Here is a 57,337-nt window from a genome sequence, read left to right as displayed (position 1 = left end):
CCGCCAGCATTGTGGCCTGCGACTCGGCGATGGAACGCTGGGCGTCCAGTCCGGCGATCCGCAGTTCCTTCTCGGCCTCCAGCCGCAGGCGGTACTCCTCGTGGGCGCGGGTGGCGTCGTCCAGCGAGGCCATGGCCGCGGCCTTCTCCGTGAGACCTTCGGCCTCCGCCTTGAGCTTCTCGCCCACCGCCGTGGCGGCCACCAGGGTCTTCTCGCGTTCGACCGCCGCTTCCGCGAGGCCCACCTTCTGGATGGCGTCGGCGTCCCGCTCGCGCACCTGCACCTGAGCCAGGCCGGCCGCGGCCGCCTCGGCCTGGACGCCCTCGGCCAGGCGGATCTTCGCCCGGGCGTCGAAGTCGGCGGCCTGCTGGCGGGCCTCCGCCAGCACCAGCTCCTCGCGGGCCCTGTGCTTGGCCGAGGCCTCGGCCGCCTCCGCGGCCTTGATGTCCTTGACCAGGCCCTCCTGCGCCTCGGCCTCGGCCTGGATCACCACCGTCTGGCGCATCCGCTCGGCCTCCTCGACGGCACGCAGGCGCTTGATGTTCTCCTCCTGCTCGGCCACGGTCGCCTCCACCGCGATCCGCTCGCGGATGATCTCGGCCATCGCGCGCTTCTCGGTCTCCACCTCCTTGTCCTTGGAGATGGTGGAGAGCTGCGTCTCGCGCTCGCGGGAGATGACCTCCAGCTGCCGGTCCTTCTCGATCCGCTCGGTCTCGATGGCGATGACCCGTTCCCGGTTCTTCTCCGCGACCGCGATCTCCCTGGCCTGGTTCTCCTGCTGGACGCCGAGCTGCTCGTCGGTGCGGATGAAGGCGGTCTGGGCCTTCAGCCGCTCCTCGGACTGCACCCGGGAGATCTCGGCCTCCTCACGGGCGCGCATGGTCTCGACCTCGCGCTTCTGCTTGATCTCCGCGTCCGCCTGCCGCCGCTCCAGCTCCAGGATCGCCTCCCGCGCGTCGACGTTCTGGCGGGTGATCTCCTTCTCCTCGTGGCGCTGGAACTCGTTCGTACGGACGTGCTCGATCGCGGTCAGCTCGGTGATCTTACGGATGCCCTGGGCGTCGAGGATGTTGGCCGGGTCGAGCTGCGCCATCGGCGTCTGCTCGAGGAAGTCGATCGCGGCGTCCTCAAGGCTGTAGCCGTTCAGGTCGGTGCCGATGACCTGGATGATCTGGTCGCGGAACTCGTCGCGCTTGGTGTAGAGGTCCACGAAGTCGAGTTGCTTGCCCACGGTCTTCAGCGCCTCGGAGAACTTGGCGCTGAACAGCACCTGCAGGGTCCCCTCGTCGCTGGCCCGTACGGTGCCGATGGCCTGGGCCACCTTCACCACGTCCTCCACGGTCTTGTTGACCCGGACGAAGAACGTGATGCGGATGTCGGCGCGGATGTTGTCCCGGCAGATCAGGCCCTCCTGGCCGGTGCGCCCGATCTCGATGGTCTTCACCGAGATGTCCATGATCTCGGCCTTGTGGAGCACGGGGAGCACCACGGCTCCGGTGAAGGTGACGTCGACCGCCTTCACCTTCGAGATGATCAGGGCCTTGCCCTGCTCGACCTTGTGGAACAAGCGGGTGATCACCACGAGCATGGTGATGACGATGATCAGGATGACGGCGAGGAGCACGCCGAAGCCGGTGGAGATGACGTCCAACTGGGATCCCTTACTTGGTCGGGGCGTCAGGGTCGAGTTCGGCGTCGTAGGGAGTGACCCAGAAGAACTCGCCGTCCGCGTCGTAGTCGAAGATCAGAGCGGTGCTGCCCGCACGCAGCACTTCTTCCGGTTTCCCGGGACCCACGCCCGGGTGGTGAGGTCGGTTCGGCGCCTGATCACGTGCGGTCAGGGGGCCGGGCCCGGTTCCGCCACGGGAGGCGGGCTCGTCGCCGAGCCCGTCCCGCAGCGCGTGGCTCGGCCACTGCATCTGCCTGACCTGTATGACGGCGGACGAGCCGTCGGACGCCCTGACCTCGGCCTGGCCGAAATCGGATCCCACCCGGCCCGTACGGATGACGCACACCCGGCCCACGAAGTCGCCGCGGGAGGGTGGCCTGTGAACGGTGAAGACGCGGCGCAGGGGCAGCACCAGCAGGCGGGTGACCAGCCAGGCGAGGGCGAGCGCCGCGATCAGCAGCGCGATCCGCATGCCGATCGAGGGGCCGTCGAGCAGGACCGTGCCGGCCAGGCTCGCGAACCACGAGAGGGCGATCAGCAGCGAGATCGTGACCGTCGCGGGCACCCCGCCCAGGCCGAGGCCCCCGAGGGGCCCCGCGTCGAGGCCCGCGTCGGTGGCGTCGTCCCCATCGAGGACGTCGAGGCCGGCCCCACCCAGCAACACGAGCGCCCAGTATCCGATGACGACGACCAGCAAGAAGCTGAACAGTACGGCGGGAAAATCCAGCGCCGTGGTGAAGAACTCCCCCATCGCCTTGCGGTGTCCCCCTAGTAACGGTTCCCCCGAACCTGTTAATGACTATATCGCCGCAAAGCCGGATTTATCGATCTTCCAGGGAAGTTGGGAGGGCTTCCAGGTATGCCCGGAAGGGGCACGTGTCCGGGGCGGCCATAATCGACGCATGGGTAACCGGGTTGTGATCATCGAGCACGAGGCCGAAGCCGGCCCCGGGTTCCTCGCCGGATGGCTGGCCGAAGCCGGGATGACCTGCGAAATCGTCCGGCCGTATCTCGGCGGACGGGTACCGGCCCTGGACGTCGCCGCGGACCGGCGGCAGGAGGGCGCCGGATTCTGGCTGGGCGGTCGCCCCGCCGACGGCCTGATCGTGCTCGGCGGCGCCGCCTCGGCATGGGACGACGAGGGATACCCGTGGCTGCCCGCCACGCGGGAGCTCATCAGGCGCTCGGTGGAGGCGTCGATGCCCACTCTCGGCATCTGCCTCGGCGCCCAGCTCATGACCCTGGCCTGCGGGGGAGAGGTCAGGCCCGGAGCGGCAGGGCTGGAGGTGGGCCTGCGGCCGGTGTCCCCGCTGCCGGACGCCGGGGACGATCCCCTCTTCTCGCGTCTCCCGCCGTCCCCGCGAGCCCTGCAGTACCACGGGGACGCCATGACGGTCCTGCCGCCCGGCGCGGTGCCGCTGGCGACGGGGGAGCCGTACCCCAACCAGGCCTACCGGCTCGGCGCCCGCGCGTGGGCCGTGCAGTTCCACCCGGAGGCGACCCCGGAGATCTTCCTCTCCTGGACCGGGCCCAACGCCGGGGAGCTGTCCGGCGCGGGGTTCGACGTGGCGGAGCTCGACGCGGAGGCGGTGGCCGCCCGCGAGGAACTGACGGAGACCTGGCGCCCCCTGGCCGAGGGGTTCGCCGCCGTCGTCGCAGGGCACCGCGAGTCCGTCGCGAGCTGACAGCCTCCTGGACCGGGCCGGCACCCCTGTCTAATCTCTGTGACCGGGCGATTACGTTGCGGAACCACTAACGACGGCATCGTGAGCGAACGGCTACTTTGGCCATGTGAACGCCGAGTCCCGTATGCAGACGACGGCCGGGCGGCTCGCCCGGCTGGGCTTCGTCGACGGAGCCCAGGCCGAGCGGCTTCTCGACGATCTCGGGCCCGAGGCCGTGGGCGATCTCGACCTGCTCGCCGCCCTGGTGAGCGCCGCCGACCCCGACCTCGCGCTCACCTCGCTCAACCGTCTCGCCGAGCGCGATCCCAGCGTCCTCGGCGCCCTCCGCGCCGACCCCGGGCTCAGATCCCGGCTGCTCGGCGTCTTCGGCCTCTCGGCCGCCCTCGGAGAGCACGTCGTACGGCACCCCGAGCACTGGAAGCTGCTCGAAGGCGAGTACGCCGTCCAGCGCATGCCCGAGAGGGACATGCGCGCCGAGCTGCTCGAAGCCGTCGGCGCCGACCCGTCCGAGGCCGAGCCCCAGGCCACACAGGCGGACACCGAAACGATGTCGGCCCTGCGCGTGGCCTACCGCGCCAGGCTGCTGCACCTGGCCGCGCGCGACGTCACCGGCGAGGTCTCCCTGTCACAGATCACCGCCGAGCTGTCCGACCTGGCCGGCGCCGCGCTGGAGGCGGGCCTCGCCATCGCCAGGGCCGACCATCCGGAGAGCTCCGACGTGCGGCTCGCGGTGATCGGCATGGGCAAGTGCGGCGCCCGCGAGCTGAACTACATCAGCGACGTGGACGTGATCTTCGTCGCGGAGCCCCGGGAGGGCGTCGACGAGACCAAGGCCCTCCAGGCCGCCACCAAGGTGGCGCAGGGCATGATGCGGGCCTGCTCGATGAGCACTCCCGAGGGGGCCCTGTGGGAGGTGGACGCGGCCCTGCGGCCCGAAGGCAAGGCCGGCCCGCTCGTGCGCACGCTCGCCAGCCACCTGACCTACTACCGCCGGTGGGCCAAGACCTGGGAGTTCCAGGCCCTGCTCAAGGCCCGGCCCATCGCCGGCGACCTGGAGCTCGGCCAGGAGTACGTCGCCGTGGTCAACGAGCTCGTCTGGCAGGCCGCCGCCCGTGACCACTTCGTGGAGGACGTCCAGGGCATGCGGCGCAAGGTCGAGGCCAACGTCCGCGCGAGCGAGGCCCACCGGCAGATCAAGCTCGGTCCCGGCGGCCTGCGCGACATCGAGTTCGCCGTCCAGCTCCTGCAACTGGTGCACGGCCGTTCCGACGGCCTGCTGCGCCGCCGGGCCACGCTGCCGGCGCTCGCCGCGCTGTCGCGAGGCGGCTACATCGGCAGGGACGACGCCAAGGCCCTCGCCGAGGCCTACACCTTCCTGCGGCAGGTCGAGCACCTGCTCCAGCTCCACCGCCTGCGCCGCACCCACGTCGTGCCGGAGAGCGCGACCGACCTGCGCCGCATCGGCCGCGGCCTCGGCATGGTCGTCGACCCGGTGGGAGAGTTCACCACCCGGTGGAAACGTCACGCCATGGAGGCGCGGCGGCTGCACGAGAAGCTGTTCTACCGGCCGCTGCTCCAGGCCGTCGCCAGGCTGCCCGGGGAGGAGGCCCGGCTGTCCACCGCCGCGGCCTCGGCCCGTCTCTCCGCGCTCGGCTACGCCGACCCCGACGGCGCCCTGCGGCACATCGCCGCGCTCACCAGCGGTGTCTCGCGACGGGCGGCCATCCAGCGCACCCTGCTGCCGGTCATGCTCGGCTGGTTCGCCGACGCGCCCGACCCCGACGCGGGCCTGCTGGGGTTCCGCCAGGTCAGCGACAAGCTCGGCACCACCCCGTGGTACCTGCGCCTGCTCCGCGACGAGACCGCCGTCGCCGAGCGCATGGCCCGGCTGCTCGGCACCAGCCGCTACGCCACCGGGCTGCTGCTGCACGCGCCGGACGCCGTGGCCATGCTCGGCTCCGACGCGGAGCTGAGGGTCCGTCCCAAGGCATCCCTCGCCACCGAGGCCGGCGCGTCGGTGCAGCGTCACTCCGCGGACGCCGAGACCGCCGTCGCCTCCGTGCGCGCTCTGCGCCGTCGCGAGCTGTTCCGCACGGCCGTGGCGGAACTGGTCGGCCGCATCGACATCGAGGAGGTCGGCCAGGCGCTCTCCGAACTCAACGACGTGACCATCCAGGCGGCCCTGGACGCGGCGATCCACAAGGTCTCCCTGGAGCGTCGCGGCGACTTCCCCACACGCTTCGCCGTCATCGCCATGGGGCGCCTCGGCGGGTACGAGTGCTCGTACGGCAGCGACGCCGACGTCATGTTCGTCCACTCGCCCCTGGAAGGCGTGGAGGAGAAGACCGCGACCGACGCGGCGCACGCCGTCGCCAACGAGCTGCGCCGCCTGCTCGCCCGCCCCGCCCCGGACCCGCCGCTGGAGATCGACCCGGATCTGCGCCCGGAGGGGCGCCAGGGTCCTCTGGTCCGCTCGCTCTCCTCGTACGCGGCGTACTACCGCCGCTGGTCGTCTCCGTGGGAGTCCCAGGCCCTGCTCCGCGCCCGCTTCTCCGCGGGGGACGCCGATCTCGGTGCCGAGTTCATGGACCTCATCGAACCGCTTCGTTACCCGCCGGACGGCATCGGCGACTCCGCGGTACGCGAGATCCGCAGGCTCAAGGCGCGCATGGAGGCCGAGCGGCTGCCCCGGGGCGCCGACCCGCGCCTGCACACCAAGCTCGGCAGGGGCGGGCTGTCGGACGTCGAGTGGCTGGCACAGCTCATCCAGCTCCGGCACGCCTACGAGGTCCCGGAGCTGCGCACCACCCGCACGCTGGACACTCTGCGCGCGGCCGTCGGGGCCGGGCTGCTGGCCTCCACCGACGAGGAGGTGCTCGCCGAGGCCTGGCGGTTCGCCAGCCAGATCCGTGACGCGATCATGCTGGTGCGCGGCCGGGCCGGTGACAGCATCCCCGTCGACGTGCGCGAGCGCATGCTCATCTCACGTGCCCTGGGCTACCCTCCCGACGGCTCGGAGGACTTCGTCGACGACTACCACAGGGCGACCCGGCGCGCCCGGGTGGTCACCGAACGCGTCTTCTACGGAGCGGAGTGACCGCCGGCGGCGCTTGACGAGGCCGGATATCCCCGAATGCTCCGCCTGGTGGAGCCGGAGCGCCGCCGGAAAACCCGGGCGTGACAACCGATCCGAGTGGATCGACGTCAGTTGATTGCGGCGACCGTCGCGGAAGGCGTGTCTACGGTCACAGGTGGTCTCCCTTGAACTCTGTATACATCGACCTGGCCATCGGCCTGGTCCTGGCGTTCCTGCTCTTCTCGATGCTGGTGAGCGGGTTGAACGAGGGACTCGTACGGCTGCTCGGCATCCGCGGCAAGTTCCTGTGGGCCTACCTGCGGGACACGCTCGACGGGCCCGACGGCAAGAAGTCCTGGATCCCGTCCACGATCGGGGAGGTCTTCGGGCGCCTGCCGTTCAGCAAGGACGCCCGGCCGGCGTTCAGCGACCTTCCCGCGCCGGTGCAGAGCACGGCCACCACCTGGTCGGAGCGCCTGTACGAACGGCTCCGCGAGATCGACCATCGCAAGGACGGCAAGACGAGCATCGCCTCGATCCCGCCCGGAAGCTTCGCGATGGCGGTGATGGAGATCGTCACCGGTGAGGGTGGCGTGCCGACCCTGCTGGCGAAGCTCAAGGAGGGCCACAGCCCTCTGTACGGGCCGCTGAACGGCGTGTGGGACACCGCCGAGGGCGACCTGGACGCGTTCCGCAAGGGTGTCGAGAAGTGGTTCGACGGCGAGATGCAGCGTCTGACCATGCTCTACCGCCGCTATGTCCGCTGGGTCATCGCCGCGCTGGGCCTGGTGCTGACACTGGTGTTCAGCATGGACTCATTGGAGTACGGCAGGGCGATCCTCACCGACAACGCCATCCGCGCCCAGGTGGCGGCCACCGCCGACGGCGGAGTGCGCTCGGTGTCGGGCCTTCGGGACAAGTGCCCTGACCACCCCAACGATCCGTATGCCTGCGTGACCGAGGTGCTGTCGGCCCCCGCCTTCGTCCAGATCGTGGGGAACGCCCCGGTGTCGGTGAAGATCCCCGACACCGGCAGCCCCAAGTGGTCCTGGAACGGCGGGGAGTGGCTCCAGCGCATGGTCACCCCGGGCCACTGGCCGGGCTTCCTGCTCACGTTCTTCGCCCTGCTGTTCGGCGCCCCCTTCTGGTGGGACATCTTCCGCCGCCTGACCGGCATCCGAGTCCGTGCCGGCGAGGCCACGAAGTGACGTCGTTGACCGCCCTAAAGGGGTCTAATTAGCTACATAACGTGACATAGCGGGAATGCCGTTATATGCCGAATCAGGTGCCAGGCTTGGCGTCCGTGCCGATCGCCTCGTGTGGAACCCCCAGGTCGGGGGGGTAGGAGAGACGTATCTCATTCCTCGGGGTTGGTTGGGGGGGCCATGGGGGGCTTGGCGACACGTGGTATCGGAGTGCTGTCACTGAGTGTGATCGCGCTCGCCGGGTGCACGCAGGGGGATACCAAGGTCGTGGCGCAGCCGGCGGCGAACAAGTCGGCGAAGCCCGCGAACGCGCAGGAGGCGCACAAGGCGGCGGTCGCCAAGGCGGCCAAGGCCAAGGCGAACGAGCTCGGGCAGATCCCGGTGCTCATGTACCACCGCATCATGCCCAAGGCGCCCGCCGGCTCAGACGACCGGACGCCGGAGCAGTTCCGCACCGAGATCGAACGGCTGGCCAAGGAGGGCTACGTCCCCATCACGGCCAGGGAGTACACCACCGGCAGGATCGGCATCCCCGCCGGGAAGCATCCGGTGGTCCTGACGTTCGACGACTCCTCGCCCTCACAGCTCACCCTGGACGGGTCGGGCAAGCCGAAGCCCGACACCGCCGTCGGCATCCTGCAGGACGTCTCCCGCAAGTATCCGGGATTCCGGCCGGTCGCCACCTTCTACGTGATCAAGGACATGTTCGGCACGTTCGGTCCTGAGGCGCAGGGGCAGGTCCTCGGGTGGCTGCGGGACAACGGCTTCGACATCGGCAACCACACGCGCGACCACCTGAACCTGCGCGGCCGGTCCAAGGAACAGGTCACCGAGCAGATCACGGCGGGCCACAAGCTGATCACTTCGTTGATCAAGGATCCGCCGGCCACGCTCGCCCTGCCGTACGGCAACCAGCCGAGCACCAAGGACTGGGCGATCAGGGGCGGAGCCGGGGACGTTCGCTACAACTACAACGGGGTCTTCCTGGCGGGGTACACCCCCGGGCCCTCGCCGTTCAGCAAGGACTTCGACCCGCTCGGCATCCCGCGCATCAGGGCCATGGACAAGGTCGGCGACTGTGCCCGCTTCTGTTCCACCGCCTGGCTCGACTGGCTGAACGCCCACCCGGAGGACCGCTACACCTCCGACGGCGACATCAAGACGGTGGCCTACCCGAAGTTCAAGGGCCCCTACGTGGCACAACACTTCCGCGCCTACACGCTGCCGTACTGAGTGACGACCGCGCGGTCAGTTCAGGTCGATCACCATGAGGACGACCAGGCCGATGAGGTGAGCCACCACGAGGAACACGATCAGGAAGACGAACACGAACTTGGCCGGCCCATGCTCGAAGTGCTGCCCCTCCTTGAGAGGAGGAAGCTTGGCGCGGCGTTCCGCGAGTCGCTCCTCGATGGGCTTGCGACCGAACATGGGGATTGCCTTCCGGTGAAAGTGGGCAGGCGCGATATCGCCCGCCGACCAAAAACCATAACGTCACAGACCCGCGGGGTATTTCTAGGGTGGGCGCCCACCGGGTGCCCCGATCAAGCGGGTGCCGGGAGGGCCTGCGCCCGTTCGTCCACGGGCGTCACCTCCTCGGCCGGTACCCCCGGTCACAACGGGCGGCGCGGCGCGAGCCGGCATCGGCCCGCGCGGCATTCTTCCAGGGTCTCCGCCGCGGCCTGCCGCGCCCGCATCAAGTCGGCGATCTTGGCGTCGAGGCGGTCCACCACCGCCTCCAGCCGCCACCGTTCGCTGTCGCAGGTGGTCCCGCCCTCATCATGCGCGGCCAGCACCGGTACCCCGGCCGAACTGCTCAACCGCCTGACCGGCAAGGGATTGACCTTCATCGGCGACCCCCTCCGCACCGAGCCCCAGACGACCACCTGACCCCGGCCCCCATGACCGTTGAGCGGCATTGGAGGTGAGGATGTGGCGACAGCGGGGTGATCACGGTGATGCCGGTTCTGCGGGGTGATCTCGGTTCCGTGTGGCCGTAACCGCTGGTCAGTTGCTCCACCAGCGGTTACGGCATGCCTCTCAGTCCAGATCGACCTGTAGTCCGCCGTGAGCGACGTCGATCTCTCCGGAGAAGATCTGCCGGGCGGCCTCCTCGATCATCTCGGGGGCCGTTCCCGGCCACAGGTGGGTGAGCAGCAGCTTTCCAACGTCGGCTTTGGCGGCGTTCTCGCCCGCCTGCCGGGCGCTCGACAGGTAACGGGCGGAGTCCTCGGGAACATGCTCGGCGTAGGTGGCCTCGGCCAGGAAGACATCGGCGTCGCGGGCCAAGGCGGTCAGGTCGGGACTCGGTCCGGTGTCTCCGGTGTAAGCCAGCACCTGGCCATCGGCGGACAGCCGCAGACCGGCATTGGGCACCCAGTGCGGCAGCAGCCAGGTATCCACCTGGAAGGGGCCGATCTCGAACCGGCCGCCGGCGGTGAACTCGTGCACCCGGTAGGCACCGCGAAGCGACCCCGGCCCGTCCAGGGCGAGGACCGCGTTGAGGGCGTCGGGCGGTGAGTACACCGGCAGCGCGGGGGCCGCGTCGCCGGCGAGTGCCCGGGCTCGCAGCAACGGATGCAGGTCGGCGCAATGATCGGGGTGACCGTGGCTGACCAGCACCGCATCGATCTCCTCTGCGGCCCTCAGTGCCAGGAGGCGAGGATGGGTGGCATATCCGGGGTCCACCAGGAGGCGAAACCCGTCCTGCTCGACCAGATAGCCACTACAGGCCTGTCCGGCTGCCGGCCATGCGCCGCAGCCGCCCAACACGGTGATCCGCATGTCGCTCACTCTACGGTCGAACTCCTCAGACCGTGATCACCAGGCGGTTCTCCAACGGATCAACTCGCACGATCTCGACGAGCCTCATGGGCAACCCGGGGGGCGCGATGGTGCGTCACTACGGCGACAGGTTCGCGACAGGAGGCGGTACGTGGCGGAACGGGCAGAATTCATGGACTTCGTGGCAACACGGTCCGATCGATTGTTACGCACCGCGTACCTGCTGACCCACGACTGGGCGGCGGCCGAGGATCTCCTGCAGGAGGCCCTGGCCAAGGTGTGGTTCGCCTGGTCGCAGGTGGACACGCCGGAGCCGTACGTCCGCAAGGTCCTGGTGACCACCTACACCTCTTGGCGGCGCCGCAGGTGGCGGTGGGAGCTGCCGACCGATGACCTGCCCGGAGAGCACGTGGCCGGCGCCGCCGGCGACCTCGGCGAGCGCGAGCTGCTCTGGCGCGCCGTGGGCAGACTCCCTGCCCGCCAGCGCGCGGTCGTGGTGCTGCGCTTCTATGAAGACCTCCCGGTCGCGGAGGTGGCCGAGCTGATGGGCTGCTCGCCGGGCACGGTCAAGAGCCAGACGGCCAAGGCGCTGGCCAAGTTGCGGGGAGATGAGTCGATCATGACGGAGGTGTCGTTGTGAGTGTCCAAGATCTGCGCGAGCTGCTGCGGGAACGCGGTGACGGTGTCCCGCCTCATAACCCGGTACGCCAAGCACAGGTGGAGGCGCGCATCCGGCGTCTCAGGCATCGAAGGACGATGGTGGCAGGAGCGACAACGCTGATGGTGGCCGCAGCGGCCTTGTCCGGCGCTCTGGCGATATCCCAGAATCAGGAGCAGAGCGCGGCGGTGCAGCCGGTGGTGACCGCCTCGGCTTCCACGGGCCTGCCTGAGCGGTTCACGGCCACGGACGGCGTGCCGTACCGGCTCTTGGGACAGACCACGCTCAAGGTGCCCCTGCACAAGAAGGGCACCTTGACGGTCCCGAGCACCGGCAAGCCCTTTGACCTGGCCGCGACCTGCACAGGCGGCAGGCACGCCATCACCCCGCAGATCCGGGTCGGTGGGCGGCCGCTGGGCGCAGGCGGACTCGGCCCCTGCGTGAAGGGCGTTCAGCTCCTCGCCCTTCCCGTGCCCAAGGGCGCCAAAGAGGTCACCGCGACCTTCGACGCCACCACGGCGCGCAGTGGGTGCGTGCGCTCCAAGCCCAGCGGCTCCTGCACCCCGGTCGCCGAGGAGGAAGGCGCCTGGACTTTCGGCATCTACGAGTGGATTCCTCCGGGCACCGCTGTCGAACCGGGGCCGGTCAAGGCGTTCCCCCATGTCAAGGGCTACCGGGCGCTGCGGACCACGACCGGCTTGTGGCCGCGAGACCCCTCCACGACCCTGCACGTACGCGGCGGCCAGACGGTCGGCGCCGACCAGCTCTGCTCCGGCGCACTGGCCGCCAGGCTGTCGTACACGCTCCTGCTGAACGGCAAGCCCACCGGTGTAGGCGGCCAGTGCGGCGTATGGGAGAAGGGGTCCTATCCGATGGCCATGTCCCTTACCGAGATCCCGCCGGGCAAGGACGCCGAACTGACCATTCGCTGGTCGATGCGAGGCCCTGACGGCAACCGTCCCGTCCGCTGGTCAGCGGGATTCTGGGAACAGATCAAGTAACGGCCACCACCGAGGCCCCCGCTCTTTCTGGTGGTGGGCATCCGCCGCTGAGTTGGCGGGTGGACCCCCTTGCCCTCCGCGGAGCGGGATCATGAGCTGGGCGGGCAGCCACGGTGGCCCCGTCAAGTGGGTGCCGGGTGGGCCTTGAAGCGATAGATCTGGCGGTGCCTGTCCTTGTGATGAGTTCCGCTCGGTGCATGGGTCGCGACCCGCCTGCGCATGTCGGATGGATCGTGACCCGTCCTCACCTGGCAGATGGAACCGCGCCGCGCTCTATGGAATGGCCTCAGGCGGGGCGGGTAGCAAACTCGGTGCCCGTCAAACGGGCACCGGGTCGGCCTTCATAGACCGAATCCACCCCATGCCCGTGATCCGCGCCAAGTGGACGGGATGATGTACACGACATATCGTGAGTTATCGAGGATCTGAACCCGACGGACATCCGTCCGCAAGGAGAATTCACATGTCCAGCACCCCCAAGAGCCCGAAGTCGCTCGTGCACGAGCTCTTCCAGGCGGTGACCAAGCTGTCCTCGGCCGTCATCGGCAAGCCCATCAACCCCGGCCCTGTCGTGGACCCCCGTCACGGCTGGAAGAACGCCACGGACCCGGGCCGCCGGCGCCGCTAGAGCGGTACCACGTCCTGCGCTTGGCATGGCAGGACAGGCCTCGCATGCGAAAGGCCGCCGGCCCCGTCCTCGCTCAGGCGGGCGGCCGGTGGCCTCACGCGCGGAACGAGCGACCATCGGAGCCTGGCAGGAGCCTGATACCTCTGGGACCCTGCTGCCTACAGCCATGCTGCGATCCGCCAGGCAGGCCGCGATTCGCTCGACACCCGGCCCGGAACCCACGACTTACGGCACTACCTCACGCGCACGACTCAATGTCTCCTGAAGATTCCCAGCATGGGACGTCGGGCGGAAGGAGAATGGAACTGAGGGTGCGCGGGCTTCGAGGTCAGGTCCTCGTCGTCTGCCGCGCTTACCGTCACCTCGGAGTTGAGCTCCGTCAGGCCGAGGCCGAGTTGGCTGTACAGCTCTAGCTGGTCGTAGTATTCACGGTGCGTGGTGATCTTGCCGCCCTCGACGTGGCAGGCGCAGGTGGCGCGGATAGTGACGTGGCAGCCCGTTGGTCCGATTTCCCGCCCATCCGGCCGAAGGAAAGGTCCGGTATGGGTGCCGGTGTACGTCCATTCCGTGACGGAGGGGTTATCGCAGTCGCCGAGCTCGAACCATGCCGTTTCGTGAAAGTCGTCGAACGCCTTGAAGAACTGCTCATAGAACCAGGCGATCTGATCATGTCCCTCTGCGACCCCTGCCGGTGTCACGTAGACGGCGTCCGGGCTGTAGCAGTCGAGCACTCTCCGCAGGTCGTGAGCGTTCACCGCGTCGGTCAGTCGGTGCTTGAGATCCCAGTAGGTCGACATGGGTTCGCCTTCGGCTATCGAACCTGACGATTACTTGATCTTACCCAGGGACGAGTCGGCTACCGGTCCCGGTGACGTCTCGCACAGACCAAAAGGCGCTAAATGGTCTCCCCGCTGACCCAAGAGACAGCGCACAATGCGAAAAGCCCGCGGCAAGGTCCAAGACCCTGCCACGGGCTTTCGATTCCACGACTTACGGCGCCCCATGGCACGCACAGCGAACACGCAGGTCACCGTACGTGCGAGCCGTCACACGTCGTAGTAGAGCTCGAACTCGTGCGGGTGTGGGCGGAGGCGGATCGGGTCGATCTCGTTTTCGCGCTTGTAGGCGATCCACGTCTCGATCAGGTCGGGGGTGAACACGCCGCCTTCGAGCAGGAACTCGTGGTCGGCCTCGAGGGCGAGAAGGACCTCCGGCAGCGACCCGGGAACCTGCGGAACCTGACCGGCCTCCTCGGGAGGAAGCTCGTACAGGTCCTTGTCGACCGGCTGGGCCGGCTCGATCTTGTTGCGGATGCCGTCGAGACCCGCCATGAGCTGTGCGGCGAACGCGAAGTACGGGTTGCAGGACGGGTCCGGCACGCGGAACTCGATGCGCTTCGCCTTGGGGTTGGACCCCGTGATCGGGATGCGGATGCAGGCGGAGCGGTTGCGCTGGGAGTAGACCAGGTTGACCGGCGCCTCGTATCCCGGCACCAGACGGTGGTAGGAGTTCACCGTCGGGTTGGTGAAGGCAAGAAGTGCGGGCGCGTGCTTGAGCAGGCCGCCGATGTAGTAGCGCGCCATGTCGGACAGACCGGCGTAGCCGACCTCGTCGTAGAAGAGCGGTTCCCCGTCCTTCCAGAGCGACTGGTGGCAGTGCATGCCGGAGCCGTTGTCCCCGAAGATCGGCTTGGGCATGAAGGTCACCGTGTGGCCGTACTCGACCGCGGTGTTCTTGATGATGTACTTGTACAGCATCAGGTTGTCGGCGGTCTTGAGCAGCGTGCCGAACTTGAAGTCGATCTCGGCCTGGCCGGCGGTGCCCACCTCGTGGTGCTGCATCTCGGTCTCGATGCCCGAGTCGATGAGACGGCGGACCATCTCCGAGCGCAGGTCGGTGAAGTGGTCCATCGGCGGAACCGGGAAGTAGCCGCCCTTGTAACGGGGCTTGTACCCGAGGTTGCCGCCTTCCTGGGCCTTGCCGGTGTTCCAGGCGCCTTCGATCGAGTCGATGTGGTAGAAGCTCTCGCTCGCGCTGCTGGCGAAGCGTACATCGTCGAAGATGTAGAACTCGGCCTCGGGGCCGAAGAACACGGTGTCCGCGATGCCGGTGCCCTTGAGGTACTCCTCAGCCTTGCGAGCGACGTTGCGCGGGTCGCGGCTGTAGGCCTCGCCGGTCAGCGGGTCGTGGACGAAGAAGTTGATGATGAGCGTCTTGTGCTGGCGGAACGGGTCGACCACGGCCGTCGACGGGTCGGGCAGCAGCAACATGTCCGATTCGTGAATGGCCTGGAACCCGCGGATCGACGAACCGTCGAACATGAGTCCGTCGGTGAAGACGCTCGCGCCGAAGTTCTCCACGGGGAAGGTGAAGTGGTGCGTCGTGCCCGGCAGGTCGGTAAACCTGACGTCGACGAACTGCACCCCTTCGTCCCTGATGAACTTCAGGACGTCGTCGGCGGAGCTGAACATCCAACCTCCCAGGGGCACGGGCTTGCAGACTCGAAGGTAGGCCTGTGCCGTTTCCACCCCATGTCTCGTTTGTTTCACGGATGTTAAGCGGAGGGGGGTGTGCCGCTGAAAGGACCACTACGGCTCGTGGTTATCTTACCTGCATGGCCAAGGAACCGAGATGGACCCAGACGTGGATCAGCGGGACCCGCGCCGCGGGTGTCGAACTGGGCTATCCGGGCGAGAGGCTGGGCCTGCCCAAGGAAGGGAGCGGGTCGGTCGCGGGGTTCGGCAGGCGCATCGGCGCCCTCACCATCGACTGGCTCATCTGCACCTGGGCGATCGGCCGGGGAATACTGGGCGCCGACCCGCGGAGCGCCGGCTGGGTCGGCCTCGCGATCTTCGCCCTGGAGTACATCCTGCTCGTGGGCACGCTGGGATCGACGTTCGGCATGAAGCTGCTGGGCATCCGGGTCGCCGCGCTCGGCGGCGGCCGTCCGGCGTTCGGCCTGGTCCTGCTGCGCACCCTGTTGCTCTGCCTGGCCGTGCCCGCCTTGATCTGGGACCGCGACCAGCGCGGCCTCCACGACCGCGCCGCCCGCACGATCGTCGTCCGCGACTAGAGGGATACACGGCCGCGCCGCGCAGTGATCGTCCACGGCCGCGCCGCGCAGTGATCGTCCACGGCCGGTAGCGCCTTCACCCACGCCGCCCACCCGATCGCCGTACTAGGTACGCGCGCCGCCGTTCACGCAGGTGAAGATCGCCGTGCCCGGAAGGTGGCGGCCGCGAAGCGGGCTCCAGCCGCCCCATGTGCGGTCGTGGCCGGAGGGCCACTCAGGCTCCGCCAGCGACGTGAGCGTCAGGCCCGACGCCACGATGAGCCCCACCCAGTCGCCGAGCGTGCGGTGGTGCTCGACGTAGGAGGGCTCGCCCTGCTCGTCCACCTCGGCGTAGGGCGCGCGGTCGAAGTACGAGCGGTCGGCGGTCAGCCCGCGCGGACCCGGATCGTCGGGGAACGCCCAGCGGATCGGATGGCTGACGGAGAAGACGAACCGTCCCCCCGGCCGCAGCACCCTGCGGATCTCCGCGAGCACGGTCTGGGCGTCCGCGACGAACGGCAGCGCCCCGTAGGCGGAACAGGCCAGGTCGAACGAGCCGTCGGCGAAGGGCACCCGCCCGGCGTCCGCCTGGACGACGGGCAGCCGCGTGCCGAGCTCGTCGTCGATGCGCCGTGAGTGCTGGAGCTGGCGGTAGGACAGATCGAACGCGGCCACGTCGGCGCCCTGCCCGGCGAGCCACCGGCCGCACTGCCCGGCCCCGCACCCGACCTCCAGCACCCGCCTGCCGCGCACGTCGCCGAGCAGGCGGGCGTCGGCCTCGTCGAGCCCTTCGGGGCACCAGATGAAGCCCGCGTCCCGCAGGAACCCGCCGTGCTCGGCCTGGTAGTCGTCGGCCGCCGAGTCCCACCACCGGCGATTGGCCCGTACGGTCGGGGCGTCGGCCACCGCACGCCGGGCGAACCCCGCGGAACCTGACATCACCGCATCTTGCCGCGGGGCATGCGCGCGCCCTTCGGCATCGGGCCCTTCGGCACGGCGATCGACTGCGGCAGGGCGCGGAGCCGGTAGTTGACCTCCGAGACCGCCTGCTTCTTGAGGTTGCGGGGAAGCTTCATCAGGTGGCGCTGGAGCTTCTTGAGGGGCACCTGGCCCTCGCCGTCGCCGCACTGGACGTCGTACACCGGGACGTCGATGGCGACCCGCTGCACGCGCTTCTTCTCGGCCACGAGCATCTTCTGCACCCGGGCGCCCGGGCCCTCGGACACAAGGACGATGCCGGGATAGCCCACGGCCCTGTGCACGACGTCCTGGTCACGGGTGGCCGCCACGACGGGGGTCACCTGCCAGTTGCCGCGCATGCTCTGCAGGATCGCCGCCGCGGCGCCGGGCTGCCCGCCGAGCATGGAGTACTGCGCGCGCTGGGCGAGCTGCCCGAAGACCACCATGCCCAGCGTCAGCGCGACCATGAACCCAAGGATGATGAGCTGCCACACCAGGCCGGTCACGAGCCCGAGGACGACGAAAACGGCCAGCGTGGCGATGGCCGTCGCGAAGACGATCGGCATCCCCTTCGGGTTGGCCTTGTTGATGATCTGCGCGATCATCCGGATCTGCTTGATGCGCCCCGGGCGCGCTGGGTCTGCGGGCTTGTTCGCCATGGTTGAAGGATACAAATGCGAGGGTGAAGAAAGGAAAACGTGACCTGAAGCCGGTCAGATCGCGACCATGATGGTGGCGGCCAGTCGCCGGTCGGCCACGCTGCGTCCGACCTCTGCGACGTACTCGCCCGGGACCGTGCGCCAGCCCGCTTCCGTCCACTCCTGGAAGGCCCGTTCGGGGATGGTCACCGTGGTGACGACCGTCGTGCCCGGCTCGGCCGGGACCACCTCGAACCCGGCCAGCCACCGCGAGGGCGCCTCCCCGTCCGGGCCGTCGTGCCCGGAGGCCGCGCGCGACAGGTAGACCTGTACGACCTCCCGGCCCGCCCGGTCGCCGGTGTTGGTCACCGCCACCGTCACCGAGGCGCCGCGGGTCTCCCTGGTGGCCGCGATGCTGTCGTAGGTCCAGGTGGTGTACCCCAGCCCGTGCCCGAACCAGAAGGCCGGGGCGCGGCCCGCGCTCTCCCACGCCCGGTAGCCGACCAGTACGCCCTCGTCGTAGCGGATCTCGCCGTCCACGGGGGTGAGGTCGAGGACCGGGACGTCCTCCATGCGCGAGGGCCAGGTGGTGGGCAGCCGCCCGCCCGGCTCGGCGTCGCCGAACAGCACGTCGGCGAGCGCGTCCCCGGCCTCCTGACCCGGAAACCAGGTGAGCAGGACGGCCGCGACCTGGTCGAGCCAGGGCATCTCCACCGGTGAGCCGGCGTTGACGACCACGATCGTGCGCGGGTTCGCGGCGGCGACGCGGGCGATCAGCTCGTCCTGCCGGCCGGGAAGGGCGAGGCTCGTGCGGTCGAACCCCTCGCTCTCCACCTCCGTGGTCGTGGCCGCGACCACCACCGCCACATCGGCCCCCGCGGCGATGCCCGCCGCCTCGGCGATGAGCGTCTCGTGGTCGGGGCAGGGGTCGGCGTGGCCGAGGGCGAAGGCGATGAAGCCCATGCCTTTCAGCGCCGAGGTCGCGTGGCGTACCGACAGTTCGACCGGCACCCCTTCGGCGAGGGCGACGACGATCCTGCGTTCGGGGGGCGACAGGAAGGCCGACGCGTGGTCGCCGTCCGGAGGGCTGATCGTCTCGTCCAGCACGGGGTGGCCGTCCACGGCCAGCGTGAACGCGCCCGCCCCCGAGATGGAGAGCTGGTGCGGACCGGAGATCTCGGGGGTGAAGGTGGTGAGCATTTCCACGGCGGCCAGGCGGGGGCCGTCGACGTCGCGGGGCAACTCGCCGATCCACCGGGCCTCGGTGGTCCGGAGCGGGTGCTCGGCCAGCGTCTCGCCGCCGGCGTCCATGAAGCGCGCCCGGCTCGGCGTGCGCAGCGGCGCCAGCCGCAGCCGCGGGTCGGTCCCGACCGCGAAGCGCACGTCGAGCCCCTCGCGGCGGCGCAGGCCGTGAAGAGGGGAGACGATCTCGTCGGGGAAGACCTGCGCGCTGCCGCCTCCCATGACCCTGGCCGCGGCCGCGGCCGATCCGATCAGCGCGACGCTGCGGACACCGCGGAACGGCAGCAGCCCGCCCTCGTTGCGGAGCAGCGTGAACGAACGCGCGGCCACTTCACGGGCCAGGGCGCGGCCGTCGATGGGGCCGGGCGGTGGCTGGGGAGGCGTGTCGCCGAGGGCGCCGACCCGCTCGGCCAGCCGGAGCACGCGGCGGACCTTGTCGTCCACGACCCGCTCGGGCACTCGCCCCTGCTGGACGGCCTCGACCAGCTTGTCGCCCCATGGGCCGTACGGGCCGGGCATGACCACGTCGAGCCCGCCCAGCGCGGCCGCGTCGGTGGAGCGCGTGGCGGTCCAGTCGGAGACGACGAACCCGTCGAACCCCCACTCGTCCTTCAGCACGCCGCCCAGCAGGTCACCGTGCTCGGTCATGGTGGTGCCGTTGGTGGCGTTGTAGGCGGCCATGACGCCCCACGCCCCGGCCTCGACCACCCGCTCGAACGGCGCCAGGTAGACCTCGCGCAGTGCCCTGTCGCCGACGACGACGTTCACGGTGAACCGCTCGGTCTCGAAGTCGTTGGCGACGAAGTGCTTGGGGGTGGTGCCGACGCCGCCCTCCTGCACCCCCTGGACGTACGCCGCGCCGATCTCGCCCGTGAGGCGGGGGTCCTCGGAGAAGCACTCGAAGTGGCGGCCGGCGAGCGGGCTGCGGTGGATGTTGATCGTCGGGGCGAGCAGTACGTGGACGCCCTTGCGCCGGGCCTCCTGGGCCAGCAGGCGCCCGGCCCGCCGGACCAGCTCGATGTCCCAGGTGGCCGCCAGCGCGGTCGGGCTCGGCAGCGCGATCGACGGGTCGGCCGGCGACCACTGCTCGCCGCGCACCCCGATCGGGCCGTCGCTCATCACCAGGCGCCGCAGGCCGATCTCGGGCAGCGCGGGCAGCGACCACATGTCGGCGCCGCTGAGCAGCCGGACCTTCGAGGGAAGGTCGAGCATGCCGATGAGTTCCTCGATGTCCACGACGCTCCTGGATAGGGGAGGGAGCGGGGCCGCCGAGGCCGGCCTCGGCGGACGCGCCAGGGCCGGCGGTGAGGCGGCGGGTCAGGTGGTCTGCCGCGCCTCGACGGCCTGCCGGTAGAGCCGGCCGGCGCGGTAGGAGGACCGGACGAGCGGGCCGGACATGACCCCGGCGAAGCCGATCTCCTCGGCCTCCTCCTGGAGCTCGAAGAACTCCTCGGGCTTGACCCAGCGGTCGACGGGGTGGTGCCGCAGCGTCGGGCGCAGGTATTGCGTGATGGTCAGCAGGTCGCACCCGGCGTCGAACAGGTCGATCATCGCCTGGCTGATCTCCTCGCGCCGCTCGCCCATGCCGAGGATGAGGTTGGACTTGGTGACCAGCCCCGCCTCGCGCCCCATGGTGATGACCTCGAGCGAGCGCTCGTAACGGAAGGCGGGGCGGATGCTCTTGAAGATGCGCGGCACGGTCTCGATGTTGTGCGCGAACACCTCGGGACGGCTGGAGAACACCTCTTCGAGCTGGTCGCGGTGGCCGTTGAAGTCGGGGACCAGCAGCTCGACGCCGCATCCGGGCACCTGCGCGTGGATCTGCCGCGCGGTCTCGGCGTACAGCCAGGCGCCGCCGTCGGGCAGGTCGTCGCGGGCGACACCGGTGACGGTGGCGTAGCGCAGGCCCATCTGGACGACGGACTCGGCGACCCGGCGTGGCTCGTCCCTGTCGTAGGCGGCGGGCTTGCCCGTGTCGATCTGGCAGAAGTCGCATCGCCGCGTGCACTGGTCGCCGCCGATGAGGAAGGTGGCCTCGCGGTCCTCCCAGCACTCGGAGATGTTGGGACAGCCGGCCTCCTGGCACACCGTGTGCAGGCCCTGGTCCTTCACGAGCGATTTGATCTCGTTGAAGTTCGGCCCGTTCTTGAGCCGGGTCTTGATCCACGGGGGCTTGCGCTCGATGGGGGTCTGGCTGTTGCGCACCTCCAGGCGGAGGAGCTTTCGGCCTTCAGGAGCAACGGTCACGCGTCAAAGCTTACGTCTCCGCGCCCGCTGACCCCGACGCAGGGATCCTCCTCGCATCGGCCGCTCAGATGCGGCCCGACAGCAGGTCCTCTTCCTGGACGTCGAGGCCTTCCACGCCGAGCGCCTCGGCCAGCCGCTTCTCGGCGAAGGGAAGGACCTCGTCGACCGTGATGCGCCGCCCGGTCTCGGCGGACAATGAGCTCACTCCCGCGTCGCGGACGCCGCAGGGGATGATGCGGTTGAACCAGCTCGGGTCGTTGGCGCAGTTGAGCGCGTAGCCGTGCATCGTCACCCCCCGGGCCACCCGGATGCCGATCGCACCCAGCTTGCGGTCGGGAAGGCCGCTCGCCGGGTCGCCCGCGACCCAGACGCCGCTGCGGCCGGCGACGCGGCCCGCCACCACGCCGAAGTCGGCGCACACGTGGATGAGCGACTCCTCCAGCAGGCGGACATAGGCGATCACGTCGAGCGTCTCTGTCAGCTTGACGATGGGATAGCCGACGAGCTGACCGGGACCGTGCCAAGTGATCTTGCCACCCCGGTCGACGTCGATGACGGGGGTGCCGTCGACGGGCCGCTCCTCGGGGCGTGTGCGCTTGCCGGCGGTGTAGACCGGGGCGTGCTCCAGCATGAGGCACGTGTCGGGGATCGCGTCGGCGACCCGGCGGGCGTGGACCTCGCGCTGAAGCTCCCACGCCTGCTCGTAGGGAACGTCGACCCCGAGCCGGACGAGCGCGAGCCTGTCAGCCCCGCTCTCCGTGGTGCTTTGGTGCTTGGCGCGCTCACTCACGGAGGTCAGCCTAACGCGAGGTCACGTGGTCAGCAGGCGAGGCTCGATCCTGAACTCCTTCACGCCCCCGTCGTCGTCCCGTTCGATCTTGTAGGCGTACCCGGCGGGGTCCACCGTGACGGCCTGGATGAACTCCTGCCCGACGTAGTGCAGGGCCACGCCCTCGTCGGCGGCGTAGCCCTCCGGAAGCTCGCCGGAGGCGATCGACTCGTGCAGCAGGGCCCGGCGCTGGGGGTCGGAGTTGTAGTGGACGCCGCAGGAGTAGGGCAGCATGCCGAGGCCCTCCGCCCATGGCCGCAAGGTCGGGCCGAACGAGTCGGTGTTGCCGCCGACGTGCCAGCACAACGCTCCGGCGCTCTGACCCGACAGCACCACACCGGCACGCCACGCCTCCTTGAACGCCTCGTCGAGCCCGTGCAGCCGCCACAGGGCCGCCAGGTTGGCCACGCTGCCACCGCTGACGTAGATGACGTCCTGCTCGAGCATCCACTCCTGCGGGTCGTCGACATTGGGCATCGGGAAGACGGTGAGGTGGGTCACCTCGACGTCCCACGTGCGGAAGGCTCCGTACATCTTCAGCAGCCAGTCGGCGTCGTCACCGGTCGCGGTGGCGAGCAGGCCGAGTTTGGGGCGATCTTGACCGGTCAGGTCGAGTGCGTAGCGGAGCAGGCCTGAGGGCTCCAGGAACCCATAACGGGGAGTGGGGCGGAAAGAACCGCCACCGATGGCGAGAATGTGGGACTGGCCGAGCCTGCTCATGATCTCTCCTGCCTCTTCTGGGGGTGAACACGGCTCGCCCCCGGGCCGCAGGGCCGAGTCGTGGCATCTCTACCATGTCACCGGAACGGCCACCTAGAGTAGGGCGGCCAGTGCCTGATCGAGGCGCGGATGCTTGAACCGGTATCCCATCTCCAGCAGGCGGCTGGGCAGCACACGCTGGCCGATGAGCACCCCCTCGTCCGCCAGGCCGCCGACCCCGGCGCGCAGGGCGAAGCCGGGCACCGCGATGGGCATGGTCGGGCGCCGCAGCGCACGGCCCAGAGCCTTGGTGAACTCCGCGTTGGTGACCGGCGTGGGAGCCGTCAGGTTCACCGGGCCCGACACATCCGGCTCGGCCAGGATGTGGGCCACCGCCCCGAGCCAGTCGGGCATGGAGATCCACGAGGTGTACTGCCTGCCGGACCCCAGGGGGGCTCCGATGCCCAGCCTGAACACCGGCAGCATCTTCCCCAGGAAACCGCCCTTGTCGGTCAGGACGTGGCCGGTGCGCATCCGCACGACGCGGACGCCGGCCGCCTCGGCGGGGGCGACCTCGGCCTCCCAGGCCCGGCACAGGTCGGCGAGCCACTGCCCGGGCTCGGCCGCGGCGCCCTGGCCGCGCGGCCGTACGGGAGGCTCGGAGGACTCGTCGACCGGATGCTCGCCGGTGTCCCCGTAGACGCCGATGGCGGACCCGGACAGCAGGACGCCTGGTTTGCGCTCCAGCCCGGCGATCGTGGTCGCCAGGATGCGGGTGCCCCGCACCCGGCTGTCGACGAGCTCCCGCCTGCGGTCGTCGGTCCAGCGCTTGTCGGCGATGCCCGCCCCGGCGAGGTGGACGACGGCCTCGGCCCCCTCCAGGACCGAGGGGTCGAGGACGCCCTCCTGTGGATCCCAGAAGGCCTCGTCCGGCTCGGCCGGAGTGCGGCGCACGAGTCTGACGACAGGACGGCCCTCGTCGCGCAGGGCGCGCACGAGGGCCGAACCGATGAGTCCGGAAGAGCCGGTGACGACGACTGCCATGTGATCACCCTACGTCGGCGACCCCTCGGCTACCCGTCAGCCCTGCCTCGCTCCCGCGGGGCAGGGCTGACGGCCGGCGGTGTCAGCCCAGGCCGAGCTGGTTCTCGAACCGGCCCTCCTCCAGGCGGCGCTTGACCGTCGTCAGGAAGCGGGCGGCGTCGGCGCCGTCGACCAGGCGGTGGTCGTAGGTCAGCGCGAGGTACACCATCGAGCGCACCGCGATGACCTCGCCGTCGGGCGTGTCGAGCACCACGGGGCGCTTGACGACCGCTCCGGTGCCGAGGATCGCGACCTGCGGCTGGTTGATGATCGGCGTGTCGAACAGCGCGCCGCGGCTACCGGTGTTGGTCAGCGTGAACGTGCCGCCGGACAGCTCGTCGGGGCTGACCTTGTTCGTGCGGGTGCGCTCGGCCAGATCGGCGATCTTGCGGGCGAGACCGGCGATGTTGAGGTCACCGGCGTCCTTGATCACCGCGGAGGCGAGGCCGCGCTCGGCGTCGACGGCGAAGGCCAGGTGCTCGTGGTCGAAGTACGTGACCTCGTTGGTCTCGCTGTTGATCACCGCGTTCAGCTTCGGGTGCTGCTTGAGCGCCTCCACCGTCGCGACCGCGAAGAACGGCATGAAGCTGAGCTTCACGCCCTCGCGGCGCTGGAAGTCGGCCTTGGCACGGTCGCGGAGCCGGGCGATCTTGGTGACGTCGACCTCGACGACCGAGGTGAGCTGCGCCGACGACTGCAGCGACTCCATCGTGCGCTTGGCGATGGTCTGCCGCATGCGCGACATCTTCTCGGTGCGGCCGCGCAGCGTGGTGTCGGCCTGGACCGGCTCGGGAGCCGGCGCGGCGGCCTGGGCGGGAGCGGCCTGAGCGGCCGGGGCGGACGGCGCCGCCTGGGACTCCGCGGCCTGGGCCTGCGCCGCCTGCTCGCGCTGGATGCGCGCGGCCTCGAGCACGTCCTGCTTGCGGATGCGCCCGCCGACGCCGGTGCCGCTCAGCGCGTCGAGGTCGACGCCGTGCTCACCCGCGAGCTTGCGGACCAGCGGCGTGACATACGGGCTGTCACCGCTGGGGGCCGCCGGCGCGATCGGCGACGGCGCCGCGGTGGCGGCCGGAGCCTGCTGCTGGGCCTGCTGCTGGGGCTGCGGGCGCGCCTGCTGCGGGGCCGGAGCGGGCGGCTGCGGGATAGAGGAGGCCGGGGCGGGAGCCTTGGCCTGCTCGGGCTCGGCCTTGGCCTGCTCGGGCTCGGGCTGCGGCTCGGGCTCAGGCTCGGGCTCGGGCTCAGGCTCGGCCTGGGCTTCGGGCTCGGCCTGCGCCGGAGCGGCGGACCCGCCCGAGGAGCCGTCCTGGTCGATGACGGCCAGTTCGGCGCCGACCTCCACCGTTTCGTCCTCGGCAACGACGATCTTGGTGAGAACGCCGGCGGACGGGGAGGGGATCTCGGTGTCGACCTTGTCGGTCGATACTTCGAGCAAAGGCTCGTCGGTCTCGACCTGGTCCCCTTCCTTCTTCAACCAGCGGGTGACGGTGCCCTCGGTCACGCTCTCGCCGAGCTGGGGCATGGTTACGGAAACCGGCATGGTGTCTTCTCTCGCGTTTCCTGTGAGGGCTTAGTTGTGTACGTGCAGGGGCTTGCCGGCCAGGGCGAGCATCGCCTCGCCGACAGCCTCGGACTGGGTCGGGTGCGCGTGGACGAGCTGGGCCACCTCGGAGGGCAGGGCCTCCCAGTTGTAGATCAGCTGACCCTCGGTGACGAGCTCTCCCATGCGCTTGCCGACCATGTGGACCCCGAGCACCGGGCCGTCCTTCGCTGCGATGATCTTGACGGCGCCCTGTGTGCCCAGGATCTGGCTCTTGGGGTTGCCGCCGAGGTCGTAGACCAGCTCGGTGATCTCGTAACCCCGCTCCTTGGCGGTGGCGGAGGTGATGCCCACCGAGGCGACCTCGGGGTCGGAGTAGGTGATGCGGGGCACCCCGGCGTAGTCGATCGGCACCGGGTTGAGGCCCGCGATGTGCTCGGCGACGAGGATGCCCTCGGCGAAGCCGGCGTGCGCCAGCTGGAGGGTCGGGATCAGGTCGCCGACCGCGTAGACACCGGGCACATTGGTCTGGCAGAACTCGTCGACGACGACGGCCCCGCGCTCGATCGCGATGCCGGCCTCCTCGAAGCCCATGCCGGAGGCGACGGCGCCGCGGCCCACGGCCACCAGGAGCAGCTCGGCGTCGAAGGTCTTGCCGCCCTCCAGCGTCACGACCACACCGGTGTCGGTGGTCTTGACGCTCTCAAAGCGGGTGCCCAGCTCGTACTTGATGCCCCGGCGGCGGAAGGCGCGCTCCAGGAGCTTGGAGCTGGACTCCTCCTCGAGCGGGAGCAGGTGGGGCAGGGCCTCGATGATCGTGACCTCGGAGCCGAACGACTTCCAGACGGACGCGAACTCGACGCCGATGACGCCGCCCCCGAGAACGATCACCGAGGCCGGGACGCGGTCGAGCTTCAGGGCGTGGTCGCTGGTGATGACCCGCTCGCCGTCGATGTCGAGACCGGGGAGCGACTTGGGCACCGATCCGGTGGCCAGCACGATGTTGTGGCCCTCGACGGCCTGGTCGCCGACGGTGACGCGGTTCGGCCCGGCCAGCCGGCCCTCACCCTCGATGATCGTGACGCCTCTGCTCTTGAGGAGGCCCTGGACGCCCTTCCAGGCGCGGGTCACGATCTTGTCCTTGAAGGCGTGGACACCGGTCATCTCGATGCCCTCGAAGCGGGCCTTGACGCCGACGCCACCGGCCTCGCGCGTCTCGTCGGCGACCTCCGCGGCGTGCAGGAGAGCCTTGGTGGGGATGCATCCCCGGTGCAGGCACGTGCCGCCGATCTTGTCCTTCTCGATCAGCGCGACGGACTTGCCTAGCTCGGCCGCCCGCAGGGCGCAGGCGTAGCCACCGCTACCGCCGCCCAGGACAACGATGTCAAAGGGGCCGCTGCCATCAGCCACTGGAAAGCTCCTTGTCGGATCGGTGGGCCCTCATGGCCGCGGCATGGCCGCTTTCACGGCGTGCCCGGCCTGCCCAACAGCATCTTTTCACTTGTCTCGCGTGTATGTGACGCGCTTGGCGGCGGGTTCGCGCCGTCGTTCGCGTCCTTGGCTCATCATGCCTCGCGGCCCGCCTGATAGCGCTCGGCCAGCGCGATCAGGGTGCGGGTGAGCATGCCGGTGCCGCCCTTGGGGGTGTACCCGTGCGGCGCCTCCTTGTTGAAGGCCGGCCCCGCGATGTCGACGTGCGCCCAGCGCACGCCCTCGGGGACGAACTCGCGCAGGAAGAGGCCGGCGGCGAGCATGCTGCCTGAGCGCTCGGGGTTGAGGTTCGCGATGTCGGCGATCGGGGAGTCGAGACCCTTGCGGAGCTCCTCGGGCAGCGGCATGCCCCAGGCGGCCTCGCCCTGTGCCACGGCCACCTCGACGACCTCGTCGCGCAGGTCGTCGTCGGAGGACATGACACCGCAGGTGCGCCACCCGAGCGCGACGATCTGCCCGCCGGTGAGGGTGGCGACGTCGACGATGAGGTCGGGGTCGTCCTCGCCCGCGCGGGCGATGCCGTCGGCGAGCACCAACCGGCCCTCGGCGTCGGTGTCGAGCACCTCCACGGTCTTGCCGGCGTAGGTGGTGAGCACGTCGGATGGGCGCTGGGCGGTGCCGCTCGGCATGTTCTCGGCCAGGCACAGGTAACCGACGGCGTTGACCCGGAGACCCAGCTTGGCGATGGCCAGCAGAGCGCCGAAGACGGCGCCGGCGCCGCCCATGTCGGACTTCATCCAGGCCATGGACGCGGACGGCTTGAGCGAAAGGCCGCCGGAGTCGAAGGTGATGCCCTTGCCGACGAACGCCAAGGTCGTGCCGGCCTCGGGGTGGGTGTAGCCGAGGCGCACGAGCCGGGGCGGGTTGACGGAGCCCTGGCCGACTCCGACGATGCCGCCGTAGCCGCCCTCCTTGAGCGCCACCTCGTCGAGGACCTCGACCGACAGGCCGGCCTTGGTGCCGTTCTCCTCGGCGATCTCCGCGAAGCGGGCGGGCGCGAGGTCGGACGGCGGGGTGTTCACCAGGTCGCGCACCAGCGCCACGGACTCGGCCAGCGTCGCGGCCCGGCTCACGGTTGCCTCGGCGCCGGACGCGCCGCTCAGCACGACGATCTCGGCCACCGGCGCCTTCACCTCGCCGACGGTGCGGTACTTGGTGAAGTCGTAGGCGCCCAGCAGGGCGCCCAGCGCCACGGCCTCGGCCTGCTCCGCCGTCGTGGCGGGCAGCGAGAGCGCGGCGCGGGCGGTGCCGGCCAGCGAGCGGGTGGCGACCCCGGCCGCGCGGCGCAGGACCTCGAGGTCGTAGGCGCCGGCCTCCTCGGGGGCGTCTCCAAGGCCCACGGCGACGACCAACGGCGCGGGTACGGCACCGAAGGTCGGGATCTTCGCGATCTCTCCTGCGTGCCCGGAGAAGCCGAGCGCGCCGAGCGTCGCGGCGAGCCCGCCGGTGAGTGCGGAGTTCACGGCCTCCGCGCCCGATGCGGGGCGAAGGCCGTCGGGCGAGGTATTGATGCCGACTACGAGGGCGTCGGTCTCCACCGATCCCGAGTCAGAGGCGTTAAGTCGCACTGTCGTCACGTAGGCCGATGCTAGCCGTGCTTGCCGCGTACGCATAAACGAGGGTTCGTCCTACGAATCCCTTACCTGGGTGAACGCCGCACGGGGGCGGGTCCGTCTTTCGGGAATGGTGTCAATGGTGCCTCGCACATCCCCTGATCTCCCGCCGGCGGTGGGACGTCACGGTGACGCGGCGCACACGAGCAGGGCGGTGGCGGCGGCGACCTCGGTCAGCGCGCCCAGCACGTCCCCGGTGATCCCGCCGAGCCGCCGCACGGCGTGCGCTCGAAGGGCCCAGGCGGCGCCGAGGCCCGCGGCGAGCGCCAGGGGATAGGTGACGGGCCCGCCCCACAGGAATCCAAGGACCAGGGCCACGACGGCGGCGGCCGCCGTGACGATGGCGGCGGTCCTCTGGTGTACGGTTCCGGCGACCATGGCGCCGAGGCCGCCCGGGCGGGCCGCGGGCACGCCCTCCACGCAGGCCCACGTCACGGCCAGCCGTCCGGTGACGCATGCCAGGACCAGGGCCGCCGGCCCCGCCTCGGCGGCCGCGGCGGCCTGCGCCAGCAACGTGAGGACGAGCGTGATCACACCGAAGGGCCCGATGTCGGAGCGCTTCATGATGTCCAGCGCCTGTTCGGCCGGCCGGCCGCTGCCGAGGCCGTCCGCCAGGTCGGCGAGTCCGTCCAGGTGCAGCCCCCGGGTCAGCACCGCCAGCGACCCGAGCCCCAGGGCCGCCGCGAGCAGGGGGGAGACCAGCAGCCCGGTGGCCGCCATGACCGCGGCCGCGGCCACGCCGAGGAGCAGGCCGACGAGCGGCGCCAGCGTCATGGCCCATCCGGCGGTCACGCGGTCGGCGCGGGGCACGCCGGCGGGCCAGATGCTCAGCGTGCCGACGGCCAGGCGCAACCCCGCGGCGACCGGCTCTTCCGGGGCGTCTGATGCGGGCATGTCACATCGTTCCTCAGGGGGTAGGGAAGGTCCGGACTCGTTCGAAAGGCCGGTGGGCGCGGGCCGCCATGAGTACGTCATACCTCCTGCGGCGGGCGTAAGGGCGTCAGACCGGCAGCGGGGCGACGCGTCCGGGGACCCTCGCGACGGGCCCGGGGGTGTCAGACCGGCAGCGGGGCGACGCGTCCGGGGACCCTCGCGACGGGCCCGGGGGGTGTCAGACCGGCAGCGGGACGACGCGTCCGGCGACGACGAGGACGGCCTCTTCGGACTCCGCGGCGAGACGCTGGTTGAGCCGGCCGAGGGCGTCGCGGAACACGCGCCCGCTCGCGGTCGCCGGCACCACGCTCAGCCCGACCTCGTCGCTGACCGCCACCACCTGGGCCCGCGTCTGCCGCCAGGCCGCGACCAAGTCGTCGCAGCGCGCCGCGACCGCGTCCAGTGCGGTGCCGAACCGGCCGGGCTTGCGTCCTCGCGGGCGGTCGTGGGCCGGATCTCCCCACGCCCCGCACCCGTCGAACACCCCCGCCAGCCACGTGCCGATGCCGTCGACGAGCAGCGGCCCGGTCTCGGACCGGAGCAGCGCCTCCAGCTCGGTGGTCTCGATGGTGGTCCAGTACGGCGGGCGCCGCCGCTGGTGGGCGCGGACCCGGGCCAGCCAGTCCGCGTCCCTCCTGCCGGTGGGGCCGGTCGCGACGTAGGTGACGTCCGGCTCGGCGATCAGCCGCATCTCCGCCTCGGTCGACTTGCCCGAGCGGGCGCCGCCGAGGACGAGGAGCCGTTTGGGAGCGAGGGCGCGCGCCGGCGCCGGCCGGCGCGTGTCGAGGATCGTGCCGTCGTCGACGGCCTGGGCTCCCCAGTACTCCAGACGCCTGTTGAGCTCCGCCTCGGAGGGGAGGCGGTGGTCGAGGTGGATCGCCACCACGTGCGTCCGCGCGGTGACCAGGCCACGACGGCGCAGGTCCCCCAGGCGCTGGGGATGGTCGAGCAGGTCGATGAGCACCAGGTCGTAGGCCTCCTCCGCCCAGCTCGGCGAGGGTGAGCCGCCCGTCTGCGCCGGTGAGACGGCGTGCAGGACCCGGCCGCGATCAGGGCCGCTGACCGCGTAGCCGTCGGGCGTGACGGTCATCCGGTATCCCTTGGGCAGCGAGGCCGGGGGCTCCAGCGGCAGCCCGGCGGGCGGCGAGAGCCGTACCACGTCGTCCAGCACCACCGAGGTGGGCAACCGGTGGCCGGGGGACAGGCGGGCGCACGAAGCGCAGCCGCACGCGGGCTCGGGCCACCCGTACGGGCCGGCCGTGCCCGAAAGAAGGACTTTCACCACGCCCTGACCGGAAGGAGGGCTTCGGCCGCCGTCGCGAGTCCGGGTCCGGCGGCGAGCGCCGGCAGACGGAACGTGGGCGGCATGAGATGGCCTCCATCCTGGGTCGGTCTCGCGGTCGGGCGGGCCGGGGTGGGTTCTCCTGGCCCGGCTGGCCTGTCCCGACGCACTCGCGGCAAGATCTGCGGCAGACTCCAGGAGATAGGGTCTGCTCAGCCTGTCGAGGGCACTGGGCAAACCCCACGAAAAGGAGCGTATGGCATGACTTGGCGCTGGCGTTATGAAAATGCTAATGGTGGTGAGGTTACGGACGGCCCGCTTCCGCGCGAGATCTTCCCAAGTCAGGCCGATGCGGAGTCATGGCTCGGAGAAAACTGGCGATCGCTGCTGAGTTCCGGGATCGAGCAGGTCGCGCTGCTGGAAGACGACAGGGTCGAGTACGCCGGGATGTCGCTACGGGGCGAGTGACTCCGGGGTCCCTGGTCTTTTCTGGTGCCCCTGTGACTGATGGTGTCAAATGACAGAAAAGGCAAGGGACCCTGGACGTCATTTCGGCCGTGCCTTTAATGGCCCAGATGATTGATTGCTAGGGCCGCGTCGCCGGGCTCTGGGTCTTGGCGGGGTCACGCTCGACGATCGTGCCCAGCACCTCGTCGATCTTGGTCATGACGCCGGCCTCGAGCTTGACGCCGGATGCCTTGACGTTGTCGCGCACCTGCTCGGGCCGGGTGGCGCCGACGATGGCCGACGAGACGTTCGGGTTCTGCAGCACCCACGCCACCGCGAGCTGGGCCATGGTCAGCCCGAGGTCGGCCGCGATGGGCTTGAGCTCCTGCACCCGCGTGAGCACGTCGTCGTCGAGCATGCGGGAGATGAAGCCCGACCCGGTGGGGTCGGTGGCCCGGGATCCGGCGGGCGGAGCCTGGCCGGGCAGGTACTTGCCGGTGAGGACGCCCTGCGCGATCGGGGACCACACGATCTGCCCGATCCCCTCCTTCTCACACAGGGGCACGACCTCGGACTCGATGACGCGCCACAACATGGAGTACTGGGGCTGGTTGGACACCAGCCGCTCCAGCCCCATCTCCCCGGCGATCTTGAGGGCGTCGGCGATCTGCGAGGCGCTCCACTCGCTGACGCCGATGTAGAGCACCTTGCCCTGGCGCACGAGGTCGTCGAAGGTCTTCAGCGTCTCTTCGAGCGGCGTCTCGTAGTCGTACCGGTGGGCCTGGTAGAGGTCGACGTAGTCGGTCTGCAGGCGGCGCAGCGAGCCGTTGATGCTCTCGGTGATGTGCTTGCGCGACAGGCCGCGGTCGTTCTCCCCGGTGCCGGTCGGCCAATAGACCTTCGTGAATATCTCCAGGGATTCGCGGCGCACCCCCTTCAGAGCGCGGCCGAGAACCTCCTCGGCTCTCGTTCCGGCGTAGACGTCGGCGGTGTCGAAGGTGGTGATCCCCTCGTCGAGCGCCGCCCGTACGCACTCCTTGGCGGCGTCCTCCTCGACCTGGGAACCATGGGTGATCCAGTTGCCGTAGCTGATCTCACTGACCTTCAGACCGCTGCGGCCAAGATGGCGAAAATGCATGCGAACGACATTAGTCGCCGCCTGTCGGTGATCTGATTCGGGATAGTCTGCCCGGCGTGCTGCGGCTGATCCGTTCGAGAGTTGTACGGCTGGCGCTCGCGGTGACCGCCGTGGGCGCGGTCATCGGGGCCGCCGTGTGGACCTGGCGGGCACTGTCGCGCCGTGGCGGCCCGCCGATCCGCGAGGGGTCGCCACCGGCGGCGGAACCGGGGCCGCCCGAGCCCGTCGCCGGCCACGCCCCGGCCGAGGCCCCCTCACCCCCGGCGGCGCCGGAGGGCGAGACCGCCGTTGGGCGAATCGGGGTGCGGACGATCCGCCGGTGGGCCTACCCGGCCGCCGGCCTGTGTGTCCTGGCGGCCGGTGGCGCGGCTCTCGGGAACGCGCTGCTCACCGGCCCGCGGAACTCATCGGCGGAGCCGGCCTCCCGGCCCTCCGTCGTGGCGGTCGTCGTCGCCCCGTCGCGTGACGCATCACGGGAGCGGGCGCCCGGCACGCGGCGGAATTCCACCTGCCGTCCCGCGCGGGGCGCCGTCGCCGCACCGGCGGAGGACCCGCGGGTGACCAAGGCGGTCGATCGCCAGTGGCGGCGGATCGAGAGATGGCTCAGGACCCACGCGCCGGTGACGTATGGCGAGCTGCGCCCTCCCGCGACGGTGCGGACGATCGCGATCGCCGAGTCCCAGATGGGGGTCCGCTTCCCCGGCAGCCTGCGCGCGTCGCTGCTCCGCCACGACGGGTCGCGTTCGGCCGGCTCGGGACTGCTGGGCCGCAGGGCTCTGAGTGTGCGCGAGATACGGGACACCTGGCGGGCGTTGTGCGCGGTGGAGGCCCCTCCCGGGTGGGTGTCCCCGGTGGCGAGGTGGAGCGGGCGCATGATCCCCTTCGCCGGCGCCTTCACCGAGGGCGCGGGAGACGAGGGCGTGGTGGCCTCCCAGCACGGGAGGATCTGGCGCTTCGGCGAGCGCGGCTTTGCGCCCGGCCCCGGCTGGACGACGTACTACGCGATGCTCAGGGCCACGGCCGGCGCGCTGGAATCAGGCCATGCGGCGGGCGGCCGGCGGCCGGAGGTGTCCGGGGGCCGGCTGCGCTGGACACCGAACTGACCGGAGCGGCTCATGCGGGCCGCGCCGGTTGTGATCACCTCTTCGGCAGGACCGGCTTGCCGCCCGGAAGCAGCGTCGGCGGGGGGAAGCGCAGGCGGCGGATCTGCATCGCCCGCATGGCGGCGTAGAAGCCGACGCCCTTGAGGCTCTCGTCGGGCAGCCGCTCGGCCACTTCCTTCTTCACGCGCTGGGCCACCCACAGGGAGCTGCCGACCACCGCGACGATCATGAGCGGCCACAGGATCGTGATCGCATAGGAATACAGCAGCATTCCGGTCTGACCGCCGAACATGGGGATCGTCCACAGGACGACCAGCAAAATCAGCGAGACGGGTAGGAAATACTGACTGATCGTGCGGCGGGAGTCGACCCACTCGCGCGCGAGCTTGCGCGCCGGGCCCCTGTCGCGTGGGGGCAGATGGCGCTCCTCGCCCCTCAGCATGCCCTCGCGGGCGCGCGCCCGCTCGGCGGCCTGGCGCTCACGGGCCTGCTTGTAGGCCTCTTTGCGGTTGGTGGGGGCGGTCACCGGCGAACGGCGGCGGCCTTGCGCCTCTCGGCGCTTGGGGGTAGGGCGGCCCTTTCCCATGCTTTTCGCCTGCGTCTGTGAAGACGAGGAGGGGGAATCATCCACGGGGGCCTCAGTACGACGTCGGAACACGACGTCAGCCTACCGGGGCGGCAACTTAATGACGCCCTCGTGCGTTATGCGTAGGGTGGACCTAGGCGACTTTGCCGCGATAATCGGGGGCTGACGATCAGTGGGCAGCCTAGGGAGTTGCGAGTGAGCGCGAAGGAGCACCGATGCCAGCGCAGCGAGCAGACGGCCGGCGAGCGTCGCAGCGAGCGGGAGCATAGGCACAGCACTACCTAAGAAGGGGACGGCCAACGCGCATGAGCGTGATGAAGAGACTTTCCTTGATCTTCAAGTCCAAGGCCAACAAGGCTTTGGACAAGATGGAAGATCCGCGCGAGACCCTCGATTATTCCTATCAGAGGCAGCTGGAGCTTCTGCAGAAGGTCCGTCGAGGCGTGGCCGATGTCGCCACCTCGCGCAAGCGGGTGGAGCTGCAGATCAACCAGATCGAGCAGCAGTCGACCCGCCTTGAGGACCAGGGCCGCAAGGCTCTCAGTGTGGGACGTGAGGACCTCGCCCGCGAGGCGCTCAGCCGGCGGTCCTCGTTGCAGAACCAGATCGCCGACCTGCGCACCCAGCACAACAACTTGCAGGGCGAGGAAGAGAAGCTCACCCTCGCCAGCCAGCGCCTGCAGGCCAAGGTCGACTCCTTCCGCCACAAGAAGGAGACCATCAAGGCCACCTACACCGCGGCCGAGGCGCAGACGCGCATCAACGAGGCCTTCTCCGGCATCTCCGAGGAGATGGGCGACGTGGGTCTGGCGATCCAGCGCGCCGAGGACAAGACCGCGCAGATGCAGGCGCGCGCGGGCGCGATCGACGAGCTGCTGGCGAGCGGTGCTCTCGACGACTACAGCGGCTCGCGTCCCGACGACATCCAGGCCGAGCTCGACCGCATGGGCGGCGGCAGCGATGTCGAGCTGGAGCTCGCCCGCATGAAGGCCGAGCTGGGCCAGGGCCCGGCGCCGCGCGACGCGATCGAGGCCGGCCAGCCGGGGCAGCAGCAGGCTCCGCAGCAGCAGCCGCAGTCGCAGCCGACGCAGCAGTACCGTCAGCCGGGGGAGGGCCTGTGATCATTCGCATCATGGGTGAGGGCCAGGTCGAGATCGCCGAGGGCGACATCGACGTGCTCAACACCCTCGACAGCGAGCTTGAGGCCGCGATCGAGACCGACGACGAGGCCCAGTTCCGCTCGAAGCTCCACGCGTTGCTCGACAAGGTGCGCCAGATCGGCAAACCCCTTCCCGACGACGCTCTGGAGCCTTCCGAGCTGATTTTGCCGCCGGCCGACGCTTCTATCGACGAAGTCAGAGGCATGCTTGGCGATTCGGGCCTTATACCAGGCTAGTTTGGGTATATGACTCAAACCCGGTACGCCCCCGACCGGGGACTTGCTGTGCGCATGGTCGTGACCATGTTCCTGCTCGGCCTGCTCTATGTCGCCTTCGTGGGCGTCCTGATCGCCATGGGCGTCCAGGCGGTCGTGGTGCTCGTGCTCGCCGGGGGCCTCCTGCTGGTGCAGTACTTCTTCTCGGACAAGATCGCGCTGTTCGCGATGCACGGTCGGGAGGTGTCCCCGCAGGAGGCACCGGAGCTGCACGGCCTGGTCGACCGGCTGAGCGCGCTCGCCGGCTCTCCGAAGCCCCGGGTGGCGATCGCCGACAGCGACGTGCCCAACGCGTTCGCCACCGGCCGCAACCAGAAGAAGTCCGTGGTCTGCGTGACCACCGGCCTGATGCGGCGGCTTGACCCCCTGGAGCTGGAAGGCGTCGTCGCCCACGAGATGTCCCACGTGGCCCACCGTGACGTCGCCGTGATGACCATCGCCTCCTTCCTCGGCATCGTCGCCGGGCTGATGACCCGCTTCGCGCTCTACTCCGGGCTCGGGCGTGACCGGGGCAACAACAACGGCCCGCCGATCGGGCTCATCATCATGCTGGTCTCGATGGTGGTCTACGCGATCAGCTTCCTGCTCACCCGGGCGCTGTCGCGCTACCGCGAGCTGTCGGCCGACCGGGCCGGCGCCCTGCTCACCCAGCGGCCCTCCGCGCTGGCGAGCGCCCTGGTCAAGGTGACCGGCGAGATGTCCCGCATCCCCACCCGCGACCTGCGCGAGGCGCAGCCGTTCAACGCGTTCTTCTTCGCCCCCGCGCTCTCCGGCGGCCGCGCCGGTGCGAGCGTCGCCACCCTGTTCGCCACCCACCCGCCGCTGGAGCGCCGGCTGGAGCAGCTCAACCTGATCGCCGCCCAGCTCGGCCGGGGAGTCTGAGCCGGTGGGCTGGCTAGACGCACTCCTTGGCCGCAGCAAGCCCGCCAGGCCGAACCTCGACGCGCTGTTCGCGCTGCCGTCGGCGGCGGTGACGCTCCAGGCGGCGACCGGAGCCACCCCGACGGGGCTCGGCTCGGTCTGCTTCCGGGCCGCCGAGGGAGGCGCCTTCGCCACGCTGCAGCAGGACATCCAGGCGCTGCTCGGCGACGCCGAGATCGAGCTGTCGCAGGATTCGTACGGGTACACGTGGCTGGTCGTCCGCAGGCCGCCCGACGACCTCAGCACCCTGGTCACCGACCTGCACGGCGTCAACTCCTCGCTGGAGGGAGCGGGCTTCGGGCCCTCCCTGCTGTGCTCACTGGTGACCTTCAAGGACCCGTCGGACCGTCCTTTGGCGATCGTCTACCTCTACAAGCAGGGCACGTTCTATCCCTTCGCCCCGGTCGCCGGGCAGCGCCGGGACAACCCGCTGGAGCTTCAGGCCCGCGGGGCCCTCACCGGCGAGCTGCGGATCGAGCCGGACCTGTCGCGCTGGTTCCCCCTGTGGGGCGCTCCGGGCCTCTGAGCCGCGAGTCACCCCGAAGGCAGTACGAAGACGATCACTCAGGACGTTCTCGCCCTTAGGCATGCGAATGGAGGGGTATACCACCCCGCAAGATCAGCCATCGCCGGGGGGAAACAGGGTGGCAGTGACCGAGCACGGCCGCGTCAGAACGACCGCAGAGGGCGAGGACGGCGGCCGGTTCCGTGCCGTGGTGCCGCGGGTGATGTCGGTGTGGATGGCGGTGGCCGCCGTGTACTCGGCGGTGATCGCCCTCGTGCCGCCCATACGGCACCTGCTGCGGCCGGTCACCGGCCTGATCGAGATGGCCGTCTTCCCGGTCGAGCCGAACCTCGGTTACGCGGTGTTCCTCGGGATCCTCGCCGGAGCCCTCGCGCGCCACAAGCGGTCGGCGTACTGGGTCCTGATGGTGATCTACGTGCTGCTCGTGCTGGGCAACCTGGCCGTCGTCCTGTCCTCATCCCTGATGCCGGACCTGGTCGAGGAGTTCGCCCTGACCCGCCAGGTGGTCGCCTCGGAGGTGAACCTGGTGGTGTCGGCCGTCGTCCTCGGCATCCTCGCGGCGGCGCACGACGAGTTCTTCGCCCCGACGCGGCGCGCGTCCTTCAGGAAGGCGCTCGTGACGCTCGGGTCGCTACTCGCCGTTTCGTTCGGGGTCGGTTACGCCCTGGTGACGGTCTTCCCCGGGACCCTGAAGGCACGGGACCACCTGCCCTGGGCTCTGGAACGAGCGCTCGGCGGTGCCGCGACCCTCGACCTCTACCGCTCCGGGCGCCCGCCCTCCTGGGTGAACTTCGTCATCGGCCTGCTCAGCGCCATCGCGGTGCTCGTCGCCTTCGCCGTGCTGTTCCGCTCCCAGCGGGCGAGGGCGGAGCTGCCCCCCGAGAGCGAGGAGCGGGTGAGGGCTCTGCTGGCGGCGTACGGCTCGCGCGACTCGCTCGGCTACTTCGCCACCCGCCGCGACCGGGCCGTGATCTTCTCCCCGAGTGGCAAGGCGGCGGTCTCGTACCGTGTGGTGGCGGGGGTGTGCCTCGCCGGGGGAGACCCGATCGGCGACGTCGAGGCGTGGGCGCCGGCCATCCGGGCGTGGATGGACGAGGCCCGCCGCTACGGCTGGGCTCCGGCGGTCATCGGCGCGAGCGAGGCGGCGGCCCACGCCTACGCGCGGGCCGGGCTGCGCGTGCTGGAACTGGGCGACGAGGCGGTGATCGAGACCGGTGCCTTCGGCCTGGAAGGCCGCGAGATGCGCGGCGTGCGGCAGGCCGTCAACCGGGTGAAGCGCGCCGGGTTCACCCTGCGGATCCGGCGTCACGCCGAGCTCTCGCCGGAGGAGATGCGCCACATCATCGAGTGCGCCACCGCCTGGCGCGGCACGGAGACCGAGCGGGGGTTCTCGATGGCCCTCGGCCGGCTCGGCGACCCGGCCGACGGCTCTTGTGTACTGGTGGAGGCCAGGGACGCCGACGGGAAACCGGCGGCCCTGCTGTCGTTGGTGCCGTGGGGCGCGGACGGCCTGTCGCTGGACCTCATGCGGCGCGACCGCGACTCCGACAACGGGTTGATGGAGTTCATGGTGGCCGGGCTGGTCGCCGAGGCGGGCGAGTTCGGGGTCAAGGAGATCTCGCTCAACTTCGCCATGTTCCGGTCGGTGTTCGAGGAGGGCGCGAGGCTGGGGGCGGGGCCGGTGCTGCGCCTGTGGCGGTGCACGCTGGTGTTCTTCTCCCGCTGGTGGCAGCTGGAGTCGCTGTACCGGGCGAACGCCAAGTACCGCCCCCGCTGGGTGCCGCGCTTCCTGGCTTTCGACGACACGCGCGACCTGCCCAAGGTAGGGCTCGCCTCGGTGATCGCCGAAGGCTTCCTCGCGGTGCCCAGCCTGTCCACCCTGCTGCGCCGGGGGGAGCACGGCGGCGTGCGCCCGCCCGTCCCCGCGCGTCCCGGACAGGATGCCTGACCCCGCCACGAGGGCGCAGGTCACGCTCCGGGTACGGCTTTCGCCCAAAGGCAAAGAGTTCCCTACAAGCACGTCACTATGGTTGAAATAAGGCCATAAATGGGGGGATGAAGGGGGAGCCATGTCGAACCCGGTGCCGTTGCGGCCGGGCGATCCGACACAGGTGGGGGACTACGAGCTCACGGCTCGGCTGGGGGAGGGCGGCCAAGGGGTCGTCTACCTGGGCCGTTCGGCGGAGGGCGTCACCGTCGCGGTGAAGGTGCTCCGCTCGGACCTCGCCCATAACGAAGAGGCGCTCGCCAGGTTCGTCAGGGAGGTCTCCACCGCCGAGCGGGTCGCGACCTTCTGCACCGCCCAGGTGATCGAGACGGGGGTCGCCGACCAGCGGCCCTTCATCGTCAGCGAGTACATCGACGGGCCCACGCTCGACGGGGTGGTCGAACGCGAGGGGCCACGCCGGGGCGCGGCGCTGCTCCGGCTGGCGATCGGCACCGTGACGGCACTGGTCGCGATCCACCAGGCCGGCATCGTCCACCGCGACTTCAAGCCCTCCAACGTGCTGCTGGGCACCGACGGGCCTCGGGTCATCGACTTCGGCATCGCCAAGGCGCTCGACAAGATCTCCACGCTGACCTCCAGGGTCGTGGGAACGCCCGCCTACCTGACCCCCGAGCAGCTCGCGGGGGAGCAGGCGGGCCCGGCCGCCGACATGTTCGCCTGGGCCGGGACCATGGTGTTCGCCGCGACCGGCGACGCGCCCTTCGGCAGCGACAGCCTCCCGGCCGTGTTCAACCGCATCATGAACCTCGAACCGGACGTCAGCTCGCTTGAGGAGCCGCTGCGGGGCGTCGTGGCGGCGTGCCTGGCCAAGGACCCCGCCGCGCGGCCCGCGGCGAGCGAGGTGCTCATGCGCCTGCTGGGGCACGGCGCCGGGGCCGCTCCCGCCGCCGTGATCACGGCCGAGGGGTCGGCCGTGGCCCAGGCGGACCGCCGCTCCGGTCCTCGCCCCGCACCGGCGCCGGCGAGCCGGCAGCACCCGGGACCGCCGCCTCCGGCGCGGCCGTCCGGCGCGATCCAGGGGCAGCCGCCGTCCCCCGTGTGGCCGTCCGGTGCCGACCAGGGGCAGCCGCCGTCCCCCGCGTGGCCGTCCGGTGCGAACCAGGGGCAGCCGCCGCCCCAGGCATGGGCGTCCCCGGGGAACCGGACGCCGCCGCCCCCGGCGTGGTCGTCCAGCGGGAACCCGCCGCCCACCGCGTGGTCGTCCGGCGGGAACCCGCCGCCTCCGGCGTGGAACCGGACGACGGGGCCGCTCGGTACCGCGGCGACCTCGCCGGACGGGTCCGGCGGACGCAGGGGACGGGCGCCGATCATCGCGGCGGCGGCCGCGGCGGTACTGCTGATCGGCGGAGGCGGGTACCTGGCCGTCCAGGCGGCGGACCGAAGCCGGGGCAACGGCACTTCGGGCGGAGTGACGGACTCGCGGACCGGAGGCACCGGCGAGCCGGTGGCCCGGGGATCCACGGCCGGAGCCACGCCGTCCGGCCCGGAGTCCCCGGGGAGGACCCCCTCCGCGGGCGTCTCGGCGCCGCCCGCGGCGACCCGGCGGCTCGACCTGCCAGGAAGCTCCATCACCATCCACGAGAACGACACCGACCCGATCAAGCTGACGTCCTACAGCCTCGACTACGGCAAGCAGGTCTACATCCGGGACAAGGAGAAGAACTCCTTCGCCCGGACGAAGAAGTACTTCGAGTACACGGTCAGCAACGACGGCAGGAGAGCCCTCGGCACCGACACCCTCTACACCGACGACAGCTACTCCACGGTCTCGCTCGTCGACCGGGCGACCGGCAGGTCGACGGTGATCAGGATGGCTCCGGCGCCCGTGTTCCCCACCTTTCCCCAATGGTCACCGGACGGCACGAAGGTGCTGGTCACCGTCAACGAGGCCGTTGGCGACACCACCAAGGGCCACGGTTACGCGGTCATCGACGTCGCGCGGCGGAAGGCCAAGGTCGTCCACGTGACCGACAAGGACGTGGGCCGCTGGAGCTACTTCTGGCGAGGCGACGGGAAAGCCGTCGGCACGTGGGCGCTCAAGGGCGGCACTCAGCGCATCAGGTTCTACGACCTGAACGGCACGGTGCTGCAGACGCTGCTCGACGTCGGCAGCCCGCTTACCGTGGAGGGCGACGACGTGTCGCCGTCCGGGACGCAGTTCATCACCGTCTGCCCGGAGTCGAGCGTCCAGATCTGCGTCTGGAGCACCGAGGGCGAGGAGAAGGCCCGCGTCTCCTTCCCGACCGACCGGCTGATCGGCTGGTACGACGATCAGCACATCGCGGGGTGGCGCAGGAAGGGCCGGGACTACGAGGCCGTGGTCGTCGACCTCCAGGGCGGCGTGACACGCCTGCTGGCGACGGCCACGGCGGGGGAGTACAAGAAACAGTACCTCCGCTACACCCGGGGGGCCTGAGATTGGTCAAGTTCCGGCCGTCCCCGGAGAGTGCTGGTCAGCGCGGGGCGTGCCCGGTGGTGGCATGTCCCCATGACCAAGATCAGTGTGGTGCTGGCGGCCACCGCCTTCGTCCTCGTGGGAGTGCCCGCGGGCCCCGCGCTCGCGGTCGCCGGCTCCTCCACGCCGGCGTCCCCTGCCGCGACGGCGACGCCCGCGCCCCCGTCGGGTACGGCCATGAGTGAGTTGGCGGAGGCCGCCGTCTCCGGGCGCGGGAGCGTGCGGGCCACCCCGGACGTGATGCATCTCAACGTGGGCGTGGAGGTGCGCAGGGAGAAGGCGGGAGAGGCGTTCGCGGCCGTGAAGGCGGCGGCGCACAAGCTGACCGAAGTGCTCTTGGCGGCCGGAGTGGCCGGGTCCGACCTGCGGACCAACGATCTGTCCCTCGGGGCGGAGTACGAGAAGTATCCGAAGGTCGTGGGGTACCGGGCGTCCCAGGGGGCCGAGGTACTGGTCCGCGACCTGTCCAAGGCCGACGCGATCGTCGACGCGGTGGCGGCGGTGGGCGAGGAGGTCCGGCTGAACGGCATATCGTTCCAGGTCTCCAAGGTGGCGGCCCTCGTGAGGGCCGCCCGCGAGGCGGCCTACAAGGACGCTCTGGCCAAGGCGCGGCAGTACGCCAAGCTGACGGGCCGCCGACTGGGCCGCATCGTCAAGCTGGAGGAGGATGGCGACTCCTCTCCCTCACGCTTCGCGGCGGCCGAGAAGACGTCCATCAACCCAGGGCAGGGATCGATCTCCGTCGCCATCCGCGCGGTGTACGAGCTGGTCTGAGGTTCCGGCCCGCTCGTAGGTCGATCTCGAGGGCAGGTGGCCGGGCCGGAGGTGTCCCGGCCCGGCCACCTCGGAAGGGCCCGGCCCGCCCTTCGGGGCGCGGCTCTTCGCCCGTGCCCCGTTACGGCAGGGCGAGCATGCGGTCGAGAGCGACCTTGGCCCAGTGCGTGGTCTGCGGGTCGACGGTGATCTGGTTGACGACGTCGCCCTCGACGAGCGACTCCAGGGCCCATACCAGGTGCGGCAGGTCGATGCGGTTCATCGTGGAGCAGTAGCAGACCGTACGGTCGAGGAAGGTCACGGTCTTGTCCGGATGCCGGGCGGCGAGCCGCTTGACCAGGTTCAGCTCGGTGCCGACGGCCCAGGAGGACCCGGCCGGGGCCTCGTCCAGCATCTTGATGATGTACTCGGTGGAGCCGACGTGGTCGGCCTTGGTGACCACCTCGTACCTGCACTCGGGGTGGACCAGCACGTTGACCCCGGGGACCCGCTCGCGGACCTCGTCGACGCACTCGGGGGTGAACCGGCCGTGCACCGAGCAGTGCCCGCGCCACAGGATCACCTTGGCGTCCCTGATCTGCTGGTCGGTGAGGCCGCCGTTCGGGCGGTGCGGGTTGTAGACCACGCAGTCGTCGAGGGAGAAGCCCATCTCCAGCACCGCCGTGTTGCGACCCAGGTGCTGGTCGGGCAGGAAGAACACCTTGCGGTCCCCGGCCCGCTTGGCGGGACCTTCCGGGGTCTGGTCGAACGCCCACGTGAGGGCGCGGCGGGCGTTGGAGGACGTGCACACCGCGCCGCCGTTGCGCCCGCAGAACGCCTTGATGTCGGCCGAGGAGTTCATGTAGGTGATCGGGACGGTGACCTCGGCGACACCGAGATCGGACAGCACCTCCCACGCCTCCTCCACCTGGTCGAAGGTCGCCATGTCGGCCATCGAGCAGCCGGCGGCGAGGTCGGGCAGCACCACGCGCTGGGCGTCGCCGGTCAGGATGTCCGCCGACTCGGCCATGAAGTGGACGCCGCAGAAGACGATGAACTCCGCTTGCGGGCGGGCCGCCGCCTCACGGGCGAGCTTGAAGGAGTCACCGGTCACGTCGGCGAACTGGATGACCTCGTCGCGCTGGTAGTGGTGCCCGAGCACGAACAGCCTCTCGCCAAGAGCGGCCTTGGCTTTCACCGCGCGGGCGACCAGATCCGGGTCGGACGCCGGGGGCAGCTCGCCGGGGCAGTCGACACCGCGCTCGCTGTGCGTGTCGACGCCCTGGCCGAGGATGAAGAGCGGGAGGCCGGTCTCGGTAGTGGTCACGGCTGAACACCTCTTAGGGGGCTTATCGTCTAGTTGACGACTAATCATCGCACACCCGCCGGGGCGACTTGCTCCGGGGGGCGAGGTGACCACACCATGGGACAGGAATGTGTAGCGCTGCCCAGCTGTTGGTAGCGTCTGAGTGAGACCTCAAACAAGGCCTCCGTCCCCAAGGGGCGTTGGGGCAGACGGGGAGTCAACAGATGACGGTTGAGAGCAGCGAGACCACGCAGCAGGGCCTGGTCCTGACCGACGCGGCCGCTTCCAAGGTCCGCAGCCTGCTGGAGCAGCAGGGCGAAGAGGGCCTTCAGCTGCGCGTCGCGGTGCAGCCCGGTGGCTGCTCGGGCCTGCGCTACCAGCTCTTCTTCGATGACCGGTCGATGGATGGGGACGTCGTCTCCGACTTCGGCGGCGTCAGCGTGGTCACCGACCGGATGAGCGCTCCGTACCTCATGGGCGCCACCGTGGACTTCGTCGACACCATCGAGAAGCAGGGCTTCACGATCGATAACCCGAACGCCACGGGCTCCTGTGCCTGCGGCGACTCGTTCAACTAGATAGCCGGTCGACACCCCGCTCGTGGAATCCTCCGCCGGGCGGGGTATCGGCCTGTCCAGCGGCAGTGCGTCCGGCCGGGCCGTGTCCAAGCTCACACCCCGATCGCCTGCCGCTTCACTTACGCGTGCGGCCAAGGGGTGTCATGGGAAAGTCCCGGGCCGGTTAGGGGGCCGGGCGCGGCCTCGCAGGTGACGAAACTCCCGCCCAGGCCGGCGGGGCGTCGCGGTGATCGTACGGAGATCGACCCAGCCCGCGTAAGCGATCGAGGCCTTTTTCCGTGGCGTATTCTTGGCGAGCTGATCGAGGCTGACAACGAGGAGATCGACCCCGTGCGCATCGCCGTCACCGGCTCCATCGCGACCGACCATCTGATGACCTTCCCCGGCAGTTTCGGGGATCAGCTCATCGCCGAGCAGCTCGACCGCGTCTCGCTGTCCTTTCTCGTCGACGATCTGCAGATCCGGCGTGGCGGGGTCGCGGCCAACATCTCCTTCGGAATGGGCTGTCTGGGTCTGACGCCGATCCTGGTGGGCGCGGTCGGCAGCGATTTCGCCGACTACCGCTCATGGCTGGAGCGCCACGGCGTCGACTGCGCCTCCGTGCACGTCTCGGAGGTGCATCACACCGCCCGGTTCCTGTGCACCACCGACGAGCAGCACAACCAGATCGCCTCCTTCTACACGGGGGCGATGGCCGAGGCCCGCTTGATCGAGCTGCAGCCGGTCGCCGACCGCGTGGACGGGCTCGACCTGGTGCTGATCAGCCCGAACGACCCCGACGCGATGCTCCGCCACACCGAGGAGTGCCGCCTGCGCGGCATCCCGTTCGCGGCCGACTGCTCCCAGCAGCTCGCCCGCATGGGTGGCGAGGACATCCGGGCGCTGATCGACGGAGCGGCCTACCTGTTCACCAACGACTACGAGAAGGCCCTCGTCGAGCAGAAGACCGGCTGGTCCGACGAGGAGGTGCTCTCCCGGGTCTCGGTGCGGGTGACCACGCTCGGCCCCAAGGGCGCGCGCATCGACCGCAAGGGCGAGCCCTCGGTGAACATCCCCCCGACGCCCGAGCTGGGCAAGGTCGACCCGACCGGTGTCGGCGACGCGTTCCGGGCGGGCTTCCTGTCGGGGCTCTCCTGGGGCCTTTCCCTGGAGCGCTGCGGCCAGCTCGGCAACCTCACCGCCACCCACGTGCTGGAGCATGTCGGCGGCCAGGAGTACCGGCTGGGCAAGCAGGGCTTCCTCGACCGGTTCGCCGCTTCCTACGGCGCCGACGCCGCCGCGGAGATCGAGCCGCGCCTGCGCTGCCTGTATCCCTGAGCCGTACGCCGCAATCCCTGAGCCGTACGCCGCGCCCGCCGTGGTCCACCGGCGGGCGCCGGTGCGTGATCGGCCCGTGCCCGGCGGCGGCGCAGGATCAGTAGTTGCGTCGCACGTGGATGGCCCAGCCGCCCTGGGGAAGCTCGTAGCTCGCCACATGGTGGTGCGACTTCAGCCTGCACCACGCCGGAATGTCGGTGAAGGCGGCCGGGTCGTCGGCCAGGACCGAGACGGTCGCGTTGAGCGGCACGTTGTTGATCTGCTCGGCCAGCATGATGATCGGAATGGGGCACTTGCGCCCGAGGGCGTCGATCGTCAGCGCCGCCGAAGGCTGGGGCGCCTCCTCGGCCGCGGGCCTCTGCCGGCCTGCCATCACGATCCCACCCTTGCCGCGGCGGCTCCTGGGCGCGGCATCGGGACCACGACCCACGGCACGGCGCGCCTCATGACGACCTCACTCCCACGCTCTCGCGGATACGCCGGACGATGTCCGGGAGGACGGCGAGGAACCGGTCGACCTCCGCGCCGGTCGCGCCCCGGGGCAGCGACACCCTGACGTTCCCATGCGTGAGCACTCCCATCGCCTCCAACACGTGCGATGGTCGTAGCGTACTCGCCGTGCATGAACTGCCGGACGATACGGCGAACCCGGCTCTATCCAATTCTGTCAATATCGCCTCGCCCGCCACGTAAAGGCACGAAAAGGTGACGATGTGGGGAGCCCGGTTCGTGGCGTCGCCGACGACCTCCACATCGGGGACCAGCCGGGGCACCGCCTCGCGGATGCGGTCCACGAGCCCCGACAGCCGCGCGTTCTCCCTCTCGGCCCCGTCGAGCCCGGCGCGCAGCGCCGCCACGGCCGCGACGACGGCCGGGACGTTCTCGAAGCCGGGCACCCTGCGCCGCTCCCGCTCGTCCTCGGGCAGAGGGGAACGCCATCGGGTGCCCTTGCGGACCGCGAGCAGCCCCACCCCGGCGGGGCCGCCCCACTTGTGGGCGCTCGCCGCCAGCACCGACCACCCGGAAGGGACGGGCAGCCGCCCCAGCGTCTGGGCGGCGTCGACCAGCAGCGGCACGCCGGCGGCCTGGCAGGCCCGCGCCGCCTCCTCGACGGGCTGCAGGGTGCCGACCTCGTGGTTGGCGGTCTGCAGGCACGCGAGGGCCGTGCCCTCCCGCGCGACGGCCGCGGCGAAGTCGGCCGGATCGACCTTTCCCGTGAGGTCCACGCCGACGATCTCGACGGTGCCGCCGTCGCTCTCGTGCACGGCTCCGGCCTGCAGGACGCTGGAGTGCTCGACGGCGCCGGCCACCAGGCGGCGCCCGGCGCGGCGCCGGCCCAGCAGCGTCCCGAGCACTCCCAGGTGTACGGCCTGCGTGCCCGAAGAGGTGAAGGAGACCTCGTCGGGCCGGGCTCCCAGTATCTCGGCCGCCTCGGCGCGTGCCTGGTCGAGCAGGAGGCGGGCCCGCCGCGCCGCGCCGTACAGCCGGGAGGGGTCGGCGCCGCCCGTGTCGAGCGTCGCGATCAGCGCCTCACGTGCGGCGGGATGCAGGGGTTCGGTCGAGGCCGCGTCGAAGTACGCCACGCGTTCATGGTCGCACCCGCGCCATGGCGAGATCCCACGGGGCCGGAGGCGGCGAGGTGGCACTCGCCCGGGGCGTTAACGGGGGCTGAGAAGGAGGGCGGCCCCAGTGCGCGCTAATGTGTCCTCCAGCGTGACGTGAGACGACTAAGAGCGCGAACAAACGTGAATCTGATACGACCGCCCAAGGGGGGACTCTTGGGCTTTAACTGTGGGGTAGGCGATCCGTGAGTCCGACCCGCCGTTCTACACGGCGTCCGTTGGCCCGCCGCAGGGTGTCACGTGCCGCCGCTTTGGCGGTGCTGACGGTTTCTGTGACGGCGTGTGGAGGCCCTGGTACGTGGTCTCGTGCTGGTATGCCAGAGGGCGTCACCAAGGAGGCCGGCATCATCCAGAGTCTCTGGAACGGTGCCTGGATCGCCTCCCTGGCCGTCGGTGTGGTCGTTTGGGGCCTCATCTTGTGGGCCTGCGCGTTCCATCGCAGACGCAAGAGCACGACCGACGCGCTGCCGCCCCAGGTGCGGTACAACCTGCCGATCGAGATCCTCTACACCACGGTTCCGATCATCATGGTGGCGGTGTTCTTCTACTTCACCGCGCGTGACGAGAGGACCGTCACCCAGGTCTCGGCCAATCCCGACGTGAAGGTGAAGGTCGAGGGCTTCCAGTGGAGCTGGCGCTTCACCAGCCAGGTCGGCGGCAAGACCGTCAGCGTGGTCGGCACGCCGGCCAACCGGCCCGAGCTGGTGCTGCCGGTCAACAAGAGGGTGCAGTTCGACCTCGTCTCGCAGGACGTGATCCACTCCTTCTGGGTCCCCGCGTTCCTGTACAAGCGCGACCTCATCCCCGGCGTGAAGAACGTCTTCGACATCACGACGCTCAACAAGCCCGGCACCACCCTCGCGGGGCGCTGTGCCGAGCTCTGCGGCGTCGACCACAGCCGCATGCTCTTCACCGTGAAGCTCGTGTCCCAGGCCGAGTACGACCAGTACGTCAATAGCCAGGCGGGGAGTGCCAAGTGACCGCCGTCAACGAACCCTCGATCCAGACGGGCGTCGCCGTCCGGCGCGCCCGCAAGGGCACCGTCATCGCCCGGTGGCTCTCCTCGACCGACCACAAGGTGATCGGGCACCTCTACCTGATCACCTCGTTCATGTTCTTCCTGATCGGCGGCGTCATGGCGCTGGTCATGCGCGCCGAGCTCGCCCAGCCCGGCCTGGAGTTCGTCAGCAACGAGCAGTTCAACCAGCTGTTCACCATGCACGGCACGATCATGCTGCTGATGTTCGCGACCCCGCTGTTCGCGGGTTTCGCCAACGAGCTCATGCCGCTGCAGATCGGCGCCCCCGACGTGGCGTTCCCCCGGCTCAACATGGTGAGCTACTGGCTCTACCTGTTCGGCAGCCTGATCGCCGTCTCCGGGTTCTTCACCCCCGGCGGCGCCGCGGCCTTCGGCTGGACCGCCTACACGCCGCTGTCCGACGCGGTCTCGTCCCCGGGCATCGGCGGCGACCTGTGGATCATGGGCCTGTCGATGTCCGGCATCGGCACCATCCTCGGCGCGGTCAACTTCATCACCACGATCATCTGCATGCGCGCGCCGGGCATGACGATGTTCCGCATGCCGATCTTCACCTGGAACATCCTGCTCACCAGCATCCTGGTGCTGCTGGCCTTCCCCGTGCTCGCCGCCGCGCTGCTGGCGCTGGAGGCCGATCGGCAGCTCGGAGCGCACATCTTCGACTCCACGACCGGTGGCGCCATGCTGTGGCAACACCTCTTCTGGTTCTTCGGCCATCCAGAGGTGTACATCATCGCCTTGCCGTTCTTCGGCATCATCACCGAGGTGCTCCCGGTCTTCAGCCGCAAGCCGGTCTTCGGCTACATCAGCCTCGTCGGCGCGACGATCGCCATCGCGGGCCTGTCGGCGGCGGTGTGGGCGCACCACATGTTCGTCACCGGCCAGGTGCTGCTGCCGTTCTTCTCGTTCATGACCTTCCTGATCGCCGTGCCGACCGGAGTGAAGTTCTTCAACTGGATCGGCACGATGTGGCGAGGCCATCTGACCTTCGCCTCGCCGATGCTGTTCGCGGTCGGGTTCCTGGTCACGTTCCTGTTCGGCGGCCTGACCGGCATCATCCTGGCCTCGCCGCCGCTCGACTTCCAGGTGAGCGACTCCTACTTCGTGGTCGCCCACTTCCACTACGTCGTGTTCGGCACCGTCGTGTTCGCGATGTTCGCCGGGTTCTACTTCTGGTGGCCGAAGTTCACCGGCAAGATGCTCAACGACACGCTCGGCAAGTGGCACTTCTGGACGCTGTTCATCGGCTTCCACACCACCTTCCTGGTGCAGCACTGGCTCGGCGCCGAGGGCTTCCCGCGGCGCTACGCCGACTACTCCGCGGTCGACAACTTCACCGACCTGAACATGATCTCGTCGGTCGGCGCCTTCATCCTGGGCGCCTCCACGCTGCCGTTCCTGTACAACGTGTGGCGCACCGCGAAGACCGCTCCGAAGGTCACCGTGGACGACCCGTGGGGCTTCGGCAACTCGCTGGAGTGGGCGACCTCGTGCCCGCCGCCGCGGCACAACTTCACCAAGCTGCCGCGGATCCGGTCGGAGCGTCCGGCCTTTGACCTGCACAACCCGCACCGGCTCGCGCCGGTCGAGGAGCTGGAGGAGGCCCGATGAAGGTTCAGGGCTGGATGTTTCTCCTCTGCGGCGTCTTCTTCGCCGCCGTGGACCTCGTCTACTGGTTCTGGTCGAAGGAGCCCACCGGCACCACCGCGCTGGCCATCTCCGTGGGCCTCGCGCTGATGATCGGCTATTACCTGCTCTTCACCGCCCGCCGCATCGGCGAGCAGCCCGAAGACCGCAAGGACGCCGAGATCAGCGACGGCGCCGGCGAGCTGGGCTTCTTCAGCCCTTCGAGCTGGTGGCCGCTGTTCGTCTGCCTCGCGGTCGCGTTCATGGTCGTCGGCTTCGTCGTCGGCTGGTGGATGTTCCTCATCGGGGCGTTCGCGGTCGTCATGGCCTCGATCGGTTTCGTCTTCCAGTACTACCGGGGCCACTTCTCGCACTGACGACGTGGTACGGCCCGCCTCGCGGGCGACCGATGTGTTCCTTCAAGGGAACGTCGGTCGCCCGCGAGGCTTTTTTGCTGCTCATTGTGCCTTTCGCCCTCACTGCAGGTACACGACACGCAGTAACCGGGTAATAACTCACAAGGAGTGATCCATCGGAGCGGGGGAGACGTCAAGTGGGACACGTCGAAATCCGGGTGGTCGCCCTTGGAACGGGGGCGCTGGCTCTGCTGCTGGCAGGTGGTTGCGTGAGTTCCGGCAACGACAGGGAAGGACGAGGTGCCTCTGGTTCACGGTCGGACGTGGCTGTGAGCGTCTCTCCGGGCAATGGGGCCGGTCAGGTGGCCCCTGAGCTTCCCGTCATGGTCGGGGCCGTCAACGGCGCTCTCAGAAGCGTCACCGTGCGCGCGAAGTCGAAGGGCACACAGATCGCCGGCGTGCTGAGCGCCGATCGCACTCAATGGCGCAGCAAGCGCACGATGGCTCCGGGGGAGACCTACCAGGTCACCGTCGTCGCCACGGGGCCCGGAGGCAAGACCAAGCAGGTGAGCAGCGAGTTCTCCACCGTCAAGGCGACACAGCTGTTCGCCATCGACAAGATCCTGCCCAACAAGGAGATCACCGGCATGACCGTCGGCATCGGCATGCCGATCATGCTGACCTTCGACCGCCCCATCACCGACCGGGTGGCGGTCGAGCGCAACCTGCTGGTGCAGTCGTCCAAGCCGGTCGAGGGGGCCTGGCACTGGTTCGACGACAAGTCGATCACCTACCGGCCGAAGACGTGGTGGCCGGCCCACACCAAGGTGAAGCTGGTCGCCCAGCTCGCCGGGGTGCACGGCGGTCCGGGCATGTACGGCAGCCAGGACTACGTCCGCGAGTTCACGGTCGGACGCTCGCAGGTCAGCCACGCCGACACCGCGACGCACCAGATGACGGTCGAGCGCGACGGCAAGCTGGTCAGGACCGTGCCGCTCAGCGCCGGCCGGGGCGGAAGCATGAAGTACTACACGACCAACGGCGTCCACCTGGCCATGTCGCGCGAGGACGTCACGACCATGACCTCTCCCGACGCCGGGCCCGGCAGCGCCGGTTACTACAGCCTCACGGTGTACGACACCGTACGGATCTCCGACAGCGGCGAGTACATCCACGGCGCTCCCTGGTCGGTCGGCTCCCAGGGCAACTCCAACGTCAGCCACGGCTGTGTGAACATCAGCCCGGAGAACGCCCGCTGGTTCAAGGAGACGACCCTCATCGGTGATCCGATCATCGTGAGCGGCTCGCCGCGCCCGCTCGATCCCACGAACGGGTGGGGTCACTGGCAGCAGACCTGGCCCCAGTGGCTGCGGTGGAGCGGCCTGCGGTCGGGGTTCACCACGGAGGCCCTGTCCGCGGTCCCCGTCTCCCACAGCACCACCACGAAGGCGGAGGAGTCGAAGAAGAAGGTCACCTCCTGAGGTGACCGGCCCATGTGCCGCTCGGGACGGATCCGGGCAAGTGAAAGGGCCCGGGCGCGTGTCGCGCCCGGGCCCTGCCACATCGGTGGATCGGTTCGGCTCAGTGGCCGAGGGACTTCTTCTCCTCGTCACCGCCGCCGGCTCCGACCGCGGCGTGCCCGTGGCCGTTGGGATGACCGTCGCCCCCGTCGAGAGGGATGGCCTCGGTGTCGGCAGAGTAGGTCTCGCTGAGCTTGGCCCGGAGCCTGCCGAGCGGGTTCCGCATCCCCTTGGGGGGGACGCCGTCGCCGTCCGGGGCGGCCTCGATCGCGGGGATGGACTTCTTTCCCTGGACGTGGGCCAGCAGGTCGTCGGCCGGGCGCACGTGGACCTCGATGTACTCACCGCTCGGCAGGCGCTTGATGACGCCCGACTCGACGCCGTGGAGCACCATCTCCTGATCCCTGCGCTGCAGCCCGATGCACATGCGGTAGGTGACCCAGTAGGCGATCGCGGGCCCAGCGAAGATCAGCACCCGGCCGACCTCGGTCGTGGTGTACAGCGAGATGTGGAACTTCGCCGAGATCCAGTCGTTGGCCCCCAGCAGCCAAAGGATGCCGTAGAACGCGATGGCGGCCATGCCGATCGAGGTGCGGTGCGGGTTGTTGCGGGGCCGGTCGGCCAGGTGGTGCTCGCTCCGGTCGCCGGTGATCCACTGTTCGGCGAAGGGATAGAGCGCCAGGCCGGTCATGATGATGCCCATGGGCAGCAACGCCGGGATGAGCACGCTCATCGGCAGCGTGTAGCCCAGGAAGTTGATCTCCCAGGCGGGCATGATCCGCAGCGAGCCTTCGAGGAAGCCCATGTAGAAGTCGGGCTGCGAACCCGCCGAGATGTCGGCCGGTGTGTATGGACCGAACAACCAGATCGGGTTGATCTGGGCGAAGGCGCCGAGCAGCGCCAGGACGCCGAAGGTGAACAGGAAGTAGGCGCCCGACTTGGCCATGAAGGAGGGGTAGAACGGCGCCCCCACCACGTTGGTGTCCGTGCGGCCCTTGCCCGGCATCTGGGTGTGCTTCTGCACCCACATGAGGATCAGGTGCGCGGAGATCAGAGCCAGCAGGATGCCCGGGATGAGCAGGATGTGAATGCTGTAGAACCGCGAGATCACATCATGACCGGGATACTCCCCGCCGAACAGGAAGTAGGTGATGTACGTGCCTACCAGCGGGAGCGAGATGGCCACACCCTCGGTGATGCGCAGCCCGGCGCCCGAGAGCAGGTCGTCGGGGAGCGAGTAACCGGTCAGGCCCTCCAGAAGGGCCAGGGTGAGCAGCGCCACGCCGATGAGCCAGTTGAGCTCGCGCGGCTTGCGGTAGGCCCCGGTGAAGAACACGCGGAGCATGTGCACCATCATGCCCGCCACGAACAGCAGCGCCGCCCAGTGGTGGATCTGGCGCATCAGCAGCCCGCCGCGGACGTCGAAGCTGATGTTCAGCGTGGAGGCGTAGGCCTCGGACATGTGCACGCCCACCAGGGGCGCGTACGAGCCGCTGTACTGGACGTGGCCCATGCTGGGCTTGAAGAAGAACGTCAGGAACGTTCCGGTGAGCAGCAGGATGACGAACGAGTAGAGCGCGATCTCACCCAGCAGGAACGACCAGTGGTCGGGGAAGACCTTGCGTAGGTTGCGCTTGAGGAAGTTCCCGGCGCCGATGCGGTCGTCGAGGAAAGTCGCGGGTCCCGCGATGGCCTTGGGCGGACCGTCGAGGCTCATGCGTGCCCCCTAGCTCTTGCTTCGGCTTCGGCGTCCCCGCGCTCCCAGAAGCTGGGCCCCACCGGGACATTGAAGTCGCTCTGTGCGATCAGGTACCCCTCGCCGTCGACGGTGATCGGCAGCTGGGGCAGGGGACGGGCCGCGGGGCCGAAGATGACCTTTGCTCCGTCGGCCGCGTCGAACGTGGACTGGTGACAGGGGCAGAGGATGTGGTGCGTCGTCTGCTCGTACAACGCCGCCGGACAGCCCACGTGTGTACAGATTTTAGAGTACGCAACGATGCTGTCGTGGGTCCAATTGAGCTTGGTGCCCGGTTTGATGTCTTCCGGCCGGAACTTGATCAGGATCAGCGTGGCCTTGGCCAGCGCGTTCAGATCGTTCTCGAAGCCTTGGGGGACCACCGAGAGGATGCCGCCGGGGGAGTTGAAGTCCGCCGCGCGGACCGGCTGGCCGGTGCCCTCGATCATCAGGCGAAGGCCCTTCTTCCACACCGTGTGCCGCAGCGTGGTGCCCGGGAGCGGGCCGAGGTCCTTCAGCAGCACGAGCGGCAGCAGGCCGAGCGGGGCCGCCGCCAGCAGCAGCGTGCGGCGGAGCAGCTTGTGCCGGACGATGCCGCTCTCCTCGGCGCCCTGCAGGAAGGTCTTCGCGACCTCCTCGCGGACCTCCGCCTGCGAGGCCATCGGATGCCGCTGCTGCACCAGGCTGTACTTCGGCATGATCTGCCGGACCCACACCACGATGCCGGCCGCCAGCGCCAGCAGGGCCAGCGCCAGCGTGCCACCGAGCGCGAAGTTGGAGACCTGGGTCTTCTCGATCGTGCCGACCTGGAAGATCACGTACGACGCGATGAACCCGATCGAGGCCAGGAAGGCGACCAGGAACAGCAGGGCGGCCACGCGCTCGCCCTTGCGGGCGCTCGCCTCGTCGGGGAACTTCACCCCTTCGTACACGATCGGCTCGTGGCCCTTGGGCGGCGCACCCAGCGCCGAGCCGTTACCCCGCGGGGGCGGAGTGCCGATGACACGCCTTGGGACGCGCTCCTCGGGCTGGTCGATGTCGTTCGGGTTCTCAGTCATGGTTGACCTGACGCTTCTTGGCGGTGATCCAGATAGCGGCGAGAATCAAGAGGCTGATGCCCGCCACCCAGGCCACGAGGCCTTCGGTGACGGGGCCGATCCGGCCGAGACCGCTGCCGCCCGGGTCGGGCTGGTTGCGGACGCTCACGATGTAAGCGATCATGTCGCGCTTCTGGTCGGGGGTGATCGTGCTGTCGTTGAAGACGGGCATCGCCTGCGGGCCCGTGGCCATCGCCTCGTAGATCTGCGTGGGCGTGGCGGGGTTCAGCGGAGGCGCGTACTTGCCGTAGGTGAGCCCGCCGCCCGAGCCGACGAAGTTGTGGCACTGGATGCAGTTGGCCCGGAAGAGCTCACCGCCCTTCGCGGGGTCACCCTTGCTGGGGTCGACCGCTTCCAGGGAGGGCTTGGTCGGGCCACCGCCGAGCGACTGCACGTAGGCGGCGACCTGCCGGATGGTGTCCGGGTTCACCCACTCCTGCGGGCGCTTGCGGGGGGCCTGGGGACCGGGGTTCGCCAACGGCATGCGGCCGCTGGACACCTGGAAGTCCACAGCCGCCGCGCCGACGCCGATGAGGCTCGGGCCCGACGCACCGCCGGGCGCGAAGGCGCCCTCGGCGTTGGGGCCGTGGCAGCTGGCGCAGTGCGCCGCGAAGAGCTCCTTGCCCGCGGCCACGTCGTCCGCCTTGCCGGAGGCGATCGCCGCGTCAGCCCGGTCGCCTCCGGGCGCAAGCAGGGCGTACACCCCCCCGAGGAGGCTCAGGGCCAGGAGGAGGACGGCGTATCGCGCGAGTGGATGCCGCCTCCGTGCGGTGATCGAGTTCACCGATATCCTCGTTCCGATCATTTGATGATGTAGATGGTCGCGAAGAGGCCGATCCAGACGACGTCGACGAAGTGCCAGTAGTAGGACACGACGATCGCGCTGGTGGCCTGCTCATGGGTGAAGCGCTTCGCGGCGTACGTGCGTCCCAGCATGAACAGGAACGCGATCAGGCCACCGGTCACGTGCAGTCCGTGGAAGCCCGTGGTCAGGTAGAACACCGACCCGTAGGCGTTGGCGGACAAGGTCAGGCCCTCGTTCACCAGGTTGTTGTACTCGTACAGCTGGCCTCCGACGAACCAGGCGCCCATGAGGAAGCTGATGATGTACCAGAACCGGAGCTTCTTGACCTGGCCCTTCTCAGCGGCCCACACACCGAGCTGGCACGTCACACTCGACAGGACCAGGACGATGGTGTTGACCAGCGCGTAAGGGACGTCCAGATGAGTCTCGGGCCAGGGCTTGCCCTGGCCGAGGCTGACCGACCGGATGGTGAAGTACATCGCGAACAGCGCCGCGAAGAACATGAGCTCAGAGGACAGCCAAACGATCGTCCCCACACTGACCAGATTGGGCCGGCGGGACGAGGGGGCTGCCGTCGTCGTAATTGCGGATGCTGTCGCCACGCCCAGCATTATTGCGGCTCTCCTGGTCGGGTCGCCGCACGACCCCCCGGTTGGGGGTACATCAGTCCCACAAATGAGACATAAGGCTGCAAGTACGCCAAGTCTGAGTGGTCTGGGATTCCGTCCTCGGGGACAGGTAGCATCCGTGGTGACCATACCTCGTCAATCGATAGTGAGCGCGACCGTGAGCATGAGGGTTCTCGTCTACAGCGACGACGCAAGCACCCGCGAGAAGGTGCGGCTGGCGATCGGGCGGCGTCCGGCCGCCGACGTGCCCCTCGTCGAGATCGTCGAGTGCGCCACGCAGCCTGCCGTCATCAAGCGGCTCGACTCGGGAGAGATCGACGTCGCCGTGCTCGACGGCGAGGCCGTTCCCGCCGGAGGCATGGGCATCAGCCGCCAGGCCAAGGACGAGGTCTACGACTGCCCGCCGATCTGCCTGATCATCGGGCGCCGCGACGACCGATGGCTCGCCGACTGGTCCCGGGCCGACGCCGTCGTCGCCCAGCCGCTCGACCCGATGGCGCTGGCGGAGGCCGTGGCCGACCTCATGCGGCGCCGCTCGGCCTCCCGCATCTCCTCTCACTGACCGGAGACCTCCATGGACGCGCGCACCACGTGGCCCGCGCTGCTCACCGCCCTGCTCGCCCGCGAGCACCTCACCGCGGACGAGACCGCCTGGGCCATGAGCGAGATCTTTTCCGGGGCCGCGACCTCGGCCCAGATAGCCGCCTTCGCCACGGCCCTGCGGGCCAAGGGCGAGACCGTGGCCGAGGTGGTCGGGCTCGCGCGCACCATGCTCGACCGCGCCACCCCGCTGTCGGTCGAGGGTCCGACGGTCGACGTCGTGGGCACCGGCGGCGACCGCGCCCACACCGTCAACGTGTCGACGATGGCCGCGATCGTCGCGGCGGGGGCGGGGGCGCGGGTCGTCAAGCACGGCAACCGCGCGGCGTCCTCGTCCTGCGGCGCCGCCGACGTCCTTGAGCACCTCGGCGTCGTGCTCGACCTGCCGCCCGAGCTGACGGCGCGCACGGCCGTCGAGGCGGGCATCGCGTTCTGCTTCGCGCCGGTCTACCACCCCGCCCTGCGGTTCGCCGGCCCGGTGCGCAAGGAGATCGGCATTCCGACCTTCTTCAACTTCCTCGGCCCGCTGACCAACCCGGCCCGCCCGTCGGCGCAGGCCATCGGCGTCTACGACGCCCGCATGCTGCCCGTCGTCGCCGGGGTCTTCGCCGAGCGGGGCGTGTCCGCGCTGGTGTTCCGTGGCGACGACGGTCTCGACGAGCTTTCCACGGCCACTACCTCGACGGTGTGGATCGTCAGGGACGGCTCCGCCGTCCAGACCTCCTTCGACCCGTTGGACATCGGCGTCCCCCGTTCGGAGCCCGACGCGCTGCGCGGTGGGGACAAGGAGTTCAACACGCGCGCCGTGCACGACGTGGTGGGCGGCAAGACCGGCCCGGTGCGCGACGCGGTGCTGATCAACGCGGCGGCGGCCCTCGCCAGCCTCGATCCCGACGGCCCCGGGCCCGATTCGGACGCGCCTCGCGAGGCCCTGGTCGCCGCGATGGGCTCCGCCTACGCGCGAGCCGCCGAAGCCGTCGACTCGGGCCGGGCCGCCGAGGCCCTCAGCCGCTGGGTGGACATCAGCCGCTCCCACAAGCACTCCTCCTGACCTCACCCGCTTGACGAGGGAAGCCATCCACACAGGTGGATGGCTTCCCTGCGTTCCAGACCCATCGACTGACAGGGTCCGGCGCGGAACTCATGGCGTGGTTCGGTGAGGAACTCGTGGGGTGGTTCGGTGAGAATGGGCCCCGGCTCGCCCCGGGTTGCCCGCCGTACCGTTCCTAAAGACTGAGCATGAGTTGTTCATGTTCAGCCGCGTGCCCCGAACGGTGTTGGGCACACTGGTCCCCCGCTTTCGCGCCGCGTCCCGGCGTCGACGCATCGTGTGCGTGATCCGGGGATGCGGGGGCGGGCTTCCTCACGCCCGAGGGCTTCCGGTCGGCCTGGACGGTCCGATGCCCCTGCTCATCGCTCTGGT

The 57,337-nt window shown here is 69.9% G+C and carries 53 protein-coding genes (1 of these 53 cut by a window edge); 25 read left to right on the top strand and 28 right to left on the bottom strand.

All coding sequences use genetic code 11. The annotated features are described in order from the left end of the window. Together ABD810_RS39095 and ABD810_RS39090 are read right to left on the bottom strand one after the other, a co-directional pair. A protein-coding gene (locus ABD810_RS39095) for a flotillin family protein (RefSeq protein ID WP_425567048.1) crosses the window boundary here: on the bottom strand, positions 1-1,588 show its 5' portion. It extends 416 nt beyond the left edge of the window; the window shows 1,588 of its 2,004 coding nt (coding positions 1-1,588); its start codon is at positions 1,586-1,588; its stop codon lies off the left edge, out of view. 73 nt (positions 1,589-1,661) lie between these two features. Continuing rightward, positions 1,662-2,420, bottom strand: coding sequence for a hypothetical protein (locus ABD810_RS39090; protein ID WP_344953013.1), 759 nt, complete (start codon positions 2,418-2,420; stop codon positions 1,662-1,664). A 151-nt stretch (positions 2,421-2,571) separates the two neighbouring features. On the opposite strand from ABD810_RS39090, the gene ABD810_RS39085 reads away from it, so the two are divergent. The 4 genes from ABD810_RS39085 (at position 2,572) to ABD810_RS39070 (ending at position 8,868) form a co-directional block, all read left to right on the top strand. Then, a complete protein-coding gene (locus ABD810_RS39085; RefSeq protein ID WP_344953011.1) occupies positions 2,572-3,354 on the top strand; it encodes a type 1 glutamine amidotransferase in 783 nt (260 codons plus the stop codon). Between the two features lie 124 nt (positions 3,355-3,478). Beyond that, positions 3,479-6,451, top strand: coding sequence for a bifunctional [glutamine synthetase] adenylyltransferase/[glutamine synthetase]-adenylyl-L-tyrosine phosphorylase (locus ABD810_RS39080; RefSeq protein ID WP_344953009.1), 2,973 nt, complete (start codon positions 3,479-3,481; stop codon positions 6,449-6,451). 164 nt (positions 6,452-6,615) lie between these two features. Then, positions 6,616-7,638 (top strand): hypothetical protein, encoded by a 1,023-nt coding sequence (locus ABD810_RS39075; protein ID WP_344953007.1) that lies wholly within the window; start codon positions 6,616-6,618, stop codon positions 7,636-7,638. 207 nt (positions 7,639-7,845) lie between these two features. Next, a complete protein-coding gene (locus ABD810_RS39070; protein ID WP_344953005.1) occupies positions 7,846-8,868 on the top strand; it encodes a polysaccharide deacetylase family protein in 1,023 nt (340 codons plus the stop codon). Positions 8,869-8,883: 15 nt separating this feature from the next. Here ABD810_RS39070 and ABD810_RS39065 read toward each other — a convergent pair whose 3' ends face one another. From ABD810_RS39065 to ABD810_RS39055, 3 genes are all read right to left on the bottom strand, one after another. Next, positions 8,884-9,066 carry a hypothetical protein gene (locus ABD810_RS39065; RefSeq protein WP_344953003.1) on the bottom strand — a complete coding sequence of 61 codons (183 nt, stop codon included), beginning with the start codon at positions 9,064-9,066 and terminating at the stop codon, positions 8,884-8,886. A gap of 182 nt (positions 9,067-9,248) precedes the next feature. After that, positions 9,249-9,485 (bottom strand): hypothetical protein, encoded by a 237-nt coding sequence (locus tag ABD810_RS39060; protein ID WP_344953001.1) that lies wholly within the window; start codon positions 9,483-9,485, stop codon positions 9,249-9,251. Positions 9,486-9,675: 190 nt separating this feature from the next. After that, positions 9,676-10,419 (bottom strand): MBL fold metallo-hydrolase, encoded by a 744-nt coding sequence (locus ABD810_RS39055; RefSeq protein WP_344953055.1) that lies wholly within the window; start codon positions 10,417-10,419, stop codon positions 9,676-9,678. Positions 10,420-10,570: 151 nt separating this feature from the next. On the opposite strand from ABD810_RS39055, the gene ABD810_RS39050 reads away from it, so the two are divergent. The 3 genes from ABD810_RS39050 to ABD810_RS39040 all read left to right on the top strand — a co-directional run bounded on the left by ABD810_RS39050 (position 10,571) and on the right by ABD810_RS39040 (position 12,706). Continuing rightward, complete coding sequence (locus ABD810_RS39050; RefSeq protein ID WP_344952999.1) at positions 10,571-11,059, top strand: SigE family RNA polymerase sigma factor; 489 nt, start codon at positions 10,571-10,573, stop codon at positions 11,057-11,059. Then, positions 11,056-12,078, top strand: a complete 1,023-nt coding sequence (locus ABD810_RS39045; protein WP_344952997.1) for a hypothetical protein — start codon at positions 11,056-11,058, stop codon at positions 12,076-12,078. Before ABD810_RS39050 ends, ABD810_RS39045 begins: the two co-directional genes overlap by 4 nt. Before the next feature lie 463 nt (positions 12,079-12,541). Beyond that, complete coding sequence (locus ABD810_RS39040; RefSeq protein WP_344952995.1) at positions 12,542-12,706, top strand: hypothetical protein; 165 nt, start codon at positions 12,542-12,544, stop codon at positions 12,704-12,706. A gap of 251 nt (positions 12,707-12,957) precedes the next feature. On the opposite strand, the gene ABD810_RS39035 is transcribed toward ABD810_RS39040, so the two are convergent. Further along, entirely contained in the window at positions 12,958-13,503 is a 546-nt protein-coding gene (locus ABD810_RS39035) for an ester cyclase (protein ID WP_344952993.1), read from the bottom strand. A gap of 249 nt (positions 13,504-13,752) precedes the next feature. Continuing rightward, complete coding sequence (gene glnA, locus ABD810_RS39030; RefSeq protein WP_344952991.1) at positions 13,753-15,177, bottom strand: type I glutamate--ammonia ligase; 1,425 nt, start codon at positions 15,175-15,177, stop codon at positions 13,753-13,755. Positions 15,178-15,320: 143 nt separating this feature from the next. Here glnA and ABD810_RS39025 point away from each other — a divergent pair, with 143 nt between their 5' ends. Then, positions 15,321-15,779, top strand: coding sequence for an RDD family protein (locus tag ABD810_RS39025; RefSeq protein WP_344952989.1), 459 nt, complete (start codon positions 15,321-15,323; stop codon positions 15,777-15,779). Positions 15,780-15,884: 105 nt separating this feature from the next. Here the strand turns inward: ABD810_RS39025 and ABD810_RS39020 are convergent, their stop codons facing one another. The 12 genes from ABD810_RS39020 to ABD810_RS38965 form a co-directional block, all read right to left on the bottom strand. Next, the gene (locus ABD810_RS39020; protein ID WP_344952987.1) at positions 15,885-16,697 is read right to left on the bottom strand and encodes a class I SAM-dependent methyltransferase; all 813 of its coding nucleotides are present in this window, start codon (positions 16,695-16,697) and stop codon (positions 15,885-15,887) included. Beyond that, positions 16,697-17,377, bottom strand: a complete 681-nt coding sequence (locus ABD810_RS39015) for a DUF4191 domain-containing protein (protein ID WP_425567046.1) — start codon at positions 17,375-17,377, stop codon at positions 16,697-16,699. The genes ABD810_RS39020 and ABD810_RS39015 overlap by 1 nt, the downstream gene beginning before the upstream one ends. A gap of 54 nt (positions 17,378-17,431) precedes the next feature. Further along, positions 17,432-19,834 carry a beta-glucosidase family protein gene (locus ABD810_RS39010; protein WP_344952983.1) on the bottom strand — a complete coding sequence of 801 codons (2,403 nt, stop codon included), beginning with the start codon at positions 19,832-19,834 and terminating at the stop codon, positions 17,432-17,434. 81 nt (positions 19,835-19,915) lie between these two features. Next, the gene (lipA, locus tag ABD810_RS39005) at positions 19,916-20,845 is read right to left on the bottom strand and encodes a lipoyl synthase (protein ID WP_344952981.1); all 930 of its coding nucleotides are present in this window, start codon (positions 20,843-20,845) and stop codon (positions 19,916-19,918) included. 64 nt (positions 20,846-20,909) lie between these two features. Beyond that, positions 20,910-21,635 (bottom strand): lipoyl(octanoyl) transferase LipB, encoded by a 726-nt coding sequence (gene lipB, locus ABD810_RS39000; RefSeq protein WP_344952979.1) that lies wholly within the window; start codon positions 21,633-21,635, stop codon positions 20,910-20,912. A 21-nt stretch (positions 21,636-21,656) separates the two neighbouring features. After that, a complete protein-coding gene (locus tag ABD810_RS38995) occupies positions 21,657-22,394 on the bottom strand; it encodes a Type 1 glutamine amidotransferase-like domain-containing protein (RefSeq protein WP_344952977.1) in 738 nt (245 codons plus the stop codon). A 93-nt stretch (positions 22,395-22,487) separates the two neighbouring features. Then, the gene (locus tag ABD810_RS38990) at positions 22,488-23,417 is read right to left on the bottom strand and encodes a TIGR01777 family oxidoreductase (RefSeq protein ID WP_344952975.1); all 930 of its coding nucleotides are present in this window, start codon (positions 23,415-23,417) and stop codon (positions 22,488-22,490) included. Between the two features lie 82 nt (positions 23,418-23,499). Then, on the bottom strand, positions 23,500-24,993 hold the full coding sequence (gene sucB / locus ABD810_RS38985; protein ID WP_344952973.1) for a 2-oxoglutarate dehydrogenase, E2 component, dihydrolipoamide succinyltransferase: 1,494 nt from the start codon (positions 24,991-24,993) through the stop codon (positions 23,500-23,502). Positions 24,994-25,023: 30 nt separating this feature from the next. Further along, entirely contained in the window at positions 25,024-26,403 is a 1,380-nt protein-coding gene (lpdA, locus tag ABD810_RS38980; protein WP_344952971.1) for a dihydrolipoyl dehydrogenase, read from the bottom strand. Between the two features lie 155 nt (positions 26,404-26,558). Next, positions 26,559-28,097, bottom strand: coding sequence for a leucyl aminopeptidase (locus tag ABD810_RS38975; RefSeq protein ID WP_344952969.1), 1,539 nt, complete (start codon positions 28,095-28,097; stop codon positions 26,559-26,561). A 123-nt stretch (positions 28,098-28,220) separates the two neighbouring features. Then, positions 28,221-28,991, bottom strand: a complete 771-nt coding sequence (locus ABD810_RS38970) for an adenosylcobinamide-GDP ribazoletransferase (protein ID WP_344952967.1) — start codon at positions 28,989-28,991, stop codon at positions 28,221-28,223. 217 nt (positions 28,992-29,208) lie between these two features. Further along, complete coding sequence (locus tag ABD810_RS38965) at positions 29,209-30,312, bottom strand: bifunctional adenosylcobinamide kinase/adenosylcobinamide-phosphate guanylyltransferase (protein ID WP_344952965.1); 1,104 nt, start codon at positions 30,310-30,312, stop codon at positions 29,209-29,211. Positions 30,313-30,573: 261 nt separating this feature from the next. Here ABD810_RS38965 and ABD810_RS38960 point away from each other — a divergent pair, with 261 nt between their 5' ends. After that, entirely contained in the window at positions 30,574-30,780 is a 207-nt protein-coding gene (locus ABD810_RS38960; RefSeq protein WP_344952963.1) for a hypothetical protein, read from the top strand. 118 nt (positions 30,781-30,898) lie between these two features. Here the strand turns inward: ABD810_RS38960 and ABD810_RS38955 are convergent, their stop codons facing one another. Continuing rightward, positions 30,899-31,897, bottom strand: coding sequence for an aldo/keto reductase family protein (locus ABD810_RS38955; protein WP_344952961.1), 999 nt, complete (start codon positions 31,895-31,897; stop codon positions 30,899-30,901). A gap of 56 nt (positions 31,898-31,953) precedes the next feature. Between ABD810_RS38955 and ABD810_RS38950 the strand changes: the two genes are divergently transcribed. Then, positions 31,954-33,000 carry an SMI1/KNR4 family protein gene (locus tag ABD810_RS38950; protein WP_344952959.1) on the top strand — a complete coding sequence of 349 codons (1,047 nt, stop codon included), beginning with the start codon at positions 31,954-31,956 and terminating at the stop codon, positions 32,998-33,000. 34 nt (positions 33,001-33,034) lie between these two features. Here ABD810_RS38950 and ABD810_RS38945 read toward each other — a convergent pair whose 3' ends face one another. After that, a complete protein-coding gene (locus ABD810_RS38945) occupies positions 33,035-33,526 on the bottom strand; it encodes a DUF3043 domain-containing protein (protein ID WP_425567045.1) in 492 nt (163 codons plus the stop codon). A gap of 365 nt (positions 33,527-33,891) precedes the next feature. On the opposite strand from ABD810_RS38945, the gene ABD810_RS38940 reads away from it, so the two are divergent. The 7 genes from ABD810_RS38940 (at position 33,892) to ABD810_RS38910 (ending at position 41,705) form a co-directional block, all read left to right on the top strand. Next, positions 33,892-34,707 (top strand): PspA/IM30 family protein, encoded by an 816-nt coding sequence (locus ABD810_RS38940; RefSeq protein WP_344952955.1) that lies wholly within the window; start codon positions 33,892-33,894, stop codon positions 34,705-34,707. Beyond that, entirely contained in the window at positions 34,704-34,982 is a 279-nt protein-coding gene (pspAA, locus tag ABD810_RS38935; RefSeq protein WP_344952953.1) for a PspA-associated protein PspAA, read from the top strand. The genes ABD810_RS38940 and pspAA overlap by 4 nt, the downstream gene beginning before the upstream one ends. Positions 34,983-34,991: 9 nt before the next feature. Then, complete coding sequence (gene htpX, locus ABD810_RS38930) at positions 34,992-35,903, top strand: zinc metalloprotease HtpX (protein ID WP_344952951.1); 912 nt, start codon at positions 34,992-34,994, stop codon at positions 35,901-35,903. Between the two features lie 4 nt (positions 35,904-35,907). After that, positions 35,908-36,468: a PspA-associated protein PspAB gene (gene pspAB, locus ABD810_RS38925; protein WP_344952949.1), complete on the top strand. Its 561-nt coding sequence runs from the start codon at positions 35,908-35,910 to the stop codon at positions 36,466-36,468. Between the two features lie 118 nt (positions 36,469-36,586). Then, positions 36,587-38,416 carry a bifunctional lysylphosphatidylglycerol synthetase/lysine--tRNA ligase LysX gene (gene lysX, locus ABD810_RS38920; protein ID WP_344952947.1) on the top strand — a complete coding sequence of 610 codons (1,830 nt, stop codon included), beginning with the start codon at positions 36,587-36,589 and terminating at the stop codon, positions 38,414-38,416. Positions 38,417-38,537: 121 nt separating this feature from the next. After that, on the top strand, positions 38,538-40,892 hold the full coding sequence (locus tag ABD810_RS38915; RefSeq protein WP_344952945.1) for a protein kinase domain-containing protein: 2,355 nt from the start codon (positions 38,538-38,540) through the stop codon (positions 40,890-40,892). 72 nt (positions 40,893-40,964) lie between these two features. Continuing rightward, positions 40,965-41,705, top strand: coding sequence for an SIMPL domain-containing protein (locus ABD810_RS38910; RefSeq protein ID WP_344952943.1), 741 nt, complete (start codon positions 40,965-40,967; stop codon positions 41,703-41,705). A gap of 121 nt (positions 41,706-41,826) precedes the next feature. Here the strand turns inward: ABD810_RS38910 and nadA are convergent, their stop codons facing one another. Further along, entirely contained in the window at positions 41,827-43,011 is a 1,185-nt protein-coding gene (nadA, locus tag ABD810_RS38905; RefSeq protein WP_344952941.1) for a quinolinate synthase NadA, read from the bottom strand. A gap of 203 nt (positions 43,012-43,214) precedes the next feature. Here nadA and erpA point away from each other — a divergent pair, with 203 nt between their 5' ends. Further along, positions 43,215-43,568, top strand: a complete 354-nt coding sequence (erpA, locus tag ABD810_RS38900; protein ID WP_344952939.1) for an iron-sulfur cluster insertion protein ErpA — start codon at positions 43,215-43,217, stop codon at positions 43,566-43,568. Between the two features lie 330 nt (positions 43,569-43,898). Then, positions 43,899-44,885, top strand: coding sequence for a carbohydrate kinase family protein (locus tag ABD810_RS38895; RefSeq protein ID WP_344952937.1), 987 nt, complete (start codon positions 43,899-43,901; stop codon positions 44,883-44,885). A gap of 97 nt (positions 44,886-44,982) precedes the next feature. On the opposite strand, the gene ABD810_RS38890 is transcribed toward ABD810_RS38895, so the two are convergent. Together ABD810_RS38890 and ABD810_RS38885 are read right to left on the bottom strand one after the other, a co-directional pair. Then, the gene (locus tag ABD810_RS38890) at positions 44,983-45,258 is read right to left on the bottom strand and encodes a sulfurtransferase TusA family protein (RefSeq protein ID WP_344952935.1); all 276 of its coding nucleotides are present in this window, start codon (positions 45,256-45,258) and stop codon (positions 44,983-44,985) included. A 70-nt stretch (positions 45,259-45,328) separates the two neighbouring features. Continuing rightward, complete coding sequence (locus tag ABD810_RS38885) at positions 45,329-46,468, bottom strand: cysteine desulfurase family protein (protein WP_344952933.1); 1,140 nt, start codon at positions 46,466-46,468, stop codon at positions 45,329-45,331. A gap of 224 nt (positions 46,469-46,692) precedes the next feature. Here ABD810_RS38885 and ctaC point away from each other — a divergent pair, with 224 nt between their 5' ends. From ctaC to ABD810_RS38865, 4 genes are all read left to right on the top strand, one after another. Further along, positions 46,693-47,487, top strand: a complete 795-nt coding sequence (gene ctaC / locus ABD810_RS38880; RefSeq protein ID WP_486387638.1) for an aa3-type cytochrome oxidase subunit II — start codon at positions 46,693-46,695, stop codon at positions 47,485-47,487. Then, complete coding sequence (ctaD, locus tag ABD810_RS38875; RefSeq protein WP_344952929.1) at positions 47,484-49,157, top strand: aa3-type cytochrome oxidase subunit I; 1,674 nt, start codon at positions 47,484-47,486, stop codon at positions 49,155-49,157. The genes ctaC and ctaD overlap by 4 nt, the downstream gene beginning before the upstream one ends. Next, positions 49,154-49,549, top strand: a complete 396-nt coding sequence (locus ABD810_RS38870) for a cytochrome c oxidase subunit 4 (protein WP_344952926.1) — start codon at positions 49,154-49,156, stop codon at positions 49,547-49,549. The genes ctaD and ABD810_RS38870 overlap by 4 nt, the downstream gene beginning before the upstream one ends. Positions 49,550-49,857: 308 nt before the next feature. Beyond that, the gene (locus ABD810_RS38865; protein WP_344952924.1) at positions 49,858-51,009 is read left to right on the top strand and encodes a L,D-transpeptidase; all 1,152 of its coding nucleotides are present in this window, start codon (positions 49,858-49,860) and stop codon (positions 51,007-51,009) included. 100 nt (positions 51,010-51,109) lie between these two features. Here the strand turns inward: ABD810_RS38865 and qcrB are convergent, their stop codons facing one another. The 4 genes from qcrB to ctaE are packed head-to-tail and all read right to left on the bottom strand — an operon-like array spanning position 51,110 to position 55,221. After that, positions 51,110-52,765, bottom strand: coding sequence for a cytochrome bc1 complex cytochrome b subunit (gene qcrB / locus ABD810_RS38860; protein ID WP_344952922.1), 1,656 nt, complete (start codon positions 52,763-52,765; stop codon positions 51,110-51,112). After that, complete coding sequence (gene qcrA / locus ABD810_RS38855) at positions 52,762-53,841, bottom strand: cytochrome bc1 complex Rieske iron-sulfur subunit (protein WP_344952920.1); 1,080 nt, start codon at positions 53,839-53,841, stop codon at positions 52,762-52,764. Before qcrA ends, qcrB begins: the two co-directional genes overlap by 4 nt. Then, positions 53,834-54,664: a cytochrome bc1 complex diheme cytochrome c subunit gene (qcrC, locus tag ABD810_RS38850; RefSeq protein ID WP_344952917.1), complete on the bottom strand. Its 831-nt coding sequence runs from the start codon at positions 54,662-54,664 to the stop codon at positions 53,834-53,836. The genes qcrA and qcrC overlap by 8 nt, the downstream gene beginning before the upstream one ends. Before the next feature lie 17 nt (positions 54,665-54,681). Continuing rightward, entirely contained in the window at positions 54,682-55,221 is a 540-nt protein-coding gene (gene ctaE / locus ABD810_RS38845) for an aa3-type cytochrome oxidase subunit III (RefSeq protein WP_486387637.1), read from the bottom strand. Positions 55,222-55,477: 256 nt separating this feature from the next. On the opposite strand from ctaE, the gene ABD810_RS38840 reads away from it, so the two are divergent. Both ABD810_RS38840 and trpD read left to right on the top strand, forming a co-directional pair. Beyond that, complete coding sequence (locus tag ABD810_RS38840; protein ID WP_344953053.1) at positions 55,478-55,876, top strand: hypothetical protein; 399 nt, start codon at positions 55,478-55,480, stop codon at positions 55,874-55,876. 12 nt (positions 55,877-55,888) lie between these two features. Beyond that, positions 55,889-56,965, top strand: a complete 1,077-nt coding sequence (gene trpD / locus ABD810_RS38835; RefSeq protein ID WP_344952913.1) for an anthranilate phosphoribosyltransferase — start codon at positions 55,889-55,891, stop codon at positions 56,963-56,965. Positions 56,966-57,337 lie beyond the last annotated feature (372 nt).

This window comes from Sphaerisporangium flaviroseum (genome assembly GCF_039537005.1).
GTDB lineage: Bacteria > Actinomycetota > Actinomycetes > Streptosporangiales > Streptosporangiaceae > Sphaerisporangium > Sphaerisporangium flaviroseum.
The sequence above is the reverse complement of the archived record's forward strand: the minus strand, read 5'-3'. Positions and strand labels throughout refer to the sequence as shown.

Coding starts and splice junctions, on each gene's coding strand:
- ABD810_RS39085 (WP_344953011.1), top strand. CDS start 2,572: ATGGGTAACCGGGTTGTGATCATCGAGCACGAGGCCGAAGCCGGCCCC.
- ABD810_RS39040 (WP_344952995.1), top strand. CDS start 12,542: ATGTCCAGCACCCCCAAGAGCCCGAAGTCGCTCGTGCACGAGCTCTTC.
- ABD810_RS39065 (WP_344953003.1), bottom strand. CDS start 9,066: ATGTTCGGTCGCAAGCCCATCGAGGAGCGACTCGCGGAACGCCGCGCC.
- ABD810_RS39020 (WP_344952987.1), bottom strand. CDS start 16,697: ATGTCAGGTTCCGCGGGGTTCGCCCGGCGTGCGGTGGCCGACGCCCCG.
- ABD810_RS38995 (WP_344952977.1), bottom strand. CDS start 22,394: ATGAGCAGGCTCGGCCAGTCCCACATTCTCGCCATCGGTGGCGGTTCT.
- sucB (WP_344952973.1), bottom strand. CDS start 24,993: ATGCCGGTTTCCGTAACCATGCCCCAGCTCGGCGAGAGCGTGACCGAG.
- ABD810_RS38970 (WP_344952967.1), bottom strand. CDS start 28,991: ATGCCCGCATCAGACGCCCCGGAAGAGCCGGTCGCCGCGGGGTTGCGC.
- ABD810_RS39080 (WP_344953009.1), top strand. CDS start 3,479: ATGCAGACGACGGCCGGGCGGCTCGCCCGGCTGGGCTTCGTCGACGGA.
- ABD810_RS39035 (WP_344952993.1), bottom strand. CDS start 13,503: ATGTCGACCTACTGGGATCTCAAGCACCGACTGACCGACGCGGTGAAC.
- ABD810_RS38915 (WP_344952945.1), top strand. CDS start 38,538: ATGTCGAACCCGGTGCCGTTGCGGCCGGGCGATCCGACACAGGTGGGG.
- htpX (WP_344952951.1), top strand. CDS start 34,992: ATGACTCAAACCCGGTACGCCCCCGACCGGGGACTTGCTGTGCGCATG.
- ABD810_RS38940 (WP_344952955.1), top strand. CDS start 33,892: ATGAGCGTGATGAAGAGACTTTCCTTGATCTTCAAGTCCAAGGCCAAC.
- ABD810_RS38890 (WP_344952935.1), bottom strand. CDS start 45,258: ATGGCAGGCCGGCAGAGGCCCGCGGCCGAGGAGGCGCCCCAGCCTTCG.
- erpA (WP_344952939.1), top strand. CDS start 43,215: ATGACGGTTGAGAGCAGCGAGACCACGCAGCAGGGCCTGGTCCTGACC.
- glnA (WP_344952991.1), bottom strand. CDS start 15,177: ATGTTCAGCTCCGCCGACGACGTCCTGAAGTTCATCAGGGACGAAGGG.
- ABD810_RS39055 (WP_344953055.1), bottom strand. CDS start 10,419: ATGCGGATCACCGTGTTGGGCGGCTGCGGCGCATGGCCGGCAGCCGGA.
- ABD810_RS38870 (WP_344952926.1), top strand. CDS start 49,154: ATGAAGGTTCAGGGCTGGATGTTTCTCCTCTGCGGCGTCTTCTTCGCC.
- ABD810_RS38840 (WP_344953053.1), top strand. CDS start 55,478: ATGAGGGTTCTCGTCTACAGCGACGACGCAAGCACCCGCGAGAAGGTG.
- ABD810_RS39025 (WP_344952989.1), top strand. CDS start 15,321: ATGGCCAAGGAACCGAGATGGACCCAGACGTGGATCAGCGGGACCCGC.
- ABD810_RS38955 (WP_344952961.1), bottom strand. CDS start 31,897: ATGCATTTTCGCCATCTTGGCCGCAGCGGTCTGAAGGTCAGTGAGATC.
- ABD810_RS38910 (WP_344952943.1), top strand. CDS start 40,965: ATGACCAAGATCAGTGTGGTGCTGGCGGCCACCGCCTTCGTCCTCGTG.
- ABD810_RS38990 (WP_344952975.1), bottom strand. CDS start 23,417: ATGGCAGTCGTCGTCACCGGCTCTTCCGGACTCATCGGTTCGGCCCTC.
- qcrA (WP_344952920.1), bottom strand. CDS start 53,841: ATGACTGAGAACCCGAACGACATCGACCAGCCCGAGGAGCGCGTCCCA.
- trpD (WP_344952913.1), top strand. CDS start 55,889: ATGGACGCGCGCACCACGTGGCCCGCGCTGCTCACCGCCCTGCTCGCC.
- qcrB (WP_344952922.1), bottom strand. CDS start 52,765: ATGAGCCTCGACGGTCCGCCCAAGGCCATCGCGGGACCCGCGACTTTC.
- ABD810_RS39090 (WP_344953013.1), bottom strand. CDS start 2,420: ATGGGGGAGTTCTTCACCACGGCGCTGGATTTTCCCGCCGTACTGTTC.
- ABD810_RS39060 (WP_344953001.1), bottom strand. CDS start 9,485: ATGAAGGTCAATCCCTTGCCGGTCAGGCGGTTGAGCAGTTCGGCCGGG.
- ABD810_RS38960 (WP_344952963.1), top strand. CDS start 30,574: ATGACTTGGCGCTGGCGTTATGAAAATGCTAATGGTGGTGAGGTTACG.
- ABD810_RS39015 (WP_425567046.1), bottom strand. CDS start 17,377: ATGGCGAACAAGCCCGCAGACCCAGCGCGCCCGGGGCGCATCAAGCAG.
- ABD810_RS38975 (WP_344952969.1), bottom strand. CDS start 28,097: ATGCGTACGCGGCAAGCACGGCTAGCATCGGCCTACGTGACGACAGTG.